This window comes from Streptantibioticus rubrisoli, assembly GCF_024436055.1.
Lineage (GTDB): Bacteria > Actinomycetota > Actinomycetes > Streptomycetales > Streptomycetaceae > Streptantibioticus_A > Streptantibioticus_A rubrisoli.
In genome coordinates this window covers 1-56,310 of record NZ_JANFNH010000004.1, presented here as the reverse complement: position 1 = coordinate 56,310, position 56,310 = coordinate 1, and the positions used below count along the sequence as shown (strand labels likewise).

Genomic DNA, 56,310 nt, shown 5'->3' with positions numbered 1-56,310 from the left:
GGTCGGCGTACCACTTGACGGCCGCCTTTCCGCAGTGGCCCGCGGTGAGGAAGTAGCGCACGCCGCCCTTGTGCACGTTGAAGCCGACCGAGCAGCGGAAGCCGCCGCCGTAGACGGGGTCACCGCTGCCGAGCAGCCGGGCGAACCGACCGTCCACCCGCCGTACCCGCACCTCGTCGCCGTACCGGGTGGCGGTGGCGCGCAGTGCCGCGAACTGAGCGGGGGTCACCGCACGGTCGGCGCTGACCACGAGTTGGTCGCTGCGCGGGTCCACCGACCAGGCGGTGCCCGGGATGTCGAGGGAGCGCAGGTGCGCTCCCACCGCGTCCAGCTGCGCGGCGCTGTGTCTGACCAGCCTTGGCAGCGCCCCGGCGGCCCGTACCGAACGCGCGGCGGCCTGGGAGGTGACGTTGACGACGGTGGCCCGGTCGGCGCTGTCGTAGTACGCGCCCGCGGTCGTGGTGCTGCCGAGGGCGCTGGCCAGGGCGGCGGCGGAGGCCGGTATGTCGGAGTTCTCCGGGGTCGCCTCCGCGGTGTCCGCGGCGGGCAGGGCGATGACCGCTGCGGCCAGGAGTCCGCAGCTGACGGCCGTGGCGAGGGCGCGTCTTTCGAGTCGGGGGCGGTGGTGGACGGGGCGGCGGTGGTGGACGCTGCGCTTGATCCTCACTCATGCCTCCTGTGCGGTGGAGAGCGCTGTCGCGGAGTATCCCGGACGGCCCAACTCCCCACACAAGAGGGCCTTTTCGGACATGGCGGCTGCCACTCGGGGACGGGCGCCCAAGCTGTGCGTCGCCATAGTCCGGTACCGCGTGGACCGGTGACCGCAGACCGCCCCACACCCCGTCACACGGGCTGTCAGTTGCAGCCGCTACAGCACTCCACGCACTCGCAGCACTCGCAGGAACACTCGCAACAGTCACACACATCGCAGCAGTCGCAGTCACAGTCGCAGTCACCGCGGCACCAGCCCTCGCGCGGCTGCCCGGTCCACGGGTCGTGGTACGGGTTGCGGCAGCACAACTGGCAGGTGCAGCACAGCCCGGTCCAGATCGCGCATCCGGTGAACCAGTTGCGTCGCCGGGGCGGTTCCGGCGGCGGGAAACCGCCACCGGGCCCGCCCGGCGCGTACGGGTTCTGGTACGGGTCACCGTGCGGGTTCTGGTAGGGATTGCCGTACGGGCCGCCGTACGGGTTCTGCCGCGGCGGGCCGTACGGGCCGCCGGGCGGGTAGGAGCCCTCGGCGGGTGTGGCGCAAACGTGTCCCAGCGTGCCGAAGGCCCGGTCCACCGACCTGGGCAACTCGTGGACGAGCAGGACGTGCGCGAGCTTGGCGTCGGTGAACTCCACCTCGCGCAACGCGAGTCGTATCCCGTGCACCGCGTCGTCGCACAACCGCCGCGCCTCGGCGAGTCCGGTTCCGGTGGCGGTCAGTGGGTTCCAGGCGCCGGATACCTGATCTGCCGTCAAGTCTTCGACAGCGTCCAGTAGATGGGCGAGCCTGCCGAAGAGCCGACCCGCCTCGGCGAGCGGGGCGCGGTTGCCCGGCCGCCCGGCGAGCACCGCGGTGTGCTCGAAGGCGGCGGCGGTGGCGGTCTCTGTGGGTTCGGTGACGGTCAGCAGCGGGGTGCCGGGTCCGGCCAGTGCCTCGATGCCGGTCTGCCGGTCCACCGCGTCGACCAGGACCGCGGTGTCGAAGCCGATTCCAGCGCCGACCGAGGCTCCCTTGCGGTCCCAGCTGCCCGCCACCCGACGGGCCGCGGCGGCCACCGGGCGACGGCCCAACAGCCCGTCGCGGTCGGCGATGTGGTCCCGTACCTTCGCCGAGGCCAGTACGAGGGAGACCGCTGCGGCCAGCCGGGCGCCCTCCCCCTTGGCCACCGGTGCGGTGCGCATGCCGCGCAGCGGGCACGGCCCCGCGGTGCGCCGCCAGTCGCCGGAGCGCTCGGACTGCGCCTCCACCAGAACGGAGATGATCAACCCGTCGTAGTTGGTGGCGACCCGGGCCAACTGCCCGTGGTCATCGCGCAGTGCGAGGCACAGGCCGCACAGATGGGCCGTCCACGAGGTGGCCAGCCCCTCGGACAACCGGTGCCTGCACGGCCGGATGATCCCGAACAACTCTCCCCCATCAGCCAGTTAGGCACGTCAGCAGCCAATCAGGCACGCCAGTGGCGCACATTTTTGATCGTGAACAGTCACAACCGGTCGTAGCCGGTCGCGATCGGCCCGTCATGCTACCGGCCACCCGGAACCTCGCCGCACAGGGGAGTGAACCGGCCGTCAGACGGGAAGTGAACCGCCCGGACGGTTACACAACCGGCGGCCAGCGAGCCGTACGGATGCGCACCGTCACCCCGCCGAAAGGCTTGACGGTGTTTTTCTCGCACACCGTCACGATCCGCGTTCCTACGATTACCTGACGCATCGCCATGTTCGGCTGTTGCACCAGAACCGTCACGAATCCCCAGTACGGCGGCTTTCCACTTGGCGCATCATCCACATCATGGACGACCATAGGAGGGCGGACGGTACGGACCGCACGTGAGAGGAGGCGTCCATGGGTTCGGTGCGGAAGGCCAGCGCATGGCTTGGACTCGTCGACGAAGGCGACGACGAGCGCTACTACGACGAGGAGTACACGGACTACACGGAAGGACCCGAGTCCAGCGAATGGGTCACCGACCCACGGGTGCGGGTCGCCGCGGTCAGCGCCGAGGAGCAGGGCCAGCGGATCGCCACGGTGACCCCGGACGGCTTCCGGGACGCGCGCGGCATCGGGGAGCTGTTCCGGGACGGCGTGCCGGTGATCGTCAACCTCACGGCCATGGACGCGGCCGACGCCAAGCGGGTGGTGGACTTCGCGGCGGGGCTGACCTTCGGGCTGCGCGGCTCCATCGAGCGGGTGGCGAACCGGGTGTTCCTGTTGACGCCCGCCGACTACACGGTGGTCGACGGAGCGTCGGGCGGCCGTGCCTCGGACGGCTTCTTCAACCAGAGCTGATGGGGGCAGGCCGGGGGCCTGCCCCCAACGGGTCCGGTCCAAGGGCCCGTGCCCCTGTGCCCACAGCGGGTAGCGGCCGGTTCACACCGCCGGTCCCCGCCGTCGGGCGACCGCCTCGCGGCGGTTGAGGATTCACCCCCGCGGGCTCAGCGGAACGCGTCCAGGCCGGTCAGAGCCTTGCCCAGGACCAGTTGGTGCATTTCGACCGTGCCCTCGTACGTCAGGACGCTCTCCAGGTTCGTCGCATGCCGCATCACGGGGTACTCCAGCGAAATTCCGTTCGCACCGAGGATCGTGCGAGCCGTCCGGCAGATCTCGATCGCCTCGCGCACGTTGTTGAGCTTGCCGAAGCTGACCTGTTCCGGGCGCAGCCGCCCGGCGTCCATCCGGCGCCCCAGGTGGTGCGCGAGCAGGATGCCCTTGTGCAGTTCGACGGCCATGTCGGCGAGCTTGGCCTGGGTGAGCTGGAAGGCGCCGATCGGCCGACCGAACTGCTCCCGGCTCTTGGCGTAGTCCAGCGCCGCCTCGAAGCAACTGCGGGCCGCGCCCATCGAACCCCAGACGATGCCGTACCGGGCGTGGCTCAGACAGCTCAGCGGACCGCGCAGCCCGGTGACCTCGGGCAGTACCGCGTCGGCGGGCAACCGCACGTCGTCCAGCACGAGTTCGCTGGTGACCGAGGCACGCAGGCTCCACTTGTGCCTGATCTCCGGGGCCGAGAACCCGGGGGCGTCGGTGGGGACGACGAAGCCGCGGACGCCCTCGTCGGTACGGGCCCAGACCACCGCCACCCCAGCCACCGAACCGTTGGTGATCCACATCTTGCGTCCGGTGAGCACCCAGTCGGTGCCGTCCCGCTTGGCGTAGCTGGTCATCCCGGCCGGGTCGGAGCCGTGGTCGGGTTCGGTCAGGCCGAAGCAGCCGATCACCTCTCCGGCGGCCATCCGCGGCAGCCACTGCTGCTTTTGCGCCTCCGAGCCGTAGCGGTGGATCGCGTACATCGCCAGCGAGCCCTGAACCGAGACCAGCGAGCGGATCCCGGAGTCGGCGGCCTCCAACTCCAGGCAGGCCAGCCCGTACTGGACGGCGCTGGCCCCGGCACAGCCGTACCCGTCCAGGGACATCCCGAGCGCGCCGATGGCGCCGAGTTCGCGGGCCAACTCGCGGATGCCGGGCAGTTCACCGCGCTCGTACCACTCGGCGATGTCCGGCAGCACCCGGTCGGCGGTCCAGCGGCGCACCGTGTCCCGCACCGCGCGGTCCTCGTCGCTCAGCAGGTCGTCGAGGCCGAGCGGATCGGACGGCTCGAACGGCGGCGCGCTGCTCATGGACGGCTCCTCGTGCGGACGGTCGATCGTCGCTGATCGATCTTTCCTGGTCGCCGCTGACGCTACGGCCGCGTCCGCTCGTCGTAAAGACCCTCAAGGTCGTCGCCCTCGGCCTGGTCGCGTGCCGTCGGCTCGGCGGTGCGCGGCAGGCGGAGCGCGGCGAGCGCGCCGAGCAGCAGCAGCGCGGCGCTGGCGGACAGGGTGAGGTGCAGTCCGTGCACGAAGGAGCCGCGGGCGGCGGTGCGCAGCGCCTCGCCGGTGCCGCCGCCGATCCGGTCGGCCACCTCGTACGCCTCGCCGAGCGAGTGCGCCGCCTGAGCGCTGGCGGCGGCCGGGACACCGGCGACTTTGCTGACCCCGGGTGCGTACCCGGCGTTCATCACGCTGCCGAGCAGCGCGATGCCGATTCCGGCGCCGAGTTGGTAGGAGGTCTCGCCGATCGCCGCGGCGCCACCCGCCTGGGCGGCGGGGGCGTCGCTGAGCATCGACTCGTACGCCCCGAACAGCGTGGTCTCCAGTCCGAAGCCGAGGGCGACGAAGGCGGTGGTGAGCAGCCAGGGGCGGTCGTGCTGGCCCATCGCGGTCAGCGCCAGCACGGCGCAGGCGGTGAGCACGAAGCCGAGGCAGACCATGTGCCGCGGACCGAGCCGGTGCAGCATCCGCGATCCGGTGAGCCCGGCGGCCATCGCGGCGAGGGTGAGCGGCAGCAGCCGCAGTCCGGTCGCCAACGGGGCCAGGCCCAGGACGAGTTGGAGGTACTGGACGGCGATCAGCTCAAGGCCGACCAGCGCCAGCATGGCCAGCACGATGCAGCCGACCGAGGTGCTGAACGCGGGCCTGGCGAACATCCGCATGTCCACCAGCGGGTGCCGCAGCCCGCGCTGCCGTCGTACGAACAGCCACAGCAGCGCCGCCCCCACCAGCAGCGGAACGAGCACCACCGGCTGGTACGGCGCGCCACCGCCGCCGAGCCGCTTGACGCCGAGGATCACCCCGAGGATGCCCAGCGCCGCCATAGCGGCGCCGAGCACGTCCCACGGCCCGTCGTGCGCGCCGGTGGACTCCGGCAGCAGCCGTCGGGCGACCGGCCAGACCACCGCCAGCAGCGGGATGTTGACCAGGAAGACCGAACCCCACCAGAAGCGCTCCACCAGAAAGCCGCCGAGCACCGGTCCGACCGCCGCGCCGACCGCGGCGACGGCGCTCCACAGCCCGATGGCGAGCGCGCGTTCCCGGCGGTCGGGGAAGACCTGCCGCAGGACCGACAGCGTGGCGGGCATGATCATGGCGCCGCCGACGCCGAGCAGCGCGCGGGCCGCGATCAGTACGGCCGGCGTGCTGGCCAGTGCCGCGACCGCGGAGGCGGCGGCGAACAGCCCGTACCCCAGCAGCAGCACCCGGCGTCGGCCGACGCGGTCACCGAGGGTGCCGAACAGGATGAGCAGGGAGGCGGCGGCGAGCGGATAGGCGTCGACGATCCACAGCAGCGCTATCGCGCTGGGGTGCAGGTCCTCGGTGAGCGCGGGGACCGCGACGTGCAGCACGGTCGCGTCCAGCGCCACGAGCAGCAGGCTGACGCAGAGCACGGCCAGGATCGTCCAGCGGTTGGCGGGGCCGGTCGCTCCGCCGCGGTCCGGGCGAGACCGTCTGGCGCGCGGAACGGTGGGCGTCGTCGGGGTGCCGACCGTGGTCGTCCCCGTCATCCATGCACCTCCACTGGTGTCCGCTCATGCCCCGCGTGCGCCGCCTTCCGCGCCCGTTGGCCGCGGTACCCGGCGAAATGGGGCGGGTGAGCCGCCAGGTTACGCGAGTGGGGCGGCCCGGCCGCAGGTGTCGGTCGCCCTCCCGGGACGACCATCGGCTTCCGGCCAGCGCCGACGGGGTAGCGACAAGGTGGCCTTGGTCACACCAGGAGTCGCTCCGGCGTCCCCGTGCGTTGACCCGGCGTTGGCCTTCCAAGGTTAAGGATCTTGAAACGGAACGCGACCGGCGACCGAAGCTGACGATGTGTCAGATTTCACCCGGACCGGGAAAACCGGCCGGACCAATTCCCGGGAATCCACCGGAAAATAACCGGCGTAAATGCGGAACACCGCTGCGGCGCCACCGCTCAACCACGCTCAGAACAAGTGGAAAAATGTGAGCTGCCCGACATCGCGTGACTGTTGCCACATCACATCGTCATCACAAAAAGGTCCGTTCGACCAAACACAGCCGTCACACGCTGTAACGTCGATTGTGTGCGTACTGACCGAATCCTCGCCGACTCGGCGCGACGGCTAGAGCCGGAGCCGCCGAGCGACCACGAGGTCCCAGGGATGAGCCGAACACGCCGGGTGCTGTTCGGCACCACCACGGTGGCCTACGCGGCCATAGTCGCGGCCGTGCTCGGCACGTCCCAGTTGGTGCGACTGGACTGGCAGGTGATGCTGTTCCGGCCGTACAAGCAGTGGCCGCAGTTCCACGCGTTCCTGGACTACTTCGTGGTCCTCGGACAGCGCGGTCCGACGGCGGTGATGGTCGCGGCCTGGCTGAGCTGGCGCACCTGGAAGCAGCGCTCGCTGCGCCCACTGCTGGTGCTCGGCACCGCGCTGCTGCTGCTCAACATCACGGTGGGCGCGGTCAAGTACGGACTTGGCAGGCTCGGCCCGCACTACGCCACCACGATCGGCTCCGCCGAACTCTTCGGGGGCGGCGACATATTCCCCTCGGGGCACACCGCCAACGCGGTGGTGACCTGGGGGATCCTCGCGTATCTGGCCACCACGCCACGGGCCAGGCGGGTGCTGTCGGTGGTCAGCGCGGTGCTCTCGCTGGCCGTGGGCATGACCACGATCTATCTCGGTACGCACTGGGTCAGCGATGTGCTCAGCGGCTGGTGCGCGGGACTGCTGGTGCTGCTGGCGCTGCCGTGGTGCGAGCCGGTGATCGGCCGCGCCGAGCAGTGGCTGCTGGTGAAGTGGGCGCAGCTGCGCTCCCGTTGGCTGCCGACGCCGGTCACCGTCTCGCCGATCGCCGCCCGCTCCGGCGTCATCCCCCCGCGCGGTGCCGCGGACGACGCCCCGCTGCTCCAGCCGGTCGGCGCGGGCGCCCCCGCCCGCCCCACCGCGGCCACCACGGCCACCGCGACCGCCCGAGCCGCACACCACGGCCTGCGCGGCCACACCGCGCGCCACGACCGCGCGGCGGTCCCGGCGCCCGGCAACCGCCGCCCACCGCACGCCGAGCGGCCGGCCCGCCCGACCGGGCACCGAGGTTGAGCCGGAACCCGTACAACACACCAGAAACCGTCGACGGCCCGCGGGGAGCGGTACGCACAACTCCCCCCGCGGGCCGTCGGCGCGTCCGCGCTCAGCCCGCCCAGCAGCGGGTGACCACGCCGTCCTGGACGGTGAGGTTCAGCCGCCCGGCGAGGTACTCCAGGGTGATCACCGCGTCCGGCGGCAGCGCCCGCACCGTCGTCCAGCCGTGCCGGACGGCGGTCCGCTCGGCCTCCCGCGGGGTCATGCCGACGTAGCGCTCGATGTTGTCCTCCGGTACCGGACCGGGGGTCGGTGAGGGTGCAGAGGGTGCCATGTCCGCCACCGTACGACCGCTCGGCGGCCGCCGCCGAGGGGAGGGACCCGGCGCCATCGTCACGCTTCTGTCACAGTGCGGGCCGCGGCGTTTGCCGCCCCGATCACCCGCGCACTGGGCCGATCCCGCCTCCGCGAAATACGCCGCCACGCCCGCCGGAAATCATCCGTGCACCGACCATCCTGATTATCAGGAAGACTGTCCAGAGTGCCGGTCGGGCAATTGCGGAACCGCCTGCGGGGTTAATGCGTAACGGCAAGCGGAATAGCCAGAACGGAACCCACTATTCCTCCACATCACCCTCTTGCTGTTCACGTGTTCACAACGCGGACCGCCCTCGCGGAGGCCGCCAGCCCAGCGCTGCGAGCTCCTCGTCGGTCAACAGCCGTGACCGGATCAGGAAGCGCTGGCCGGTGGGCGCCTCCAACGAGAACCCGCTGCCGCGCCCCGGCACCACGTCGATCGTCAGATACGTATGGCTCCAGTACGCGAACTGGTCCCGCGCCATCCAGACCGGCACCGGATCCATCCCGGGCACATCGAGGTCCCCGAGGTGAACGTCGGCGTCGCCGACGAGGAACTCCCCCGCCGGGTAGCACATCGGCGAACTGCCGTCGCAGCAGCCGCCCGACTGGTGGAACATCAACGGACCGTGCGACTGCCCGAGGCGGCGCAGCAACCGCGCCGCCTCCTCGGTACACCCGACCCGGCGCGCCTCGGCCGCACCCATCAGAACAGCCCGGGCCCCTGCGGGGCGTAGCTCACCAGCGGATCCTCGGTCTCATGGTGGTACATCGAGTCATCCCCTTCTGACCAGCGGCAACGGACGGAATCGGCTGTCTGCGAAACGGAGTTGGTCCGCGCGCGGTCCGGATCTTGGTCGTTGAGCAGCGGTGGGGCAGGGAACCAGCGGGCACGTCCCCCGGCGTCAGGAGTCGGCCGATGGAACAGTGTTACCGCTTGGCGGCTGGGGTGCCAGCCCCTGCCGAGACATACCAGAGTCGGCCACGGGGAGTTCCTCGCTAGCCGTGTCCGCCGTCTGCCTCAGGCGTGAAGATGCGGTCGATGTGGTGACGCGGGACGTCCGAAGGGGCCTCCGCGGTGCGCTGGCCGACGAGGACGCTGCTGATCGGCGACCGCAGCCCACTGCTCCACGCCTCCCCCACACGCGACCGGGCGCAACGGCTCACGCCGAACGTGGACGTCGAACTGGTCACCGACACGCGGCACGGCCCCTCCATCGAGCATCCCGAGTACGTCAACAACCGCATCCTGCGGTGCCTCGGGGCAGCGACCGCCGGGGAACTCCCGCATCACACCGCCTGAACAAGGTGGCGGCGGACGTGGGCGGCGACCGCTTTCGGGTGTGACTAGCGTCACGGGGTTGACGAAAGGTTCGGACAAGCTGCGTCACCGTCGGTGAAAGCGCACTTCACTGCGGGTTACCAGATGGTACGCAGTCACGTTGTGCTGCCAATGATCATCACGGTGTCATATCTCGCGATGGCGGGGATGCGCGTACGCGCGTTCCGCGGGGTTGAGTAGTCCTCAAAAGCGAGCGGCGTGACCGAACTTGGCGCCCGTCCTGCGCTTCAACCCTCAACGAAGAGGACTCATGACCGAAGAAGACAGGTCCACGAAGGACCGCGGCGCCCCGGTGGCTCAGGACAGCGTGCTACCCCTGCCCTTGGACTGGGAGGCACTGTACCTGGCCAACCAGGAGACCTTCCATCGCTACGCCTACGTGGTGCTGCGCAACAACGCGGCCGCCGAGGACGCGGTGCACCGGGCGTTCCTGGAGATCCTGCGGCACTGGGACGCGCTGCTGGAGGAAAGCAATCTGCAGCAGCAGGTGTGGGCGATCTTCCGACGGGTCGTCATATCCGAGGCGTTGAGCGCCTTCCGCAAGAGGCTGAAGAGGCTGCCCGGCGACGCAGGCGTGATCGAGGCGCTGACCAAGCTGCCTCCGCGGCAGTTCGACGCCGCAGTGCTGCGGTTCGTGCTCAAGTGCGACGTGCAGCAGGTCAGTTGGTACATGGGCGTAAGCGCCAGCACGGTCGGTCACCACTGCCGCAAGGCCAAGGAGCGCCTGGAACTGGCGGTGCCCTCGCTTCTGAAGACGGAAGGGGACACCGAATGAGCAGTATCGAACAGCTCCTGGCGAACATCGGCGAGCAGGCGGAGGCCAAGCGTCGCCCGATCGACGTCGGTACCGCACTGCGCCATCTCGCCGAAGACGCCGGATACGTCCCCCCGCCTAGCCGGGCCTGGGAGACCAACGACGACGTGCCGACCGTCTCGCGGGCCCGGCACCAGTTGTCGGCGGTCGTGTGCTCGGTGCTCGACCAGCCCGGTGCCGCCAGCCACGTCGAGGAGTTGGCCTCCGCCATCGGCGAGGACGGCCCCGACGAGACCCGCGGCCCGCTGGAGGACCTCGACATAGACGGCGCCCAGGTGTTCGCCTGCATGCTGTACCAGGCCGACCACCCCGAAAGCGCCCAGTTCTGGTGGCAGCTCGCCGCCGGGGCAGGCCACCGCATGGCCGCCTACTGCCTCCACCTGCACCACCTCGCCCGCGGCGAGAACGCCGAGGCCGACCACTGGCTCCGTCAACTGCTGAGCAGCCTCGGCGCCGAGGACGCCATGGTGGAGTTCATGGGCCGCTTCTTCCTGAGGCGCCACCGACCCGCCGCCCCCGCCCGCGAGCCCGCGCTGACCGCGGAAGTCGAGCGCCTGGCCACCCGCGACGACACCGACTGCGTCCTGGTCTGCCGCCCCGAACGCGAAATCGCCGACCGCCTGCAGCACTGATCCCCGAAAACAGCAAACAGCAAAGGAGCCCGCCTGGCAGTCCCCGGTTCCCAGGCCACCGACCGCCGACAGGCTCCTCACCAGGACACCCTTACCGAAGGACGGTCCCAATGCCCCAGCGTGAGCCCGCCACCCCCACCCCGGCCACGCCTTCCGGCAACTCCCCCACGAACACGACGCCGAACGTCACCACCAAGCCGAACGCGGAGCCGGGCACGGACACCAACACCACGCCCGCTCCCGTCTCCCGCGTCCGGCGCTGGGCTCGCGCCCGCCGCGCCGACGCCGCCACCTACCTACTGCGCGGCGCCTGCTACGGCATCGGCAGCGGCATCTGCGCCCTCGCGGTCTGGCGGATCGAACGCCATCCGTAGAACCGCAATCCGGCCAACCCGCAGGGTTTGCAAGCGAGTTGGCGGTACGGAGCAATCCGCCCACTGCTTAGAGTGGGTCGGCCGAAGGGCGTCTGGCTGGCGAAGGATCGGGTCAGGCCCCCTTTTGGCGCCGAAAAGAGTAGAAAGGCGGCTCCCGGCCTGGTGGGCGGGAGCCGCAGGAGGCGTCAGATATGTCTCCTTCGACGCGGGTTTGGGCGTCTGGCTTCGTGAGGGCCGATGGCTTGGTGCATCAGAGAGAGGACGGTGTCGAGGTCGTCGCTCTGGTGCGGGTCGTCGGCCATGCGATTGCGGCTGCGGGTGCCGCAGCCGGTGCACTGATGGACGATCATGTATCTTTTGGCGGAGTGGTACTCGACGGCGACCGGGCGCATGAGCGCGCGACAGCCGTTGGCACGGTCTCCGGGTGTGATGTCCACGTGCTGTGAGAACAGGCAGTACGGACAGTGATTGCGGTAGCTTCCGTTGACCAGTGCCGTAACGGCCTTTCCGCAGTTCTCGCAGGTGAAGCCGGTGTTTTCGGTTGTTCTGCTGATGGTGCTCTGCTCCTCAGCGAGTCGAAGGGCTTCTTCAACTCGGAGGCGCAGGGTTCCGTTCGCTCTCCCCTGGCAGGGTCGCAGGCTTGACTGGGGAGTGACGCGGTTCACCGCCGCTGTCGGTAGGCGATTACTTCCGGCTCCAGCTTCACCAGAGAGTTTGTGTGCAGCTCTGGATCCGGACCACGACCGGGTTTAACGGGTTTGTCCCGGCCACTGTCACGCGGGTGTTCCACGTGCCGCCGGTAGGTGTCCATCCAGTCTCACTGCCGTCGGCGTCGTCCCCCGTCAGGCACCGGCAGCCGCATACTTCGCGATCACGCTACCTCCTCGATCTTCCAGACTCCGTCGCCTTGGTACGGAGGTCTTCGTCCAGTTTATGTGGGTCCGAGACCGTCCGGCGTCTGAGGATTTGCTGGCAGGTTCCTCGACGGGGCGCAGGAGCACGTCCACCGCCTGCCGCGGGCGGCGACCGCCTATGCGCTGGCGCTGATCCCGGCGATGAGAGGGATGCCCAGCCATATCAGTGCCTGCATGGAGATTCTCCTTGGGCCGACGTGGGGGTTGGGCGCTCTGCCTCGGGTCTTGGGCTGTGACAGGGCTGGGGCACTGGGTGGAAAACCGCTGGCCAAGTCCTCTACTACCAGCTCACGGTGTGGTCTAGGGAGGTCAGAACGGCCAGCATTACCAAGTCCGCCGCCCCAAGGCAGATTCCAAGGCGGGCACGAGCGCGGCGGGTGGTGCCGCGAAGAAGAGCAAGACCGCCGAGGACGATGGCCGCGGGGCCGAACAGCACGTTGAACACCAGAATGCCCACCAGGCCGAAGATGAACGACGCGGCGGCCATACTGTTGGCGTACCGCAAGGAGGCCGGTCGGTCGCGTACGGGCGTTTCGGTACCCATATCCTCTCCTTGGACTCGATTAGCCCGTGGTCAGTTGGTTCGATCGTGAGACTGTCGCCGGCGCACGAGGTAGATCACCAGCCAGCCGACGATGACGGTGGCGATGGCAACGGTCGCGGGCAACGGCAGGTGTACCACCGCGCCCAGAAGAACGCCGAACAGCATGAACGCGGCTACGAGGAAGATCATCTCCATACCTCACTCAATGAATTGGCGGGAGCCAACCGGAGGCGCAGTCGCGCAGCACCAGCGGATGAGGCTTCAGCAAAGGCCATCTCGCTCCCGTTCGTTTCACCCCTGACCACACACCGCCCGTCTAACCGCGAGTGCGCCTCCCCGGCGAACGTCGGCGCATGCGCCACCGCCTCACCGCCGGGCCCGCCGGAGGGCGGTCGCCGCGTTCCGCCTTCGCCAGTTGGGCGTTGAACTGGGCGCCCAGCAGCAGGGAGAGGTTGGAGAGCCACAGCCAGACGAGGAACACCGCGACGCCCGCGAGCGAACCGTAGACGCGCTGGTAGGTGCTGACGTGGGAGGCGTACGCGGCGAAGCCAGCCGACGCGGTCAGCCACAGCAGCACCGCCACCACCCCTCCCGGCGCCATCCGGCGCAGAGGCCGGGAGGCGGCGGGTCCGGTACGGAAGACCACCAGTGTCAGCACGACAGCCAGGCACAGCACGGCGGGCCACCGCAACAGCTCCCACGCGGCGAGTGTGGCACCGTCCAGGTCCAGCAACCTGCCCAGCCGACGGGCGGTCCCGCCTGTCGCCATGAGGGTGACGGCGCTGGCCACGAGAAGGAGGATCACCAGCAGCGCGGTGATCACGATACGCAGCGCCGTGTGCCATACCGGGCGGTGGCTGTCCACCCCGTACATGGCGTGCAGGGCGCGGCGGAAGACACTGAGGTAGCTGGACCCCGACCACAGCGAGCCCGTTATTCCCAGAGCCACCAAAGTCCATGCGGTAGTCGGCTGTTGGGACATCTTCAGCAGACTTCCTCGAAGCGGCCCGCGGGAGGCGGCGGGCACCACCTGGGTGATGTGGTCGATGGCTCCCGGCGCGGAGCCCGGAACGGACAGGCCGAGCACCGACAGGACGACGAGCAGGACCGGGAAGAACGCCAGCACGGCGTAGTAGGTGAGCGCCGCGGCCCAGTCTGTGAGGTCCTCGTTCCAGGCCGTGACGGGAGTCTGCCCCAGCGCCGTCACCCAGGCGCGCCCCCTCCCGGTGAGCACAACTCCCCCTCCCACTCATGTCCTTCCCCGCTCGATCGCTCGCGCGGAGCTCACGCTCCGGGGTGATAGACGACGAGCGCCTTATGTGACTTGGCCATGCGCACCGTGCTCGGGGCACGCCTGACTTCACCGTCGTAGGCCAGGTGCGTGTCCTCGCCGAGCCCTTCGATGAGCAGGCCTTGCAGCTTCTTGGCGGAGTAGACCGGGGAACGCCCCAACGCTCCCGTGACGGCCGCCGCCATCAACCTCGTGCGGGCGAACGCGCCGGCGTCCACCACCCGCACGTCCAGCACACCGTCCGCCAGGTCGCTTCGGCGCAGGGGTGCCACTCCGGTGCCGCGATAGGCGCAGTTCCCCACGAACACCAGCCACACCAGGCGCCGTTGGCCACCGAGGACCACCGGCACCGGTTCGGCGGTGCGCAACACATGCAGCGCCGCGAGCACGCTCGCGGGCCAACTGCCCAGACGGCGCGACCAGCGTTCCCTGACGCGCACCAGTTCCGGGTAGGCGCCCACGCTGAAGGTGTTGACGAACACAACGCGCTCCCCGTCGACTCCGGTGAAGTACCCGAGGTCGATCGCGGTGGCCTGGCCGTTCCGCACAGCGCGGGCAGTGTCCTCGATCTCCTGGACGCCGAGGCTCATCGCGAGGTGGTTGCGTGTACCGCCGGGGAACACCGCGAGCGGTACGCCCTCCCGGGTGGCGATCGCCGCCGCCGCGTTGACGGTCCCGTCGCCACCGTGAACGCCCAGAGCGCCGCCCCGCTCAGCGGCAAGGCAGGCCGCCTTCTCCAGGAGTGCGGGAAGGTCGTCGTCCTCGGTCGCCTCGATCACGTGTGCCTTCGGCACGGCGGCCCGCAGCCGCTCGGCGTGCGGCACCAGAAGCGGTGGCACGCCCGAGGTGTTGTTGACTACGACGACCAAACCCTCACCGGCGTCCAGCGCCGGGGCCGCCGCGCGCGGTGGCTTCGGCTCCCGCCGATCGGATCCGAGCGCACGCACCACGACAGCGGCGGCCACCCCGATGGCCGCGCCGACCAGCACGTCACTCGGATAGTGAACGCCGGTGTACACCCTGGAGAACGCCACGGACGCCGCCACCGGTGCCACCAGCGCACCCCAGCGCGGGGATTGAAAACCCACTCCGGCCGCGAAGGCGGCGGCCGAGGCGGCGTGCCCGGACGGGAACGAGGTGGTGAACGGCTGCCGTCGCAGCTGCCGGACCACCGGAACCCCATCCCGCAGCGGACGCGGTCGGCGCACCATCCGCTTGCCCACGGTGTTCACCGCCGCCGATGCCAACGCCAGCGACGCCAACCCCCGCCCGGCCGCGCGTCGTCCGGGCGTGCCGCCGAAACCCGCGATCGCGGCGGCCGCCCCGAACCAGAGCACACCGTGGTCGGCGGCTCGGCTGAGCCGCGGCAGTGTCGATGCCGCGAACGGCCAAGGCCGGGCGGCGATCCGGCCGAACACCACCCGATCAACGGCAATGAGTCGCCTTGCTCCGGCGAGACGTCGCTTCATGGCGGTCGCTTACCCGCCTTGGGAGACGGTACGCGCGGGTATGCGCCTCCTGGGTGGCTCTCCTGCACGGCCTCCTGACCGAAACTCAGCCTCGGGCCGTCCCGGCACGGATCACTGCCTGGCGGGGACCGAGAGGGATTTGTGAATGTGTCCCGGGACCCGCTCGTGTCCCCGCCCAAGGCTGTGCTTCGCCGTCCGGCAGAGCGGCGGGACGGGCGAAGCGCTCACGTATCGGCGTGGGGCATCCACCTCCTTGCGGGGAAGGGCTCGTGCCGTTTCCTGCTCGGCCTCCCTTCTGTGCTGGCTGCGAAAGGGCCCCGCCCGCAAGGCCCGCTACGGCTTGTTCGCGATGGCACCCCGGCGCTCGCACCACCAAGGTGCAGGCACCGTTCGCCCCGCGGCTTTCCACCAGGCCCTCCTGTTACACCAGCCGTGGGCCATGCCTGGCCGCCCAGACGACCGCCCCTTTGTGGCGTACACCGCCCAAGGCGGGTTTGCCTCATGACGGGCGATCACCACCGGGCGCCGCCTGGCTTATGTGGTGAGCAGGCGGTTGAAGAACGACCGGTAGTGCCGCAGGGCCGTTCGCAGGTCCTCGGTACTCACCTGTTCGCCGCGGTGCCACTGGCCCTCCAGGCCCTCCTTGTGTTCAGCAAAGGTGGTGGCCAGAGTCTGCATGACTTCGGCGACCAGGGCATCGGCGTTGTGCACGGCCTCACGCGGGTCGTCCACGAACCTGCTTTGTATCTCCTGCCAGCGCCCCCGAAAGCTGTCCGCCTCCTCGCTGGCCAGGAGTTGGGGAGCCTCGTCTGCTTCTGTGCCCGCCATGTCCGGCGCCCCGGCGGGAGCGCCCTCGCCTGGGTAGGCGGGGGCCTCGGGTGGCGGCGCTTCGTCTGCCGTTCGCTCGCGCGCCTGGGCGAGGTCTTCGGTGGACAGGCCGCTTTCGGCGGGATAGGGCGTGTTGTTGTCGCGTCGCATCGGCGTCCTCCGTCTCTTCGCGCTGCCGAGGGTCAGGCGCGGGCGTGCCGGGCTTGGCCACCGTCGGAGAGCAACTCGTCGAAAAGGCTGCGGTAGTGAACCATGGCACCCCGCAACTGCTCGGTGGTGGCCTTGTGCTGGACGCTGAGGGTTTCGACCTCGTGGGCCGCCCGGTAGTGTTCGAGCGTGCGCCCGTGCTCGACCGACAGGTCCTTCATCTGCTGCTCGAAGCCTTCGGTCGGGTAGCCGCGCTCGTGCATCAGCGAGGTGACCAGTTGGTCCGCGTCCCGCACGGCAACCTCTGGCCGGTCCACGAACTCCTGCTGCACGCGGGTCCACTCCCCCGCATATCGGTCCCGTGTGGTGCTGGGCAGCGGCTTGATATCCAACGCGTCATGGCGCTTCTCACGCGCGCTGAGCTCGCGCTCGCCCGCCAGACGGCTGTCCGCGTCTTCAACGGTTCGGTCGTACTCGGGGCCGAAGCGCTCCCGCAGATGGCGGCGACGGATCACCAGTGCCGTCGCCCCTGCGATCAGAGCGATCACCACCACGAGGGGGATGATGATCTCCAGAAGCGTTCCTGTTGACATCGGGCCACTCCCTCACAGGCTTCGCCCAATTTGACGCATTTTCGCTCTGTATGTACTGACTCTACGCCGAGCCCGGCACCTGGGCGCAACAGCAGTGATCTCAGGGGTTGTCCGCGCTGGTCACGGTCACCTTCCACACCGGCCCGCTCCGGCCGCCAACGCCACCATCGTCTGCCCGGGCGGCCTCCGGCCGCCACCATGTGGCTGACCGCCGCTGCTGGCTTCGCCTGTATGCCTCGCCGCTGGGCGCCTACAGCCCCCTATCGCTCCTGGCTGGCTTCGCGGTCCTTCCGAGCTGGCCGTGGCTCCCTGACCTCGCCCGCTGATCGGCTCACGGTTCACCGCCGAACTCGGCAGGCCCCGGGCCGGTTCGGCCAGCCTGGGCGCGCCACGCTCGGGCTACCCGTCACCCGCCCGGCCCCCGCTCCCGGGCGCCTCCGTCAAACACGTCCGCACTGTAGAGACAGGTGACCCGCACGACACGACAGCGGCGGAGCAGGAGCAGGCAGACAGGCGGCGGGATCGACGATGAGCGGCGACGAGACCACACCGGCCGGGCACCATGAGGGCGGCGGCCTGATGTGTCTGGTGACCGGCGCGACCGGCTACATCGGCGGCCGACTCGTACCCGAGCTCCTCGACGCAGGCCACCAAGTGCGCTGTCTGGTCCGTACCCCACGCCAACTGCGCGACCACTCCTGGGCCGACCAGGTGGAGATCGTCCAAGGCGATGTCACCGACCCTGACTCCGTCGCACGGGCCATGCGCGGCGTGAACGTGGCCTACTACCTCGTGCATGCCCTCGGCACCGGGCGCGGCTTCGAGGACACCGACCGCAAGGCGGCCCGCGTCTTCGGCGAGCAGGCCCGCCGGGCAAGCGTCGGCCGCCTCGTCTACCTGGGCGGGCTGACTCCCGAGTCGGTGCCCGAGCGGAAGCTGTCGCCCCATCTGCGCTCCCGCGCCGAGGTCGGCCGCATCCTGCTCGACTCCGGCGTGCCGACCGCCGTGCTGCGCGCCGCCGTAATCATCGGCTCCGGTTCGGCCAGCTTCGAGATGCTGCGCTACCTCACCGAGCGGCTGCCGGTGATGGTCACACCGCGCTGGGTGCACACCCGGATCCAGCCGATCGCCGTGCGCGACGTTTTGCGCCTGTTGACCGGCAGCGCCGAACTGCCCCAAGAAGTCAACCGCACGTTCGACATCGGCGGCCCAGACGTGCTCACCTACCGTGACATGATGCGCCGCTACGCGGCCGTGTCCGGCCTGCCCCGGCGGCTGATCCTGCCCGTGCCCGTCCTCACCCCCGGCCTGTCCAGCTACTGGGTGGGCCTGGTGACGCCGGTGCCAGCCCGGATCGCCCGCCCCCTGACGGAGTCCCTGCGGCACGAGGTGGTGTGCCGGGAGAATGACCTCGAACGCTACGTGCCCAATCCTCCCGGCCATCCCATCGGCTTCGACGGCGCCGTCGCCCTGGCGCTGCGGCGCGTCCGCGACGCCCAGGTCACAACGCGCTGGTCGTCGGCTTCCCTGCCCGGCGCACCCAGCGACCCGATGCCCACCGACCCCGACTGGGCTGGCGGCAGCCTGTACACCGACGTGCGCGAACGCGACGCCGAGGTCGCGCCGGAGGCACTGTGGGACGTCATCGAGGGCATCGGCGGCGAGAACGGCTGGTACTCCTTCCCGCTGGCCTGGGCCGTGCGCGGCTGGCTGGACCGGCTGGCCGGTGGAGTCGGGCTACGCCGGGGTCGGCGTGATGCCCGACGGCTGAGGGTGGGCGACTCGCTGGACTTTTGGCGGGTGGAGGAGATCGAACGCGGCCGACTGCTGCGGCTGCGTGCCGAGATGCGCCTGCCCGGCCTGGCCTGGCTGGAGATGCGGGTGGAGCGAGCCGACGACGGCGCAGCGGGCAAGGTGCGCTACCGGCAGCGGGCGGTGTTCCATCCGCGCGGTTTGCTGGGCCACCTGTACTGGTGGAGCGTCTCGCCGTTCCACGCGGTCGTCTTCGGCGGTATGGCCCGCAACATCGTCCGCGCGGCCGAGCGCCTGGGCGCAGCGCGACCGCGTCCGCAAGGCCCGCCCCGGCCAAGGACCTGAGCGAGCCCACCGGTTTCCGACGCCCCCTGAAAGGGGCTGACGCCATGTAGGTCGCGGTTGCGCTGGCCGACGAAGTAGGCCAGAAGGCTGCCCGAGGTCATTGGAAGCTGGGGGCGGTTGGTGTTTCGCGCCACCGCCGCCGAGCCCCTGGGCAGAAAGCGGGTTCAAGCGCACGGTCAAGCCTGCGGCGGACGGCCACCTCGGCGGCTTCTACGGTCAGGTGAAACCGGGCGCAGCAACGGGCGGGGGCACCAGGCCACGTCCGCGCCCTTTGCTTCCATCTCCCCGCCCGGGGAGGACCTGTTGCGGACCGAGGAAGTCCTTGCTCTTTTCCTCAGCGGCGCGGGCGTCACCCTTGGCCTTCTCGGCTTCGCCCTTGGCGGTCAAGGTGTCGTCGCCGACAGTCTTGCCCATGGCCTTCTTGACTGCGCCTACTGTCTTTTCGATCTTCGCCCCGGCCTTCTGCTCGGCACTCATATCCCGTGCCTCTCACCGATTTCATTCCAGCGTGTGATCCCACATCACCTCACCACTTACGAGACTGACAAACCCCCCACTTGCAGGAATGATCACCCACGGTGCGGGCAGTGGCTGTGATGGAGGTGTATGACAATGGGTCCCTTGCTTTTGGTTCTGCTGCTTGCTCTGATCCTCTTCGGCGCGGGCTTCGCGCTGAAGATCCTTTGGTGGGTCGCGGTTGTGGTCCTGGCCATCTGGCTGCTCGGATTCTTGGTCCGCGCAGGTGAAGGTGCGAGCCGGTCCCGCTGGTACCGATGGTGACCCTGACACCAGTTCACTTCGGGACAGCCGGGTGGACACCCTCGAAGGAGGGGGTCCACCCGGCTGTTTGGCAAGTGCGGCCGATTTTCCAAGGTGGGGGTACCACCCTGGCTGGGCGGTCCTCGTCCAGGCACCCAAGTGCCCCGCGAGGGGCTCGCAGCCCGCCGCCCCCATCGCTGGGAGGGAACTTCTTGCGTCGCGCGCTGCGCCTATCCGGTGCGCCACAGGACATGACCACCTTTCGTCGGCCGCTGTCGTTGGCGTCGCGGCGGGGGGTTGAAGCGCCTTGCGACGACCGTGGCAGCGACCGCTGCGGCTGACAGAGCCCTACTTGTGGGTGGTGTGTCCGAACATCGGAACTGCCAGTTCCACAACAAGCCATACGCAGAACAGTGTGGCAATCGCAACGAGGACTGCGGTCGTCAAGGTGGCGGGATGGCGGATGATGGGCCTTTTCACGGCTTCCTCCGTCCTTGGTGCGGCCGGTTCTTCCGATCGGATCTTGTGGCTCACTCCTCCCCGTGAAAGCGCGGCCTATCCCTGCGGGGCCGCCGAGGTAGTCCCTCGCCGGATCGGCGCTGTGTGCCGGAGGTCGGTATCTGCGCTAGTCAGACGGTGGCTTGGGTTCGGCCGGTGCATGATGCTGTACGCGCTCGTGGCACGGAGGGCGGTGCTGTTCTCCTTGACCGACCCCCAAGTAGCTGTCGCGTGGGAAGACGACCAACGGTAGGTCGCCAGCTGCAACGACGGCTTGGTCGATAGACAGCCCAAAAAAACAGACACCGAACTTCCTGCGGCAAGCGCCATGTTGCTGTGCGCGTAACAGGGGAGATCGTTCTCCGCTCTGTTGTCGAGAAGGAGGGTCACCCGGCTGTCAACTTCCATGCCGGGCGGCCCTGTTACTGGCTTTAGAAGAATCCTTGTTTCTTGGGGTTGTAGCTGCAAAGGATGTTCTTGGTCTGCTGGTAGTGGTCCAGCATCATCTTGTGGCCCTCCCGGCCGATGCCGGAGTTCTTGTAGCCGCCGAAGGCCGCGTGTGCGGGATAGGCGTGGTAGCAGTTGGTCCACACCCGCCCCGCCTGGATGGCGCGGCCCGCCCGGTAGGCGGTGTTGCCGTCCCGGGTCCACACTCCCGCGCCCAAGCCGTACAGCGTGTCGTTGGCGAGCGAGATCGCGTCGTCGAAGCCGTCGAACGGGGTGACCGCGACGACCGGGCCGAAGATCTCCTCCTGGAAGATCCGCATCCCGTTGTGGCCCTCGAAGATCGTCGGCGCCATGTAGTAGCCGCCGGAGAGCGCGCCGCCGAGGTCGACGCGCTCGCCGCCGATGAGCAGCTTGGCGCCCTCGGCGGTGCCGATGTCGATGTAGGAGAGGATCTTCTCCAACTGGTCGTTGCTGGCCTGGGCGCCCACCATGGTGTCGGTGTCCAGCGGGTTGCCCTGCCGGATGGAGCGGGTCCGCTCCAGGCAGTCGCCGAGGAAGCTGTCGTAGACGCTGGACTGGATCAGCGCCCGGGACGGACAGGTGCACACCTCGCCCTGGTTGAGGGCGAACATGGTGAAGCCCTCCAGCGCCTTGTCGTAGAACTCGTCCGGCTCGCGCGCCACGTCCGCGAAGAAGATGTTGGGGCTCTTGCCGCCCAGTTCCAGGGTGACCGGGATGATGTTCTGGCTCGCGTACTGCATGATCAGGCGGCCGGTGGTGGTCTCGCCTGTGAACGCGACCTTGGCCACCCGGGAGTTGGCGGCCAGCGGCTTGCCCGCCTCCACGCCGAAGCCGTTGACGATGTTGACCACGCCCGGCGGCAGCAGGTCCTGGATCAGCTCGGCCAGCACCAGCACCGAGGCCGGGGTCTGCTCGGCGGGCTTGAGCACCACGGCGTTGCCCGCGGCGAGCGCGGGCGCCAGCTTCCACGCGGCCATCAGGATCGGGAAGTTCCACGGGATGATCTGGCCGACCACGCCCAGCGGTTCGTGGAAGTGGTACGCCACGGTGTCGTCGTCGAGCTGCGCGATCGAGCCCTCCTGCGCCCGGATCGCGCTGGCGAAGTACCGGAAGTGGTCCGCGGCCAGCGGGATGTCGGCGGCGAGCGCCTCGCGGATCGGCTTGCCGTTGTCCCACACCTCGGCGACCGCGAGCCGGGTCAGGTTCTGCTCGATCCGGTCGGCGATCCTGCCGAGCACGGCGGCTCGTTCCGCCGGTGCGGTTCGGCCCCAGCCGGGCGCCGCCGAGTGGGCGGCGTCCAGGGCGAGTTCGATGTCCGCGGCCGTGGAGCGGGCGACCTCGGTGAACGTCTCCCCGGTCACCGGGGTCGGATTCTCGAAGTACTGGCCGTCCACCGGGGCGGTCCACTGGCCGCCTATCCAGTTCTCGTACCGGGAGCGGAAGGTCACGGCGCTGCCGGGTGTGCCAGGTGCCTGGTAGACCGTCATACGGCTGCCTCCTCGGGGTGTTCCGGGCCGCGTGTGGCGGGCCGGACGTTCCTGGATGGAGCGACGTTCCTGGATCGACCGCACGCTACCGCCGCTCCGCGGGCTCGGCCATGAGCTGGAACGGATCCCGCCATGGAAGGGTTCGCCAACACAGGTGCGTCCTGCGCGCGTTGACCGCACGTACCAGACAAGTCGCTCGCCGTCGCGGCGGGTTCTACCGCTGCGCCCGCGACTGTGGTGGTTCCGGCAGTTGGACAGGCTCAGACGTTGAGCCGCTCCCCCGGCATGATCAGGTTCGGGTCGTCACCGATGACCTGCTTGTTGACGGCGTACAGGTGCTGCCAGGTGGTGCCGTGGGCCGCCGCGACGGCGCTGAGGGTGTCGCCGGAGCGGACGGTGTAGTCACCGTGGCCCGACTCGGCCGCGCGGGTGGCGGACCGGGTGGTGTTCGGCGCTTCCTCGCCGCGCTCGGTGGGCGCGGACTTGTACGTCGGGTGGCTGCGGTGGTGGCTCGCACCGCTGGAGTGCGGCGCCGACTCGCTGGGCGCACTGCCGTACGCCCCGGCCTGGCCAGAGCAGACCGGCCAGGCGCCCCAGCCCTGGGCGGCCTGCACCCGGCTGGCGACGGCGATCTGCTCCGAGCGGCTGGCCTCGCTGGCGTTCGGCGCGTAGTTCGTACCGCCGTAGGCGGCCCAGGTGCTCGCGCTGAACTGAAGGCCCCCGTAGTAGCCGTTGCCGGTGTTGATGTGCCAGTCGCCGCCGCTCTCACAGTTCGCGATGCGGTCCCACACACCAGAGTCGGCGGCCTGCGCCTGCCCCGCGCTGATCGCGATCGCGCTCAGCGGCACCACGACAGCCGCCCCCGCGAGCACGGCGGCCCGCGCCCTGCGGCGCAGTCCCGTCGCGGTGTTGGACGGTTCGGGCTTACGGCGCTCCGGATGTCCGGACATGAATCCCCTTCTCAACGGACCCGGGCTCCCCCTGTCGTGCCAACGGGACGTCCACCGGGCGCGTTTGCGCCCCGTGCCCGTCCCGCCCGTCCGCTGACCGCGCTGACGCGCCGTCATCCTCCGTGCGGACTGCCCGGGTGGTGCTCTGTGCACACGGCCGCCGAATCTAGGGAGCACAAGCCGCCGATATCAACCAATGCCCGGTCTGCCCAGGCCAGTTGGCGGTTACCGGCGGTAAGGTGCGCTGTTTTCCGCCCTATTGATGGCGCTTCATTCCGATACCGCGCAGCGGAACACAGCGTTCTTGTGAGGTTCTTCACGTATTCACAAGCGTGTACAACATCACAGGATCTACATGGAGTAAGGGATTCCGGGAGACCGATCACCCTACGGATACGACTAGTTGAACCCGCGCCAGTCCGCGCGTGACCCCTGCCACAGATGGCCCGTTGTCACTGCGAGCCGGGAAACTCCGGGCTCGCGCCGAACGCACCCCCGAGGAGTCACCCCGTGCCGCCCATGCTCGACGTCAGCGACGAGGTACGCGCCGAGATCGGCGACGAGGAGGCCGCCCGCCTGGTGTCAGGCGAGAACGCACCAGGCCCGTACGACTGCACCTCCTGCCGCACGCCCGGCAACACCGAACAGGAACCCACCAGCACGGTGCTGTTCGTCGGCGAGGAGACCGCGGTGCTCGCCTTCGCGCACGCCAGATGCATCCCGTCGCAGGTCGTACCGGTCTCCGAGGAGCAGTTGCAGGTCGCCGTGCGCAGCATCACCGGCGACAGCCCCGCCGTCGCACCGCAGCCGCAGCCGCAGCACCAGCACCAGCCGCCCGCGCCCGCCGTCCCGCCGACCCCGGAGGAGCAGGCGGTCCTGGGCATCACCTGTGGCCTGGTGCTCTGCCAGGACAACCTGCACCCGGCGCTGGTGGTCGAACCCACCAGCCCAGTCGCCCGCCCGGGCAACTCCTCCCACGACGAGTTCCTGGTACTGCTCCGCGAGGCGGGGTTCCACCCGGTCAGCAACCTGGAGATCCCGCCGCCCGAGCTGACCGGCTGGTCCGTGCTGATGGCGATGGGCAAGCTGCACGCCGTACTGCAGGGCGGCCCGAACGCCGCCAACGCCTCCGCCTGGTGGCAGGCGCACCAGCCGCTGCCGGTGAGCGAGGGCTGGCGCAGCGCGGCCAACCGCTCCAACAAGGTGTTCGTCTACGCCGCGCCGGCCGGCACCATCGGCCGCCAGCCGCGCGAGGACCTGCTGCGCGACGCGCTGGACCGGGCGGCGAGCACCGGTCAACTGGTCGGCGGCACCATGCCGCTCGCCGGTACCTGAACCAGCCGACCGGCACGAAGGCCGGAGTACCCCGTTCGGGGGTACTCCGGCCTTCGTCGTTCCGCGTCGGCCCTTGTCACAGGGCTTTTGCCCAGGGAACGGTCATTTCGCCCCGTACGGCCCGCATCTCGGATGTACGGGAATCGTTGGTACATACGTGCACACCTACGACACCTTCTCCCGAGGCCCGTACCAGAGCCAGATCCCGCCCATGCGCTCGCCGCACGACTCGCTCGCGGGCTCGGCCACCCCGATCTACGACGCGCTGTACTCCGAGTACCGGCGGATGTTCCGGGCACTGCCGGGCGACCGCACCGGCGAAGAGGAACTCCAGTTCAACAGCAGCGGCCCATGGCCACAGCACGAACAGCGGGCCATCACCCAGTCCTACGGCCGCTACCGGCCCGCCGCGCTGCCGCCGGGGCAGTCCAACCCGTCCGGGGCCGTCGCCCCGTACGACAACCGGATGCACGGGCGCTGAACCGCGCCCGCGCACCGGGGGGCGGCTACTTCTTGCGCCCGCGCTTCTCGCGCACCCGCACCGAGATCTGGATCGGGGTGCCCTCGAAGCCGAACTCCTCACGCAACCGGCGCTCGATGAAGCGGCGGTAGCCCGCCTCCAGGAAGCCGGAGGCGAACAGCACGAACCGCGGCGGCTTGGTCCCGGCCTGTGTGCCGAACAGGATCCGCGGCTGCTTGCCGCCGCGGATCGGGTGCGGATGGGCGGCGACCAGTTCGCCGAGGAAGGCGTTGAGGCGGCCGGTGGGGATCCGGGTCTCCCAGCCCGCGAGCGCGGTCTCGATCGCCGGAACCAGCTTCTCCATGTGGCGCCCGGTGAGCGCGGAGACGTTCACCCGCGGCGCCCACTGGACCTGCACCAGGTCCTGCTCGATCTCCCGCTCCAGGTAGTACCGGCGCTCCTCGTCCAGCTGGTCCCACTTGTTGTACGCGATCACACAGGCCCGGCCCGCGTCGATGGCCATCGAGACGATCCGGGTGTCCTGTACGGACAGCGTCTCGCTGGCGTCGATCAGGATGACCGCCACCTCGGCCTTCTCCAGGGCGGCGGCGGTGCGCAGCGAGGCGTAGTAGTCGGCGCCCTCGGTCAGGTGGACGCGGCGGCGGATGCCCGCGGTGTCCACGAACTTCCAGGTCTTGCCGCCGAGTTGGATCAGCTCGTCGACCGGGTCGCGGGTGGTGCCCGCCAGTTCGTTGACGACGACGCGCTCCTCGCCCGCCACCTTGTTCAGCAGCGAGGACTTGCCGACGTTCGGCCGACCGATCAGCGCCACCCTGCGCGGCCCACCGAGCGCCTCGCCGAAGGTCTGCGCGGGTGCCTCCGGCAGCGCCTCAAGCACCGCGTCCAGCAGGTCGCCGGTGCCGCGGCCGTGCAGCGACGAGACCGGGTACGGCTCGCCGAGGCCGAGCGACCACAGCATGGCCGCGTCCGCCTCGCCGGAGGGGCCGTCGACCTTGTTGGCGCACAGCACGACCGGCTTGCCCGCCCGGCGCAGCAGCTTGACGACGGCCTCGTCGGTGTCGGTGGCGCCCACGGTGGAGTCGACCACGAAGACCACCGCGTCGGCGGCCTCGATGGCGAACTCGGCCTGCGCGGCGACCGAGGCGTCGATGCCCAGCACGTCCTGCTCCCAGCCGCCGGTGTCCACCACCTTGAAGCGGCGGCCGTTCCAGTTCGCCTCGTAGGTGACCCGGTCCCGGGTGACGCCCGGACGGTCCTCCACGACCGCCTCGCGGCGCCCGATGATCCGGTTGACCAGGGTCGATTTGCCCACGTTCGGGCGCCCGACCACGGCCACCACCGGCAGCGGGCCGTGCCCGGCCGCGGCCAGGTCGCCGGCCACCTCTTCGAGGTCGAAGCCCTCCTCCGCCGCCAGCTCCATGAACTCGGCGTACTCGGCGTCGCCGAGCGCGCCGTGCTCGCCGTACTCGTGTGTGGTGTCCATGAAGTATTTCCTCGTCGTCTGTCAGCGAAGTCTTGGGTTGTTTCCTCAGCCGCGCCCGGTGGCGCGCCTGGCGTACTCCAGATGCGCCGTCAGCTGCTTCTGGATGCGGGCGGTGGCGGTGTCCAACGCGCTGCGGGTACGCCGCCCGCTGCCGTCGGTCGGGTCGAACGGGTCGCCGAAGACCACGTCGATCCGGCTGCCCAGCGGCGGCAGCGCCGGAATGAGCCGTCCGGCGCGGGCGCTGCCGAGCACCGCCACCGGTACCACCGGCGCGCCGGTGCGCACCGCGAAGTAGGCCAGCCCGGACCGCAGTTCGGCGAAGTCACCGGCGCCGCGGGTGCCCTCGGGGAAGATCCCGAGCACCCCGCCGCGCTCCAGCACACCCAGCGCCGCGCTGATCGCCGCCCGGTCGGGCCGTCCGCGGTCCACCGGCAGCTGGCCGATGCCCCGCAGGAACGGGTCCAGCGGGCCGATGAACGCCTCCTGCTTGACCAGGAAGTGCACCGGCCGCGGTGCGGTGCCGATCAGCATCGGTCCGTCGATGTTGTGCGCGTGGTTGCCCGCGAGGATGACCGGGCCGCTGGCCGGGAACCGCCAGGCGCCGAGCACCCGGGGCCGCCAGCAGCCGTTCATCAGGCCGATGCCGATCCGGCGGCCGACGGCCGCGCCGTACGGTCCGGGCACCGCGCCCTGCGTGCGCGTCACCGAGCCGCTCGCTTCTCCTCGATCAGGGTGACGATGCACTCGATGACCTGGTCGAGGGTGAGGTCCGTGGTGTCGACCTCGATCGCGTCGTCCGCCTTGGCCAGCGGCGAGGTCTTACGGCCGGAGTCGGCCGCGTCCCGCTTGGCCAGCGCGGCCTGGGTGGCGGCGAGGTCGGCCGCCTCCTTGCCCTTCAGCTCGCCGTTGCGCCGGGCCGCCCGCGCCTCGGCGGAGGCGGTCAGGAAGACCTTCAAGGTGGCGTCCGGCAACACTGTGGTGCCGATGTCCCGGCCCTCCACCACGATCCCGTTCGGCGCCGCGGCGGCGGCCGAGCGCTGCAGCTCCACCAGTCGGGCGCGCACCTCGGGCACCGCGCTGACCGCGCTGACCGCCGCGGTGACCTCCTGGGTGCGGATCGGGCCCGTGGCGTCCGCGCCGTCCACCGTGATGGTCGGGGCGGCCGGGTCGGTGCCGGAGACGATGGTGGGCTTGTGGGCGGCGGTGGCCACCTCAGCGGCGTCGTTGACATCGACGCCGTTGCTCAGCATCCACCACGTCATCGCCCGGTACTGGGCGCCGGTGTCCAGGTAGCTCAGCCCCAGCTTGGCCGCGACCGCCTTCGACGTGCTCGACTTGCCCGTGCCGGAAGGGCCGTCGATGGCGACGATCACCGGAGTTTCCACAGCTGGGGGACCTTTCGTACACGGGTGGGAGCAGAACGCCAACGACAAGGTTACCGGCCGCGGGCGGGATGCTGTCCCGGCGGCCTACTGCCTGATGGACCAGCCGCGCTCGCGCAGCGCGGCGATCAGCACCGGCACCGCCTTCGGCTCCACCATCAGTTGCAGCAGGCCCGTCTGCTGGCCGGTGGCGTGCTCCATGCGCACGTCCTCGATGTTGACCCCGGCGGCGCCCGCGTCGGCGAAGACCCGGGCCAGCTCGCCGGGCTGGTCGCCGATGAGCACCACCACGGACTCGTACACCGTGGGCGCCGCGCCGTGCTTGCCCGGCACCCGCACCCGTCCGGCGTTGCCGCGCCGCAGCACCCGCTCGATGCCCGCCGCACCGTCCCGCCGCTTGGCGTCATCCGCCGACTGCAGGGAACGCAGCGCCTCCACCGTCTCGCCGAGGTCGGCCGCGACCTCGGCCAGCACATCGGCGACCGGCCCGGGGTTGGCGGACAGGATGTCGACCCACATCTCCGGCTCGGACGCGGCGATCCGGGTCACGTCGCGGATGCCCTGGCCGCACAGCCGCACTGCGGTCTCGTCGGCGTGCTCAAGGCGGGCGGCGACCATGCTGGACAGCAGCTGCGGGGTGTGCGAGACCAGCGCGACGGCCCGGTCGTGCGCGTCGGCGTCCATCACCACCGGGACCGCGCGGCACAACGCGACCAGTTCCAGGGCCAGGTTGAGCACCTCGGTGTCGGTGCTCGGGGTCGGGGTGAGCACCCATGGGCGGCCCTCGAACAGGTCCGCGGTGGCCGCGAGCGGGCCCGACCGCTCCCGGCCCGCCATCGGATGCGTGCCGATGTACTGCGACAGGTCGCAGCCCAGCGCCTCCAGATCGCGCCGCGGGCCGCCCTTGACGCTGGCCACGTCGAGGTAGCCGCGGGCCAGCCCGGCGCGCTGTGCCTCCGCCAGCGTCCTGGCGACGTGCGCCGGGGGCACCGCGACGACCGCCAGGTCGACCGGTCCCTGCGGCTCGTCGGTGGTCCCGGCACCGAGCGCGGCGGCGGTACGGGCAGCGTCCGGGTCGTGGTCGCGGAGGTGGACGGTGACCCCGCGGCTGGCCAGGGCCAGGGCGGCGGAGGTGCCGATCAGTCCGGTGCCGATTACGGCGGCGGTTCGCATGGCGCCATTTTTCCACTGCGCCGATCCGGTGGTCGTTTCGGTCCCGGCCATGCGGGCTTCGGGCGCCGCGTCCGGTAGAACGTTGCGCATGATCTTCCATGTGGTCCCGCTGGACGACTGGCTGCGCGTCCCGGAGCGGCCGTACGCACCGCCCACGCTCGCCGAGGACGGCTTCGTGCACTGCTCGCCCGACGAGTCCACGGCGCTGGCGGTGGCCGACGCGTTCTACCGGGACGCGGTAGGCCCGCTGATGGTGCTGCTCATCGACGAGGACGCGCTGGACTCCCCGGTGCGGTGGGAGCCGCCCACGGGGGCGCCGCCGCCGGGTACCGCGCCCACCGTCCTCTTCCCGCACGTGTACGGGCGGATCAACCGGACGGCGGTCGCCGGAATGCTGGAGGTGGAACGGGATGCGGAGGGGCGGGCGCTCAGCCTGAAGCTCTGGTCCTAGCCGGACGGGCTTGGGTCCTGGTTTTTTTGGGGGGTGGCGGTGCGTTCGGACACCGCCGGACCCGGTTCGTCGTGGTTACTCGCCGTCGCGGCGGAGTCTTTCTGGGGGCAAGCCCCCAGGCCCCCAGGGGACGTGTGCGGGGGGCGAGCCTCGGGGTCTGCCGGGTGGGAGCAAACCCCCGGCAGATCGACCGCCGCGACGGTGAGCGACCACGACGCAGCAGCCCGGCGGTGTCCGGACGCCCGCAAGCCACTGCGGCGCCGCCCGCGGCACCGCGACCCACCGCACCGCAACCCACCACGGCGCGACCCGCCGCACCGCAAGCCACCGCGGCGCCGCCTGCGGCACCGCAAGCCACCGCCCCGCAAGCCACCACGGCGCGGCCGGCCGCACCGTGGCCCGCCGCGCCCCAGCCCGCCGCGGTGCGGGTCCTACAGGCCGACCTCGTTCATCAGCATGCCGACCTCCGTGTTGGTCAGCCGCCGCAGCCAGCCGGACTTCTGGTCGCCGAGGGCGATCGGACCGAAGCGGGTGCGCACCAGCTTGTCGACCGGGAAGCCCGCCTCGGCGAGCATGCGGCGCACGATGTGCTTGCGGCCCTCGTGCAGCGCGACCTCGACCAGGTAGTTCTTCCCGGTGTTCTCCACCACCCGGAAGCTGTCGGCGCGGGCGTAGCCGTCCTCCAGCTCGATGCCGTCCTTCAGCCGTCGGCCCAGGTCGCGCGGGAGCGGCCCCTGGATGGCGGCGAGATAGGTCTTGGTGACGCCGTAGCGCGGGTGGGTGAGGCGGTTGGCCAGCTCCCCGTGGTTGGTGAGCAGGATGATGCCCTCGGTCTCGGTGTCCAGTCGGCCGACGTGGAACAGCCGGGTCTCCCGGTTGGTGACGTAGTCACCGAGGCACGGGCGGCCCTCCGGGTCCTCCATCGTGGAGACCACACCGGCGGGCTTGTTGAGCGCGAAGAACAGGTAGGCCTGGGTGGCGACGGTGAGCCCGTCGACCTTGACCTCGTCCTTCTCCGGGTCGACGCGCAGGCCCTGCTCGGTCACGATCTTGCCGTTGACCTCCACCCGGCGCTGCTCGATCAGTTCCTCGCAGGCGCGGCGGGAGCCCAGGCCCGCGCGGGCCAGCACCTTCTGCAGCCGCTCGCCCTCCTGCTCGGCACCGGGGAAGGTCTTGGGCAGCTTCAGCTGCGGCTTGTCGTGCCGGGCGCGGTTGCGCTCCTCGATCTGGGCCTCGTACTCGCGCGGCCGGGCCGGGGCGGTCCTGCGGCCCTGGACGGCCTTCTTGCCGGTGCCGGGCTTGCCGGGCCCACCCGGCTTGCCCTGCTTGCCGGATCCGGCGGTTCCGTGACCGCCCACGTCGTAGCGGCGCTCCTCGGGACGGGGGCGACCGGCGCGCTTGGACTTGTCGTCGCGCTGGTTGCCCGCCCCCCGGTAGTTCCGGTTTCCGCTGTTCCTGCCGCTGCTTCGCATCAGTGTTCCGTAGTCGAGGTCGTGTCGGGGGCGTCCGGGTCGAATGACGGGATCCCTTCTGGGGACTCCGCTTCGACCGCGTCCGCCTCCGGGAGGAACGGGGCCAGCTCGGGCAGCTCGTCGAGGCCGCGCAGGCCCATCCGTTCCAGGAAGTAGTTCGTCGTCCTGTACAGGATCGCACCTGTCTCGGGTTCCGTCCCAGCCTCCTCCACCAGACCGCGCTGGAGCAGGGTGCGCATCACGCCGTCGCAGTTCACCCCGCGCACCGCGGAGACCCGGGAGCGGCTGACCGGCTGGCGGTACGCGACCACCGCGAGGGTCTCCAGCGCGGCCTGGGTGAGCCGGGCCTGCTGGCCGTCGAGCACGAACTTCTCCACCGCGGGCGCGAACTGCGGCCGGGTGTAGAACCGCCAACCGCCCGCGACCAACCGCAGTTCGAAGCCCCGCCGGTCCCGCGCGTACTCGTCGGACAGTTCGCGCAACGCGTCGGCGACCTCGCGGCGCGGCCGTTCCAGCACCTTGGCCAGGTGCTCCTCGGTGGCGGGCTCGTCCACCACCATCAGCACCGCCTCGAGCGCGGGCTTCACGTCGAGGTCGGCGACGGACGGCACTGCCGCGGGTGCCTCGTGCTGCTCAGTCATCCCGGCCATCCTTCCCTACCCCGGGTTCCTGGTCGAACTCGTCGGTGACCAGCGGCTGTCCGGTGCCCTCGCCGCCGGTCCAGCGGACCTGGAGAGCGCCCAGCGCCTGCTCCTGGTCCAGGGCGACCGCCTTCTCCCGGTACAGCTCCAGCAGCGCGAGGAAGCGGGCGACGACGGTGAGCGTGTCGGCGGCGTCGGCGGTCAGTTCCTGGAACGACGCGGTGCCCACTGCGCGCAGCCGGGCGATGACGATGTCCGCCTGCTCGCGCACGCTGACCAGCGGCGCGTGGATGTGCTCCACGTACACCGCCGGCCGGGGCTTGGGCTGCATCGCCTTGACGGCCAGCTTGGCGAACCCCTCCGGGCCGATGCTGATGGCCACTTCCGGCAGCAGTTCCGCGTGGTGCGGCTCCAGGCCGACGGTGCGGGGGTAGCGCAACCCCTCGGCGTCCAGGCGGTCGGCGAAGATCTGCGCGACCTGCTTGTACGCGCGGTACTGGAGCAGCCGGGCGAACAGCAGGTCGCGGGCCTCCAGCAGGGCCAGGTCGGCCTCGTCCTCGACCTCGGCCGCGGGCAGCAACCGGGCTGCCTTCAGGTCCAGCAAGGTGGCCGCGACGACCAGGAACTCGGTGGCCTGGTCCAGGTCCCAGTCGGCGCCCATCGCGCGGATGTGCGCGATGAACTCGTCGGTGACCTTGGACAGGGCGACTTCGGTGACGTCCAGCTTGTGCTTGGAGATCAGCTGGAGCAGGAGGTCGAAGGGGCCCTCGAAGTTCTCCAGCCGAACGGTGAACCGGCCGTCCGCGACGGCCGGTTGGGCATCCGGCACGGCCTCCGGCGCGGCGGCGACGGGCGGTTCGGACGCGGGCGGTTCGGGTGCGGGCGGTTCGGACGCGGTGGGGGCCGCCGGTTCGGTGGTCCCTGGAGGCGCCGGTTCCGGTACGGTCGCGGGCGCCGGTTCCGTGGGGCCCGGCTGTGGCGGCACGGTGTCCGTCGCCCGCCCGGCCTCCGGCTGCGAACCCGGCTCGGCCAGCGCGGTGCCGGAGTCGGCCTGCGGCGGGGCCTGGTGCGCCGCTCCTCGGCCCAGCGGGCGGCGGGCGGGGCGGTCAGCTGCGGTCATCGTGTTCCAACAGGGCGGGGCGGGTGGTCGGCCGAACCGGCACCCTATCCAGGTTCGCCACACGATGTCGCGTTTCGCGAGGGCGTCCGGCGGGCTTCCCCCCGGAAAACCGCCCTACCGCACAGCGCGCCAGCTAGCGCCCCGAAGTGGCGCGGGGCTGTGTTCATGTGCGGCTCCGCCGCGTGGGCGCGACCAGCCACAACGGCGCTGCAGACAACCGACGGCACACTGCCGCATCCCCAGCGGAGCGTCGAGCCGCACCCCCAGCGGAGCGTCTAGCGGCCGCGCAGACGGCGGACGAGGATGCTCGCGTCGCCGCGCGACTCGAGGTCGGCCAGCACCACGGCGACCGCCTCGCGCACGATGCGGCCCCGGTCCACGGCGAGGCCGTGTTCACCGCGCAGCACCAGCCGGGCGTGTTCGAGGTCCATCAGCTCCTCGGCGGAGACATAGACCGTGATCTTCTCGTCGTGCCGTTCCCGGCCGCTGGGACGGCGGTTGGGCGCGCCGCGCCGCCGACGCTCCGGCGCCGGGTGCTCCTGCGCGGGGCGGCGCTGCGCCGGGGTGGTCGGGCTGGGCGCCTCGGGGGCGTCGGAGCGGGTGTGTTCCGCGGCCGCCGTGGCCTTGGCGTCGGCCTGCTCACGGCGAGCCGCGTCCTCGCCGCCCGGCTCGTCGTCCTCAGCGCGGCGCGCGGCGGCGGTACCGTCCTCGTCGGCCGCCGGTACCGAGCGCAGCCGCTCGGCGGACGTGGTGGCGTCACCGTTGTTGTGCTGCCGGGGAGTTGACGGCTGGAGCGCCATTCCCCCTGTGGTACGGAACAGTTCGTCGGCTCCGGGGAGACTCACTCGGCGTGGCACCGGGCGAGCACCTCCCTGGCGAGCTGTCGGTACGCGGCCGCGCCAACGGAGTTGGAGGCGTAGGTCGTGATCGGCTCGCCAGCCACCGTGGTCTCCGGGAAGCGGACGGTGCGGCCGATGACGGTGTGGAAGACGTGGTCGTCGAACGCCTCGACGACGCGGGCCAGCACCTCGCGGCTGTGCACGGTGCGCGAGTCGTACATGGTGGCCAGGATGCCGTCGAGTTCGAGTTCGGGGTTGAGCCGCTCGCGGACCTTCTCGATGGTCTCGGTGAGCAGCGCGACACCGCGCAGCGCGAAGAACTCGCACTCCAGCGGGACGATCACCCGGTGCGCTGCGGTCAGCGCGTTGACGGTCAGCAGACCGAGCGACGGCTGGCAGTCGATGATGACGTAGTCGTAGTCGGCGACCAGCGGCTTGAGCGCGCGCTGAAGCGTCGACTCACGCGCCACCTCGGAGACCAACTGCACTTCGGCGGCCGACAAGTCGATATTGCTGGGCAGCAGGTCCATCCCCGGCACGGCGGTCTTCAGCAGCACCTCGTCGGCGGCCATACCGCGTTCCATGAGCAGGTTGTAGACCGTCAGGTCCAGCTCCATGGGGTTGACGCCGAGGCCGACGGAGAGCGCGCCCTGCGGGTCGAAGTCGACGAGCAGCACCCGGCGTCCGTACTCGGCCAGCGCGGCGCCCAGGTTGATGGTCGAGGTGGTCTTGCCGACCCCGCCCTTCTGGTTGCACATCGCGATGATCTGGGCCGGGCCGTGCTCGGTGAGCGGACCGGGGATGGGGAAGTACGGCAGCGGACGGCCGGTCGGGCCGACGCGCTCACGGCGCTGCCGGGCGGCGTCCGGGGCCAGGGTGGCCGCGTACTCGGGGTCCGGCTCGTATTCGGCGTCCGGGTCGTAGAACTGACCGCCCTGAAGGTCTTCCTCGTATGACGACATGGCGTGTGTTGCTTGCGTCTCCGTGCTCGAATCGGTCCGGCGTGCTTCGAAGGTGCGGACGGCAACGGACCCAACGGCTCCAAGTCCAGCCGGGCTCGGACCCTCAACGGTCATTCCTGGTTGACCACCCCCGGGAGCAAATGTCGACTCATTCACAAGTCGTCTTACCTCCTTGGTGACCAGGAAACTTCTCAATAGGTCAGCGTGACACCATGCCGACGGTTGGCGACTCTATGGCGTGTCGGCCGTTCGCAGCAACACAATCCACCGGACACGGCACGATGTGTCGGCAACCGAACACCCCGATGTCAAGGGCGTAAGGAGCGCAACCGGGATCTTTCGCGGGTGTGCGAAACGGTAAAACAGTTAAGTTCCGGGCCAGTTACGCTATCAACGAAACCATCGTCACAAAGTCGTTGCGAAGCGGACCGGCCGGGCCTTGTTGGACAAGACCCGGCCGGTGACACGGTTTTGATGCCGGTTGACGCGACACGCTCGCCAACTGACCGTGGCTGGCTGCGAACCCGAAGGCCCCCTGGAGCGGGTGGTCAGCCGAGCAGGGAGCTGAGCTCGATCGACTCCAGCCCGTGCGCCTCGGCGACAGAGCGGTAAACGACCTGGCCCTCGTGGGTGTTGAGGCCCTTGGCCAGCGCCGCGTCCCGGCGCAGCGCCTCACGCCAGCCGCGGTTGGCCAGCTCGATGATGTACGGCAGCGTGGCGTTGGTGAGCGCGTTGGTGGAGGTGTTGGCCACCGCACCCGGCATGTTGGCGACGCAGTAGAAGACCGAGTTGTGCACCTGGAAGGTCGGCTCGGCGTGCGTGGTGGGACGCGAGTCCTCGAAGCAGCCGCCCTGGTCGATGGCGATGTCGACGAGCACGGAGCCCGGCTTCATCCGCGAGACCATCTCGTTGGTGACCAGCTTCGGCGCCTTGGCACCCGGGATCAGCACCGCACCGATGACCAGGTCGGCGTCGAGGACGGCCTTCTCCAGCTCGAAGGCGTTGGAGACGACGGTCTTCACCTTGGTGCCGAAGATCTTGTCGGCCTCACGCAGCTTGTTGATGTCGCGGTCGAGCAGCGTCACCTCGAAGCCCATGCCGACGGCGATCTGGGTCGCGTTCCAGCCGGAGACGCCACCGCCGATGACGACGGCCTTGGCGGGCGCCACACCCGGGACACCGCCCGGCAGCACGCCGCGGCCGCCGGAGTGGCGCATCAGGTGGTAAGCGCCGACCTGCGGGGCGAGACGGCCCGCGACCTCGGACATCGGAGCGAGCAGCGGCAGTGCGCGGTTGGCCAGCTCCACCGTCTCGTAGGCGATGGCGGTGGTCCCGGACTCCAGCAGCGCGTCGGTGCACTCGCGGGAGGCGGCCAGGTGCAGATAGGTGAAGAGGGTCTGGTCCTTGCGGAGCCGGTGGTACTCCTCCGCGATCGGCTCCTTGACCTTCAGCAGCAGGTCGGCGGTGGCCCAGACCTCGTCGGCGGTGCCGAGGATCCGCGCACCGGCCGCGACGTACTCCTCGTCCGGGATGGAGGAGCCGGTGCCAGCGCCCTGCTCCACGAACACCTGGTGCCCGTTGCGCACCAGCTCGTGCACCCCGGCGGGGGTGATGGCGACCCGGAACTCGTTGTTCTTGACCTCGCGGGGGATACCGACCTTCACGTCGATCACGGTCCTTGGCTCAATGAGAGATGCAGATGCCTGTCCGGACATAGCGCGGTAAAACGTCACACGCCGGACCTGACCGCGTTGCCCGCGGCTGGGTCAAGTCTAATGAAGGAAGACCCGCTGTCTAGCCTTACAAAGTGACTATTTTCGCCGAGGGAGCTAGTAGATTCGTAGGCGTGGTGGTCCGATTACGGACGGGCACCCTCGTGCCCGGCTCACCGGGCACCGGGTGCGCTCCGCCCCGCTCCACGACCCAGCAACTCCTCAGCCGCCGCCCGCTGCAACCTCGCCCCGGCCCGATCGCCGAGCCGCTCCAGGGCGTCGGCCATCCGCAGCAGCACGGCACCCTCCACCGGCGCGTCCGCCGCCTGCCGCGCCCAGTGCAGGGCGTCCCGGTAGGTGCGCAGCGACTCCTCCGGCTGCCCGGCGCGCTCCTGCACCCCGGCCGCCTCGCCCAGCGCCATCGCGTACCCGGAGGCGTCCCGCAGCCTGCGATGCGCCGCACCGGCGGCCCGCCACTCCCGCAGCGCGGCTGGGTACGCACCGGTGCGGGTGTGCAGCCTCGCCAGCCGGGCGTGCAGCCTGGCCTGCTCGACGTACTCGCCCCGCGACTGGCGCAGCGCCAGCGCCCGGCCGTACCAGTCCGCCGCCCGCTGCGGATCGTCCAGTTCCAGATAGCTGTCGCCCAGCGCCTCCAGCGCACGGCCCGCCGCGAAGCCGTCGTCGCCGGACCTCGCCGCGTCCAGGGCGCGGCGGTAGCGCTCCACCGCCTCCTTGGTCCGTCCGGCGGCGGTGTCCAGATCGGCGAGGTTGATCAGCGCGGCCGCCGTCTGCCGGGGCAGCGCCCGCCGCTCGGCGACCGCCAGCAGCAGGCCGTGCAGCTCGTACAGCTCCGGTAGCGCCTCGGTGTCGGCGCGGTGCGCGTTCAGCGCCCTGACCAGTGCGGCGATCAACCGCTGTGCCAGCGTGTCGAGTTCACCGTCGGCCACCGCGTCGCGCGCGGCGGCCAGCAGCACCGGCAGCCGCCCGCCCAGCCATCCCGCGGCCACCGCGGACGAGCCGAACCGCAGCGGCCGGGGCAACTCCTCCATCCTGCGGCGGGCGGGCGAACCGGCCGGTTCCGCGGCGGCCCGGCAGGACCGCAGCCGCCGTACGGTGCGCTCCAGCATCCGGGCCCTGGCCAGCCGCACCTCGGCGGGGCGCTCGTCCGCCGCCAGCCGCGCCCGCAGCAGCGGGTGCAGGCAGCCGGGGACGCGGAACCGTGCGTCCTCCTCGGTCAACTCCCCCGGCCCCAGCGGCACTTCGCGCTGGAGCAGCCCGTATCCGAGCAGCTCGCGGAGCATCGTCTGGGCGGTGCTCATCGGGCAGCCCGCCAGCGCGGACGCGGTGTGCGCGTCCAGCACGCCGTCCGGCGCCAGCGCCAGCAGCCGGGCCAGTCGGGCGACCGGTTGCGGCAGCCCGCCCAGCACCAGCCGGAAGGCCCGGTCGACGGGCGTGGGGGGAGCGCCGTCCCAAGGCAGCGCGCCGAGCTCGCGGATGGCGTCGGTCATCGACATCCCAGGCCGGGCGGCGAGCCATCCGGCCGTCAGGCGCAGCGCGGTGGGGTTGCCCCCGCACTCCTCGGCGAGCGCCTCGGTGGCGGTGGGGTCGCAGGTGACGCGGGTCGAGCCGACGAGCGCGGAGAGCAGTTCGACCGAGGTCGCCGAGTCCAGACCGCCCAGGGTGCACGGCCGTACGTCGGGGATCGCGGCGAGCGGTCCCTCGGAGGTGGCGATCACCAGGCCGCCGCCCGGCGGCAGCAGCGGCAGCACCTGGTCGGCGGTGGCCACGTCGTCCAGCACCATCAACACCCGGCGCCCGGCCAGCGCGGTACGCAGCACGGCGAGCGGATCCTCCGCCTCCGACGCGCCGTCCGCCACCGCACCGGTCCCGCCCAGCGCCCTCAGCACGGTGCGCGCGACGCGGATCGACGGCACGGGCTCGCCGTCGCCGCCGGTCAGCCGCAGGTAGTACCGGCCGTCGGGATACCGGTCGGCGACCTCGTGGGCAAGGCGGACGGCCAACGCGGTGCGGCCGGAGCCGGGGCGGCCCGCGACCAGCAGCACCCGGCAGCCGCCGTGGTCCTTGCCGCGCAGCGCGGCGAGGCCGGGGCGGTCGATGTCGGCGCGCAGCTCGCGCAGTTCACGGCCGCGCCCGACGAAGTACGGCGGCACCGCGGGCAGCGCGCAGGCGCCTGTCCGTACGGTCAGCGCGCGATCCGTCACGGGGCCACACTCCCGTTTTCCGTGTTACGCGGCGCGTGCCGCGCGTACACAGGAGGATACGAGCCCTGTCACCGGGCGGTCGGCGCAACCCGCTGTGATGATCACTCCATCGGATCATGGGGATTCGCGGGGGGTATCACGCGCGGGTGATCTTGGGTCGTGCGGGGGCCACGCCCCCACGGCGGCGGCGACCCGAAGGGGCGCGGGGCTGTGTTCATGTGCGGCTCCGCCGCGTGGGCGCGACCAGCCACGACGACGCCGCAGCCGATCGACGGGACCTCGCGGCACTTCCAGCGAAGCGCCTACTGCTCGAACGGGCGCGCTGGCCACGGTGCGTCGGCTGGGCGGAGGGCCTGCGGGCCGTCGCCGTTGAGGACTGCGCGCAGCGCCAACACCCCAACCGCCAGGCAGGAGTTGTGCAGCTCCCCCGCGAGGACGCCGCGCACCAGCTCGTCCAGCGGAACGCGGGCGTGCTCGAACTCGGCCTCCTCCGCCGAGGCCGCGAACCGCTCGCCCTCGGCATCCGTCAGCTCGCGGGCGAGGAAGATCCGGATCGCCTCGTCGGAGCCGCCGGGAGTGCTGTAGATGTCCACCAGCACCCGCCAGTCCGCCGCCTTGACGTGCGCCTCCTCGTACAGCTCGCGCTGCGCCGCGTGCAGCGGATGCTCACCGGGCACGTCCAGCAACCCGGCCGGGACCTCCCACAGCCGCTGCCGCACCGGATGCCGGTACTGCCGCAGCACCAGTACCCGGCCGTCCTCGTCGAGCGCCACCACGGCCACCGAACCGGGGTGCGTCTGGTAGTCGCGGCGGGCGGTGCTGCCGTCCGGCATCGTCACCAGGTCGCTGCGCACACCGGTCACCCGGCCGGTGAACGGCGTCTCGGTGGCCGAGACCGGCCACTCCTCAGGGGTGTCGTGAACAACGGGCTCATGCATGGGTCTTCGGCTCCTCCGGGGGGGAACGGCGGTGCCGGGGTGACCGCACACGTGGTCGCCCCGGCACCCTTTCGAGTCCGAGCTCAGGCCTTGGCCTTGGCCTGCTCCTTCACCGGCTCGGCCAGCGCGTCGGCGCCCTGCTGGCGGCGGACCGCCGCCGCGACCAGGCCCGCGAACAGCGGGTGCGGACGGGTCGGCCGGGACTTCAGCTCCGGGTGCGCCTGGGTGGCGACCAGGTACGGGTGCACCTCGCGCGGGTACTCCACGTACTCCACCAGCTTGTTGTCCGGCGAGGTGCCGGAGAAGACGATTCCGGCCTTCTTCTCCAGCTCCGCGCGGTAGGCGTTGTTGACCTCGTAGCGGTGCCGGTGCCGCTCCTCGACGTACGGCTCGCCGCCGTAGACCTCGCGCACGATGGAGCCCTCGGCGAGCTTGGCCGGGTAGATGCCCAGCCGCATGGTGCCGCCCAGGTCGCCCTTGCCCTCGACGATGTCGAGCTGCTCGGCCATCGTGGAGATCACCGGGTGCGCGGTGGCGGGGTCGAACTCGGTGGAGTTGGCGTCCTTGATACCGGCGCGGTTGCGGGCCGCCTCGATGACCACGCACTGCAGGCCGAGGCACAGGCCCAGCAGCGGGATCTTGTTCTCCCGGGCGTAGGCGATGGCCGCGACCTTGCCCTCCACACCACGGTCGCCGAAGCCGCCGGGCACGCAGACCGCGTCCACGTCCGCGAGCTGCCGCTCGGCACCGGCCGCGTCACGGCAGTCGTCCGAGGTGACCCACTTGATCTTCACCCGGGTGTTGTTGGCGAAGCCGCCCGCGCGCAGCGCCTCGGTCACCGACAGATAGGCGTCCGGCAGGTCGATGTACTTGCCGACCAGCGCGACCGTCACCTCGTGGGCGGGGTTGTGCACCCGGTCCAGCAGGTCGTCCCACTGCGTCCAGTCCACGTCGCGGAAGGGCAGGTCCAGGCGGCGCACGACGTACGCGTCCAGGCCCTCGCCGTGCAGCACCTTGGGGATGTCGTAGATCGACTTGGCGTCGATCGCGGCCACCACCGCGTCCTCGTCCACGTCGCACATCAGCGAGATCTTGCGCTTGATGGCGGTCGGCACCTCGCGGTCGGCACGCAGCACGATCGCGTCCGGCTGGATACCGATGTTGCGCAGCGCCGCGACCGAGTGCTGCGTCGGCTTGGTCTTCAGCTCGCCGGACGGGCCGATGTACGGCAGCAGGGAGACGTGCACGAAGAACACGTTGTCCCGGCCGACCTCGTGCCGGACCTGGCGTACCGACTCCAGGAACGGCAGCGACTCGATGTCGCCGACGGTGCCGCCGACCTCGGTGATGACCACGTCGACGTCGTCGGTGGCCATCCGCCGGATCCGCGACTTGATCTCGTTGGTGATGTGGGGAATCACCTGCACCGTGTCACCGAGGTACTCACCGCGCCGCTCCTTGGCGATCACCGAGGAGTACACCTGGCCGGTGGTGACGTTGGCCGAACCATCCAGGTCGACGTCGAGGAACCGCTCGTAGTGGCCGATGTCCAGGTCGGTCTCGGCACCGTCGTTGGTGACGAACACCTCGCCGTGCTGGAACGGGTTCATCGTCCCGGGGTCGACGTTCAGGTACGGGTCGAGCTTCTGCATGGTGACCCGCAGGCCGCGCGCCTTGAGCAGGGCGCCGAGGCTGGAGGCCGTCAGCCCCTTGCCGAGCGACGAGGCCACACCCCCGGTGACGAAGATGTGCTTGGTCGTCTGGTTTTTGCCAGGATGAGGCAGTGCCAAGAGGGGGCTCCCGTGGTCGCGAGGTGAGGATCAACGGCTCGGTGTGGGGTGGAGTCGTCGAGGCGGTTCAGTGGTTCAACCCACCGGCCCACGGGCTACCAGCGTATCAGCGGCTGGACCCGACCGCGTTCGGCGGCGCGGCAACCGCCCCGGCGAACCGCGCGCGGCGGCGTACGAGCGGGCCGCCGTTCACCGCCCGCGGTCACCGTGTCGCGCTGGGCGCACGGCTCACCCGACCGGCCGAAATCGGCCGTCCGGAGAACGCACGCGCCCCCCGTTCAACGTCGTATTCTGCTCGGACACTCTCTTCGTGCCGTCGGGTTCGGCGGCGCAGGAAGGGGCCATAGCGAGCCGGCCGGCACGGCATCATCCCCGCCCGCTCCCGAACTGTGAGACCGCCCCATGCGTATAACCAGCAAAGGGGCGCATCACGGTACAAGGGGGCACCGGAGCAAGGTTCGTCGAATACGCCAGACCTGGAATTCGAACGTCCCTCGGGACGGTTCAAGCTGTTCGACTGGAGATGTACGTGGCCGGGCGCATCGAGGACTACGCACTCATCGGCGACATGCAGACCGCCGCCCTGGTCTGCCGGGACGGTACGGCCGACTGGCTGTGCCTGCCCCGCTTCGACTCCCCCGCGGTCTTCGCGGGGCTGCTCGGCGCCGATGAGCACGGCTACTGGCGGCTGGGCCCGGCGTACCCGCACGGCACGCAGCCGCCCGCCGCGACGCGCCGCCGCTACCGCGGGGACTCCCTGGTGCTGGAGTCGGAGTGGGACACCCAGCGCGGCACCGTGCGGATCATCGACTTCATGCCGCCACGTGACGGCGCGCCGCAGTTGATCCGGATCGTTGAGGGGGTCAGCGGCCGGGTGCCGATGCGCTCGGCGCTGCGGATGCGCTTCTCCTACGGGGCGGTGGTGCCGTGGGTGCATCGGGTGGAGGACCCGCAGGCCACCGAGGGCCGCACGGTCGCGGTGGCCGGTCCCGACTCGGTGTGGCTGGACACCGAATGCCCCACGTACGGCAAGGACTTGACGACCTTCGCCGACTTCACCGTCTCCCCCGGCGAGCGGATCGCGTTCACCATCAGCTGGCAGCCCTCGCACCACCAGCCGCCCGCGATGCCGGACCCGGAGGCCTCGCTGGCGGCCACCGAGGAGTTCTGGCGCGACTGGGTCGACCACTGCACGTACCACGGCCCGTACCGGGACGCCGTCATCCGTTCGCTGATCACGCTGAAGGCGCTGACCTACGGCCCGACCGGCGGGATCGTCGCCGCGCCCACCACCTCGCTGCCGGAGGACATCGGCGGCGTTCGGAACTGGGACTACCGCTTCACCTGGCTGCGGGACGCGGCGATCACCCTGTCGTCGCTGCTGCGCACCGGCTACCGCGAGGAGGCCCGCGCCTGGCGCGAGTGGCTGTTGCGCGCGGTGGCCGGGGACCCGGAGAACCTGCAGATCATGTACGGGATCGCGGGCGAGCGGGAGTTGGGCGAGACGGAGCTGACCTGGCTGCCCGGCTACGAGGGCTCCAAGCCGGTACGGGTGGGCAACGGCGCGGTGCGCCAGCTCCAGCTCGACGTGTACGGCGAGGTCAGCGAGGCGCTGCACCTGGCGCTGATGACCGGTCTGGCCCGCAACGACTACGCGAGTCTGCTCCAGCTGAAGCTGATCCAGTACCTGGAGGACCACTGGCAGGAGCCGGACGAGGGCATCTGGGAGGTGCGCGGGCCGCGCCGCCACTTCGTGCACTCCAAGGTGATGGCCTGGGTCGCGGTGGACCGCACGGTCAAGCTGATCGAGTCCGGGGAGGTCGACGGGCCGCTGGAGCGCTGGCGCGAGCTGCGCGACGAGATCCACCGGGACGTGTGCGAGAAGGGCTACGACAAGGACCGCAACACCTTCACCCAGTCCTACGGCTCCAGGGAGCTGGACGCCTCGCTGCTGCTGATCCCGCAGGTCGGCTTCCTGCCGCCGGACGACAAGCGGGTCATCGGCACCATCGAGGCGATCCAGAAGGAACTGACGGTCGACGGCGGCTTCGTGCTGCGCTATCCCACCGAGGGCGCCCACGCGGGCGTGGACGGCCTGCCCGGTGACGAGGGGGCGTTCCTCGCCTGCTCGTTCTGGCTCGCGGACGACCTGGCGATGATCGGCCGGGTGGACGAGGCCCGGCAGCTGTTCGAGAAGCTGCTGTCGCTCCGCAACGACCTCGGGCTGCTCGCGGAGGAGTGGGACCCCCGGCGGCAACGGCAGGTGGGCAACTTCCCCCAGGCGTTCAGCCACGTGCCGCTGATCGACACGGCCCTACGCCTCACCGCCTCCGGCGCGTACGGGGGTTGAGCGAGGGGGGTTCCCGGGGGGGGTGGGGGCTTGCCCCCAGCGCTTTGCCCGGTGGAGGGGTTGGGGGCTTGCCCGGAGTAAATCCCGCAGCGGCGGCGCGGCGGAGCCCGGCGGTGCCGAACCAGCCGCACCCCGGGCGAAGAGACCGGGCGTCAGCCCACCCTCAACTCGTCGTAGACACTGAGGACTTGCGCGACGGTGTCGTCCTCACTGGGCCAGGTGGCCGCCTGTGCCCGACCCTCCGCGGCCAGCCGGGCGCGGTCGTCCGGGTCGGCGAGCAGTCCGGTGACGGCGCGAGCCAGGGCCCGCGCGTCCCCGTAGGGGACGAGCGCGGCCGCGTCGCCGACCAGTTCGGGGATGCCGCCGACCGCCGTGGCGACCAGCGGCACCCCGGCGTGCAGCGCCTCCTCGGCGATCAGCGGCCGGGACTCCCAGCGGCTGGGCAGCACCACCAGATCGGCCGCCGCGAGGAGTTCGGCGATGTCATCGCGCCGCCCCAGCAGCCGGACCGGCAGGTCCTCCGCGTCGATCCGGTGCTGGAGCGCCGGGCGGCAGCTGCCCTCACCCGCGATGGCGACCAGCGGCGGCGGTTCCAGGGACCGCCACTCGCGGGCCGCGTCCAGCAACAGGTCGTACCCCTTGTGCGGTTCGAGGCGGCCGACCGCCAGCAGCAACGGCTGGTCCATGGCGCCGAGTTCGGCGCGCCGCTTCTGCCGGGCGCACTCCGCGTCGGCGCCGGGCCGTTCCGGATCCAGCCGTGGCCCGGGCAGCGCGACCGGCGCCAACCGGGCATCCCGGGCACCCAACCGCCGTACCTGGTCGACGAGTTCCGACGAGGTACCGAGCACCACGGTGGCGGCTCTGGCCACCCGCCGTTCCAGCAGCCGCAGCAGGCCCGCGCGAGTGCCGGACGCGGGCTCGCTGCCGTGCCAACTGACCACCAGCGCCTGGCGCCTGGGCGCGGGGACCGCGAGCGAGGCCAGCAGTCCGGCGCGCAGCCCGTGCGCATGGATCACATCGGCGCGCGCACAGGCGGCCCGTAGCGCGGCGATGGCCAGCGCGTCCGCGCGCGGGCCCGGCCTGCCACCGATGTCCACGGGGGTGAACCGGGCGCCGGTCCCGGCGAATCCATACGCCTGGGCCGCCTCGGCGGGCCCGCACACCGTCACGTCCACCCCGCGCGCCACCAGCCCACCCGCCAGCGAGCTGACATGCGCACCGGCCGTCGTGCCGAGCACCTGCACGGCGTGCAACGGCCCGTACGGCGGGGTCTGGCTAGTGCTCACGCGGGGTACGGCTCCTGGGTAGGCGGCGTGCTTCGCTGGTTGAACGTACGGGATGGCAACGGAGGCACACCCGTTCGCCCCTGGATGTTCCTGTGCGGACGGGTGGATCGGTGTTCGGTTCGGGGGCTTGCGGTTCCAGGATGCCAGCAGGGGCCGACAGTACGAGGGCCGCTCCCCGGCTGGTGGGGGTGGGCGCTGGTGCGGGATCACCCATTTGAGTGGGTGTGAAGCCAACCGTCGCCTTAAGGGCGAAAGCCACCGTCAGCGCGGAAGACGTCCCCAGGTGTCAACTACCCGTATTCCTGGGGCAGTCCACAGTGCGTCGCCGTAACTCACCTTGTCACCGATCGCCGCCAGCGCGACCAGTACCGCCGCGTGCAGCGCCCGGCCGGTGCGGCCGTTCGCGGCCACGATCGACACACCGAGCGCCGCGCCCAGCGCATGCGCGCCAGCGTCCCCCAGCATGGTGCGCTCCCCCAGGTCGTCGGCGAGCACCGCCGCGGCGGCGGCGACCGGTCCGGCGGCCAACGCACTCCCGAGGCCACCGCGCAGCACGCCGGGCGCACCGGCGGTGAGCACCGCCTTGACCGCCCGGCCGGGGGCCACGTCCAGCAGGTTGGCCAGATGGGCGCTGCCCGCGATGACCACTGCGGCCAGGACCGCGTCCACCGGGCGTCGTCTGTCGATCAGCGCGCCCGCGGCCAGTCCCGCCGCGCCGATGCCCAGCAGTTTGACCGTGCCGGAGGTGACCCGGCCGTCGGCGAGCTTCCGTAGGTGGACCCGCAAGCCGCGCTCCTCGGCGGAGCCCGCCTGGTCGTCGTACGCCCCGCAGCCCGCCGCCGCGACCGTGGCGAGCAGCGCCGCCGCGCGGGTACGGCCCCTCAGGCCCGGGGCGGCCGCGGTCGCCAGCACAACACCGGCGGCGGCCGCCAGTCCGCCGTACAGGTCAACGGTGCGGCCCGCGTGGTTCTTGCGCAGCCAACGGTCGGCGCCGCCGGGTGCTCGGGCGCGCAGCGCACCGTAAGCGGCTCTTGTGGCGCCTGCCGCCACCAACGCGGTCCTGAACATGTGGCTCGTCCCCCTCCGATGGCTGCCTCACGGCCACCCCCACGCGGCCACCCCCATTGTCGGCCATCTCCGGCGCCCGCTTCGCGTAGGCACGGGCGGCGTGGCGGCGCACGCCGCCACGCCGGGGGGCTTGGTCGGCGTCACGGCGGGTTCTAACCGCCGGGCGGCGCGGTGCGGGGTCGCGCGCTGCCGACCCCACCTCGGCCACAAGCGGAAGGCGCCCCTCAGCGTGCGGCGCGCGCCGTCTCCAGGAGTTCCTCCGCGTGGGCACGGGCGGTGTCCGAATCCTCCAACCCCGCCAGCATTCGCGATAGTTCGCGCACTCGGTCCTCACCGTCGAGCACCCTGACGCCACTGCGGGTCACCGACCCGTCGTTCGTCTTCTCCACCAGCAACTGCCGGTCGGCGAAGGCCGCCACCTGCGGCAGATGGGTCACCACGATGACCTGAGCGGTCCTGGCCAGCCTGGCCAGCCGTCGGCCGACCTCCACCGCGGCCTTGCCGCCGACGCCCGCGTCCACCTCGTCGAACAGATACGTCGGCACCGGGTCGGATCCCGCGAACACCACTTCCACCGCGAGCATCACCCGGGACAGCTCACCGCCCGAGGCGCCCTTGGCGATCGGCCGCGCCGGTGCGCCCGGGTGCGGGGCGAGGTGCAGTTCCACCTCGTCGGCACCGCTCGCCCCGAAGGCCACGGCCCGCCCGCCGACCTCGATGCCGTCCGGGTCCTCGACCTGGCGGATCTCCACCGTGATACGGGCATGCGGCATCGCCAGCTCGGCCAGCTCGGCGGTCACCGCCGTGGCGAACCGTTCGGCCGCCGCCGTCCGCGCGTCTGTCAACGCCTGTGCCAACTCGCCGAGTTCGGCGCGCAGCGCGTCGCGCTCCGCGGTCAGCGCCTCGATCCGGTCGTCGTCGCCCTCCAGTTCGGCCAGCCGCGCCGAACCCTGCTCGGCCCAGGCCAGGACCGAGGAGATGTCCTCACCGTACTTGCGGGTGAGATGGGCCAGCACCGAGCGCCGCTCCTCAACCGCCGCGAGCCGCCGCGGATCCGCGTCCAGGTTGTCCGCGTAACCGGCCAGCTCGCCCGCCACGTCGGACAGCAGGATCCCGATCTCACCCAGCCGGTCGGCCAGCGCGGCGAGCGCCGGATCGTGCGAGCGCACGGACTCCAGGGCGCGGCTCGCTCCAGCCACCAGCGTGGTGGCGTCCACCCCCTCGGGGTCCTCCGGGTCCCCGGCGAGCGCGGAGTGCGCGGCGGAGGCCGCCGACGCCAGCGCCTCGGCGTGCCCCAACCGCTCGGCCTCGGCGGCCAGTTCGACGTCCTCACCGGGCAGCGGCTCGGCCGCGGCGATCTCGTTCAGGCCGAAGCGCAGCAGGTCCGCTTCCTGCGCCCGTTCCCTCGCCTTGGTCGTCAGGGTGTCCAGCTCGGTGCTCACCTCACGCAGCCGACGGTACGCGGACGCGTACTTCGCCAGCGGTACGGCGACCGCCTCGCCCGCGTACCGGTCCAGCGCCGCCCGCTGCCGGGCGGGACGCAGCAGGCCCTGCTGGTCGGTCTGGCCGTGTACCGCGACCAGGTCGTCGGCCAGCTCACCGAGCAGTGCGGCGGGCACCGAACGGCCGCCGACGTACGCGCGGGACCGGCCCTCCGCCGAGATGGTCCGGCTGACCAGCAGCGCGCCGTCGTCCAGCTCGGCCCCGGCGTCCTCGGCCCGTACCGCCGCCGCTGAGTCGGGGGCGACGCTGATCCGCCCCTCGACGACGGCCGACTTGGCGCCGATCCGCACCAGCGCGGCGTCGGCACGGCCGCCGAGCAGCAGGCCGAGGCTGGTGACGACCATCGTCTTGCCCGCGCCCGTCTCGCCGGTCACCGCCGTGAAGCCCGGCGACAACTCGACCACCGCGTCGTCGATGACGCCCAGGGAACGTATCCGCATCTCCTCCAGCACGGCACCGAGGATACGGCTCCGCCTGGGGTGCGTGGGGTTTACGCCCACCCTCCCCCCGTTGCCACCACCGCGAGCTTGACGTCGCGCTCGGGGGAAGCTCCCTGGCCAGCTGACCGTGCTACTGGGGTGCTCCCCGCCAACCGGCCACCGGCAGCGCGAACTTGGCGACCAGGCGGTCCGTGAACGACGCATGGTGCAACCGCGCGAGCCGTACGGGTACCGCCCCGCGCCGCACCTCAACGCGCGCCCCCGCCGGAAGCGGCACCGTGCGGCGCCCGTCGCACCACAGCACGCCGTGCGGCGTCTTCGGCTGGACCTCCACGGCCAGCACCGACCGCGGTGAGGTGACCAACGGCTTCGCGAACAGCGCATGCGCGCTGATCGGCACCATCAGCAGGGCCTCGACCTCCGGCCACACCACAGGACCGCCAGCCGAGAAGGCGTAGGCGGTCGACCCGGTCGGGGTCGCGAACACCACACCATCGCCGCCGAAGCCGGAGACCGGCCGCCCGTCCACCTCCGTGACGACTTCGAGCATCCGCTCCCGTGCCGCCTTCTCGACCGACGCCTCGTTGAGCGCCCAGTCGGTGTGCACCACGGTGCCGTTCTCCCGTACCAGGACGTCCAGCGTCATCCGTTCCTCGACCTCGTAGGCCCGGGTGACCACCCGGTCCACGACCTTGTCGAGGTCGTCGCGCTCCGCCTCCGCCAAGAAGCCCACCCGCCCGAGGTTCACCCCGAGCATCGGCACCCCGGACGCCCGGGCGAACTCCGCGCCGCGCAGCAGCGTTCCGTCGCCCCCCAGCACGACGAGCAGCTCACAGCCGTCCACCACGTCCGGCCGGGACTCCACCACGTCCACCGACGGCGGCAACGGCAGATCGACCGCCTCCTCGGCCAGGATCCGCACGCCTATCCCACAGCGCAGCAAGCCCTGCACCACGCGCTCGGCGCTGCGTACGGCCGCCGGACGGCCGGTGTGCGCCAGCAGGAAGACGGTGCGTTCGCCCGACGTATTCGATCCGCTCAACGAGGCCCCTCCGCTACGGCTCGATCCACATCCGCCGGGTCGAGTTCTGGCGCCCCGGCACGCAGCCACAGAAAATATTCGACGTTGCCGGACGGTCCCGGCAGCGGGCTGGCGGTCACCCCGAGCACCCCGAGCCCCAACTCGGCCGCCTGCGCGGCCACCCCCCGCACCGCCTCGGCCCGCAGTTGCGGACTCCGTACCACCCCACCGCTGCCCAGTCGCTCCTTGCCCACCTCGAACTGCGGCTTGACCATCAGCACCAGGTCCGCGTCCGGCGCCGCGCACCGCACCAACGCGGGCAGCACCAGCCCGAGCGGGATGAACGACAGATCACCGACGATCACGTCCACCGGCTCACCGTCGAGCTGCTCAAGCGTCAACTCGCGTACGTTCGTACGGTCCTTGACGGTGACCCGTTCGTCGCTCTGCAACGACCAGGCGAGTTGACCGTAGCCCACGTCCACCGCGACCACGTGCGCCGCACCCGCGCGCAGCAGCACATCGGTGAAGCCGCCGGTGGACGCCCCCGCGTCCAGACAGCGACGGCCCTCGACGCGCAACCCCAGCGGGGTGAACGCGGCCAGCGCGCCCGCGAGTTTGTGCCCGCCACGGGAGACGTAGTCGGGATCGCTCTCGTCCTTGGAGACGACCAGCGCGGCGCTGGTCTCCACCTGGGTGGCGGACTTGGTGGCGGTGGCCCCGCCCACGGTCACCCTCCCGGCGGCGATCAACTGGGCCGCGTGCTCGCGCGAGCGCGCGAGTCCACGGCGTACCAGTTCCGCGTCGAGGCGCCGCCTTGCCTGTCCTGCCACGCTCTGTTCAGCTCCTGTCGTCGTGTCTCCGGTTCGGGCCGGGCGGCCCTGGCCGGGAATCAAGTGCGGTGAGGGTGTCCCGCAGCCCTCGGTGTACATCCTCATACACCTCGATGTGGCCCTCGGTCGGCAGGTCGTCGGCATCCGCCAGCCGCTCCAGCAGCGCGTCCACGTCCGCGTTCCCGGTGCGTTCGAGGGTGACTCCGAGGGGGTGGGGGGGTGGTTGTTCCGGGGTGGAGAGGGGGGATTGTTGCGGTTCCGGGTGAGTCGGGAGGGGGGATGGTTGCGGTTCGGGGTGATTGGCGGCGCGGGCTGCTTCTGGCTCGGCGTGGGTGGTGCGGGCTGGTTCCGGTTCCGGTTCGGGGTCAGGGGCCGTGGCCGATTCGGTGGCGGTGGCGGTGGCGGTGGATTGTTCCGGTTCGGGGGCCGGGGAGGGCTTCAGTTCGGTCTGGGGGGACGGTTCGGCCGCTGGGTCCGTTGCGGTGCCCTGGGCGGGCGTCTGGTCACTCATCTCCTGGCCCCGTGCTTCCCTGCGCCTGGGGCGAACCCGCTGCCGACTTCTTGGCGGTTGTCGACTTCTTGGGAGTTGTCGACTTGGCGGTTGCTGCCTTCTTGGCAGGAGTTGCCTTCTTTGCCGTCGTCTTCCCTTGAGGTGTCTTCTTGGCTGCCGCAGTCTCCCTGGCTGGGGCCGCCTTTTGGGCCGCGGCTGTCTTCTTCGCGGGGGCCTTCTTCGCCGTCGTCTTCTTGGCGGGAGCCGTCGTCTTCTTGGCGGGAGCCGTCGTCTTCTTGGCGGGAGCCGTCGTCTTCTTGGCGGGAGCCGTCGTCCGCTTCGTCGGAGCGGCCTTCTTCGGCGCCTCCGGTGCCTTCTCCTCGTCCACCCGGACCCGCTCGCGCGCGGCGGACGGCGGCTCGGCCGGGGCGGTCGGCTCCTCGGGCTCGCCCTCCAGGCTGCGTACCCGGCGCTCCAGTGCCTCCAGGATCACGCCGACCTTGGTCACCTCGTCCGCGAGGCGGCTGACCCGGGCCTTCGTCTTGTCGGCCTCTTCCCTGATCAGACCGAGCAGCAGGTCGCGATTCGCGCGCCCGGAGGCGATCAGCTCGTCCGCGAGGCTGTGTACCTCCGGCGGGATCCGCTCACCGATCCTCTTCTGGAGCTCGTCCATGTCGATCCCAGCTTGGTCCAGAAGCTCCCGAGCCGCTCCCGCCGCCCGCCGTCGGGTGGCCTCGGTCAGGCCCTCCGCGATCTGTAGACAGGTGCGCAGCGCGTCACGCAATGCCCTCACTCCTCGCCTCACCATTGACGCCGATGGTCATGACGCTACCCTGTGCCACCCCGCTTCCGTCGTGCGGAAGCCCCTGGAAACCCCCAGGAAAACCCCTGGGCCCGGGCCGCGTCCGCCATCCAAACCGCCCTGCCCCGCGCAGGTGTACGGTCGCCGGTACGCGCACCACACCGCGCGCCGCCGAAGCACGTACCAGCGACACAGGAGCAGCCCCACCGATGGCGACCATCGAGGAGTGCCGCGAGGCACTCGACCGGTTGTCGGAGAACCTCGCCCAGGCCGAGGGTGACGTACGCAGCGCAGCCGCCCTCGACCGGTCGTTGAGCTGCCGGATCACCGATCTCGACATCACGTTCATGGGGCGTCTCGCCGACGGCCACATCCGGGACGTGATTACAGTGCCCGGGCCACCGCCCGAGCGCGCCCAGATCCGGCTGTGCCTGGCGGGCGACGACCTGGTGGCGCTGGTCAACGGCGAACTGCACTTCGCCAAGGCCTGGGCGAGCGGCCGGGTCAAGCTGGAGGCCGGGCTGCTCGATCTGCTGCGCCTGCGCTCCCTGCTGTAGCGCGGGCTACAGTTCCAGCTGGCCCAGCGCCTTGTCGGCGTCCAGTTCACAGGCCGAATCGCCCGCCGCCGTCCAGGCCGCCGCGCACAGCGCCCGCAGGCCGTCGTACGGGTCCCCCGCGCCTTCGACGCACAGTCGGTCGCTGTGCGCCGAGGCGGTCCAGCCACCGCATCGGAAGCCGTTGCCGTCCGGCTCCACCTCCGGCTGTGGGGCCAGCAGTCCGCGCAGGTCGGCGGCGAGATAGGTCGGCCGGTGCCGGGGCTCGGCCGCGACCAGTTGCGCGGGCGCGGTCACACCGGTGAGGACGAGCAGCGAGTCCACTCCGCCGACGTAGGCGCCCTCGATGTCGGTGTCCAGCCGGTCGCCGACCACCAGCGGTCGCCGCGCACCGGTGCGCAGAATCGTTTCCCGGTGCATCGGCGGCTGCGGCTTGCCCGCCACCTTCGGTTCGCCGCCGGTGGCGATGCGCACCACCGCCACCGCCGCGCCGTTGCCGGGCAGGATGCCGCGCGGGCTCGGAATGGTCAGATCCGTGTTGGACGCGTACCACGGCACCCCGCGCGCCACCGCCAGCGCCGCCTCCCCCAACCGTCCCCACGGCAGATCGAGGCCACCGTACCCCTGCGCCACGGCGGCCGGACCGTCGTCCGCCGCGTCCACCGGCACCAGCCCGCGCTCCCGCAGCGCCACCCGCAGCCCCTCGCCGCCGATGGCCAGCACCTTCGAGCCGGACGGCACCTCGTCGGCGATCAGCCGCGCGACCGCCTGGGCCGAGGTGATCACGTCCTGCGGCTGTGCCGGAACGCCCAGCTCCGTCAGGTGCTCCGCCACCGCGTCGGGCGTGCGCAGCGCGTTGTTGGTGACGTACGCGAGGTGCATACCGGCGGCGCGGGCCGTGCCCAACGACTCGACGGCGTACGCGATCGCGATGCCGCCCGCGTACACCACCCCGTCGAGGTCCAGCAGCGCGGTGTCGTAAGCCGTGTGCAGCGGCCGCTCGCTGCCGTCCGGCCGGGTCCGCAGGGTCTGCCGGTTCATCGCTCGTCGCTCCCTCTCCTCGCCGCGCACCGCGCGCGGTTCTGACGCATCTTCCCAGGCGCTGATCCCAGATCGCCGCCGGGCACATAGCATGCTCTGATGAGCACTCCAGGAGCATCCCCTGGGCTTCGCCATGGGGAACCCCGGCCACCGCGCGGTCTACAGCTCGCGCCCTTCCGCGGTCTGCGCTACGTCCCCGACCGGGTCGGCAGCCTGTCCGCGGTCACCTCGCCACCGTACGACGTCGTGGTCCGGCCGGATGGGCTGCACCAGTTGGAGACCGCCGACCCGCACAACATCGTCCGGTTGATCCTCCCGCAGTCCGGCGACCCCGCCGACCGCCACGCACAGGCCGCGCGCACCCTGCGCCACTGGCTGGAGGAGGGCGTGCTCGCCGCCGACCCCGAACCGGCGCTGTACGTGTACGAGCAGTACAGCGACGCCTCCGGGCTGCAACGCGGCCTGATCGGCGCACTACGGCTGACCACCCCGGACGAGCACGTCGTGCTGCCGCACGAGGATGTGATGCCGGAGCCCGTCGCCGACCGGGCCGGGCTGATGCGGGCCACCGGCGCCAACCTGGAGCCGCTGCTGCTCGCCTACCGCGGTGACGGCGGCGGCGACTACGACGGTTCCGGCGGGCACGGCGGCAGCGTCACCGCGCGGATAGTGGAGCGCACCGCACAGCAGCCGCCGCTGCTGGCCACCACGACCGAGGACGGCACCCGGCATCGCCTGTGGGCGATCACCGACCCGAAGCAACTCGCCGCCGTCGAAACCGACTTGGCCCCCCGGCAGGCCCTGATCGCCGACGGCCACCACCGGTGGGCGACGTATCTGCGGCTGCGCGACGAGCAGCGACGCACCGGCGCGTCCGGACCGTGGGACCGCGGTCTGGTGCTCCTGGTGGACACCGCGCGCTATCCGCTGCGGGTGCGGGCCATCCACCGGGTGCTGCAGCACATGCCGGTCTCGCGGGCGCTGGCGGCGCTTCAGGACGTGTTCCAGGTCGAGACGCTCCCCGGGCCGCTTCCAGCCGCCCTGGACGCGCTGGCGGCCAACAAGGAGAGCGGCGGGAACACCTATCTCCTCGCGGGCGACGGCTCGTTCCACCTGCTCACCCGCCCCGACGAGCGCCTCATCGAAGAATCAGTGCCATGCGACCGCCCCGAGGCCTGGCGCCGACTGGACGCCACCGTGCTGCACAGCGTGCTGATCGACCGCCTCTGGCAGGTGCCCGATTCTCCGGAGCACATCGGCTACGTCCACGACGCGATGGCCGCGGTACGGCAGGCCGAACGGCTGGGCGGCACGGCCGTGTTGCTGCACCCGGTGCCGGAGTCGACCGTCCTGGATCTGGCCCGGCAAGGCGTGATGATGCCGCACAAGTCGACCTCCTTCGGTCCGAAACCTGCTTCCGGGCTGGTGTTGCGGAGCCTTGAACTCGGCTGAGGACATCGGAAGGGCGCCCCGCCGTGTGGCCGGGGCGCCCTTCCGCATGTTCTGCTGCCTGTTATACGGCTTGTTCGTTCTGCCGTCGGCTCAGGCCTGTTCGCCCGGCTCCTTGAACGGGTCGTCCAGGAAGGAGGACGGGGCCGCCTCACCCTCCTTGGAACCCGCTTCCGGCCGCGGTTCCGGCTTGGGGTCGGTGTCCTGCGGCTTCGCCTGTGCGGCGGGCTCGGCCTCCGCTTCGGGCTCCGGCTTGGCCTCCGATTCCCGCTCCGGCTTGGCTTCCGATTCCGCACTGGCCTCGGGGGCTTCGTCATCCGCCTCGGCGGACGGGTCGAGGGCGTCCACGAACTCGACGCCGTCCAGCTCGGCGAGCCGGTCCGACGCGTCGGTGGTGCCGCTCTGGTCAGCCTCCAGCGCCTTGCCGAACCACTCCCGGGCCTCATCCTCGCGGCCGACGGCCAGCAGCGCGTCCGCGTACGCATAGCGCAGCCTGGCGGTCCACGGGTGTACGGCGTTCGACGCCAGCTCCGGGCTCTGCAGCGTCACCACGGCGGCGTCCGCCTGGCCCATGTCGCGGCGGGCGCCAGCGGCGACCAGCCGCATCTCCACCTGGCCCGCCCGGTCCAGCTTCTGCACCTCCGGCTCACCGGCCATGGCCAGCGCCCGCTCCGGACGCCCGAGCCCACGCTCGCAGTCCGCCATCACCGGCCACAGCTCCGCCGAGCCCGTCATCCGACGCGCGGCCCGGAACTCGGCGAGCGCCTCGGAGTAGCGCGCGGTCGAGTAGGCCGCGAAGCCCATCGCCTCACGCACAGCGGCCACCCGGGACGCCAGCCGGAACGCGACCTTCGCGTAGGCATACGCCTGCTCCGGGTCGGTGTCCAGCAGCCGGGCCACCATGACCAGGTTCCGCGCGACATCCTCGGCGAGGGTCTTCGGCAGGCTCTGCAGCTCCTGGCGAACGCTCTTGTCGATCTCCTGTCCGGTCACGTCATCCGGAATCGGCAGCCGCTTGACGGCCTGGCGCTCCTCGCGCGCCTCGTCCCGGCCCGCGTTCTCGAACCGGCCACGCCCCGGCGAGTAGGTACGCCGCTCGCGCGAGCGCTCGTCGCCCTTGCGCCCGTGGCCGCCACCACGGCCCCCGCGCTCGTCGTCGCGGCGGAACCCACCCCGTTCGTCGTCACGGCGCGGACGGTCATAACGCGGACGATCCTCGCGGGGACGATCCTCACGACGGTCATCGCGGGGACGGTCATAACGAGGACGCTCATCGCGGCGGAACCCACCACGCTCATCGTCACGACGCGGACGGTCATAACGCGGACGATCCTCGCGGGGACGATCCTCACGACGGTCATCGCGGGGACGGTCATAGCGCGGACGGTCCTCACCACGACGGTCGTCACGAGGACGGTCGTAACGGGGACGCTCATCGCGGCGGAACCCACCACGCTCATCGTCACGACGCGGACGGTCATAACGCGGACGATCCTCGCGGGGACGATCCTCACGACGGTCATCGCGGGGACGGTCGTAACGGGGACGCTCGTCACGGCGGAACCCACCACGCTCATCGTCACGACGCGGACGGTCATAACGCGGACGGTCCTCACCACGACGGTCATCGCGGGGACGGTCATAACGAGGACGCTCGTCACGGCGGAACCCACCACGCTCATCGTCACGACGCGGACGGTCATAACGCGGACGATCCTCACTCCGACGATCATCGCGGGGACGGTCATCGCGGCGGAACCCACCACGCTCATCGTCACGACGCGGACGGTCATAACGCGGACGATCCTCGCGGGGACGATCCTCACGACGGTCGTCACGGGGACGGTCATAACGCGAGCGCTCATCGCGGCGTCCGCTGTCATCACGGCGGTCGTCCCGGCGGTCGTCACGCCAGTTGTCCCGCGGCCGGTCATAGCGGGGGCGGTCGTCCCGGCGGAAGCCGCCGCGCTCGTCGTTACGGCGCGGACCACCGCTACGGAAACCGCGCCGGTCGCCAGCGCCCGCGTTCCGCTCCCTGCGCTCGGGCCGATCCGAGCGGCCCTCGGACGAGTTGGACATCGACGTGACTCCTTGGTTCGTACTGCTGTAGTGCCAGTTTCTCGTACTCAGGGGAAGAGTGCGCACCGGCCGGAAAACAAAAAGACCCTCGGTCCCAGCTCTTAGGCCGGGACCGAGGGTCCATAAGAATTGTTCGGCGGTGTCCTACTCTCCCACAGGGTCCCCCCTGCAGTACCATCGGCGCTGAAAGGCTTAGCTTCCGGGTTCGGAATGTAACCGGGCGTTTCCCTAACGCTATGACCACCGAAACACTATGAA

At 71.0% G+C, this 56,310-nt stretch carries 54 protein-coding genes and 1 rRNA gene (1 of these 55 only partly in view); 15 read left to right on the top strand and 40 right to left on the bottom strand.

The features are described from left to right. From NON19_RS06770 to NON19_RS06760, 3 genes are all read right to left on the bottom strand, one after another. Positions 1 to 667, bottom strand: partial view of a S1 family peptidase gene (locus NON19_RS06770; protein WP_255925730.1) — the 5' portion only. It extends 425 nt beyond the left edge of the window; only the first 667 of its 1,092 coding nucleotides appear in the window; the start codon lies at positions 665 to 667; its stop codon lies beyond the left edge, outside the window. A gap of 188 nt (positions 668 to 855) precedes the next feature. Next, positions 856 to 2,118: a DUF5685 family protein gene (locus tag NON19_RS06765; protein WP_255925729.1), complete on the bottom strand. Its 1,263-nt coding sequence runs from the start codon at positions 2,116 to 2,118 to the stop codon at positions 856 to 858. A gap of 190 nt (positions 2,119 to 2,308) precedes the next feature. Continuing rightward, a complete protein-coding gene (locus NON19_RS06760) occupies positions 2,309 to 2,515 on the bottom strand; it encodes a hypothetical protein (protein WP_255925728.1) in 207 nt (68 codons plus the stop codon). Between the two features lie 42 nt (positions 2,516 to 2,557). On the opposite strand from NON19_RS06760, the gene NON19_RS06755 reads away from it, so the two are divergent. Next, positions 2,558 to 3,001, top strand: a complete 444-nt coding sequence (locus NON19_RS06755; protein ID WP_255925727.1) for a cell division protein SepF — start codon at positions 2,558 to 2,560, stop codon at positions 2,999 to 3,001. Between the two features lie 146 nt (positions 3,002 to 3,147). Here NON19_RS06755 and NON19_RS06750 read toward each other — a convergent pair whose 3' ends face one another. Beyond that, the gene (locus NON19_RS06750; RefSeq protein WP_255925726.1) at positions 3,148 to 4,329 is read right to left on the bottom strand and encodes an acyl-CoA dehydrogenase family protein; all 1,182 of its coding nucleotides are present in this window, start codon (positions 4,327 to 4,329) and stop codon (positions 3,148 to 3,150) included. Positions 4,330 to 4,391: 62 nt separating this feature from the next. Further along, positions 4,392 to 6,032: an MFS transporter gene (locus tag NON19_RS06745; RefSeq protein ID WP_255925725.1), complete on the bottom strand. Its 1,641-nt coding sequence runs from the start codon at positions 6,030 to 6,032 to the stop codon at positions 4,392 to 4,394. A gap of 537 nt (positions 6,033 to 6,569) precedes the next feature. Here NON19_RS06745 and NON19_RS06740 point away from each other — a divergent pair. Further along, a complete protein-coding gene (locus tag NON19_RS06740) occupies positions 6,570 to 7,589 on the top strand; it encodes a phosphatase PAP2 family protein (RefSeq protein ID WP_255925724.1) in 1,020 nt (339 codons plus the stop codon). A gap of 91 nt (positions 7,590 to 7,680) precedes the next feature. Here the strand turns inward: NON19_RS06740 and NON19_RS06735 are convergent, their stop codons facing one another. Both NON19_RS06735 and NON19_RS06730 read right to left on the bottom strand, forming a co-directional pair. Further along, positions 7,681 to 7,905, bottom strand: a complete 225-nt coding sequence (locus tag NON19_RS06735) for an I78 family peptidase inhibitor (RefSeq protein ID WP_255925723.1) — start codon at positions 7,903 to 7,905, stop codon at positions 7,681 to 7,683. A gap of 319 nt (positions 7,906 to 8,224) precedes the next feature. Then, positions 8,225 to 8,635, bottom strand: a complete 411-nt coding sequence (locus tag NON19_RS06730) for a DUF779 domain-containing protein (protein ID WP_255925722.1) — start codon at positions 8,633 to 8,635, stop codon at positions 8,225 to 8,227. Between the two features lie 371 nt (positions 8,636 to 9,006). On the opposite strand from NON19_RS06730, the gene NON19_RS06725 reads away from it, so the two are divergent. The 4 genes from NON19_RS06725 to NON19_RS06710 all read left to right on the top strand — a co-directional run bounded on the left by NON19_RS06725 (position 9,007) and on the right by NON19_RS06710 (position 11,090). Then, positions 9,007 to 9,231, top strand: a complete 225-nt coding sequence (locus NON19_RS06725) for an alpha/beta fold hydrolase (protein ID WP_255925721.1) — start codon at positions 9,007 to 9,009, stop codon at positions 9,229 to 9,231. A 289-nt stretch (positions 9,232 to 9,520) separates the two neighbouring features. Further along, entirely contained in the window at positions 9,521 to 10,045 is a 525-nt protein-coding gene (locus NON19_RS06720; protein ID WP_255925720.1) for an RNA polymerase sigma factor, read from the top strand. Next, complete coding sequence (locus NON19_RS06715) at positions 10,042 to 10,716, top strand: hypothetical protein (protein WP_255925719.1); 675 nt, start codon at positions 10,042 to 10,044, stop codon at positions 10,714 to 10,716. Before NON19_RS06720 ends, NON19_RS06715 begins: the two co-directional genes overlap by 4 nt. 110 nt (positions 10,717 to 10,826) lie before the next feature. Continuing rightward, positions 10,827 to 11,090: a hypothetical protein gene (locus NON19_RS06710; RefSeq protein ID WP_255925718.1), complete on the top strand. Its 264-nt coding sequence runs from the start codon at positions 10,827 to 10,829 to the stop codon at positions 11,088 to 11,090. Positions 11,091 to 11,275: 185 nt separating this feature from the next. Here the strand turns inward: NON19_RS06710 and NON19_RS33600 are convergent, their stop codons facing one another. From NON19_RS33600 to NON19_RS06680, 7 genes are all read right to left on the bottom strand, one after another. Continuing rightward, positions 11,276 to 11,755, bottom strand: a complete 480-nt coding sequence (locus NON19_RS33600; protein ID WP_372514016.1) for an RNHCP domain-containing protein — start codon at positions 11,753 to 11,755, stop codon at positions 11,276 to 11,278. 529 nt (positions 11,756 to 12,284) lie between these two features. Beyond that, a complete protein-coding gene (locus tag NON19_RS06705) occupies positions 12,285 to 12,548 on the bottom strand; it encodes a DUF4190 domain-containing protein (RefSeq protein ID WP_255925717.1) in 264 nt (87 codons plus the stop codon). A gap of 30 nt (positions 12,549 to 12,578) precedes the next feature. Further along, the gene (locus NON19_RS06700) at positions 12,579 to 12,743 is read right to left on the bottom strand and encodes a hypothetical protein (protein ID WP_255925981.1); all 165 of its coding nucleotides are present in this window, start codon (positions 12,741 to 12,743) and stop codon (positions 12,579 to 12,581) included. 121 nt (positions 12,744 to 12,864) lie between these two features. Further along, positions 12,865 to 13,782, bottom strand: coding sequence for a YihY/virulence factor BrkB family protein (locus tag NON19_RS06695; RefSeq protein ID WP_255925716.1), 918 nt, complete (start codon positions 13,780 to 13,782; stop codon positions 12,865 to 12,867). 50 nt (positions 13,783 to 13,832) lie between these two features. Beyond that, complete coding sequence (locus NON19_RS06690; protein ID WP_255925715.1) at positions 13,833 to 15,308, bottom strand: bifunctional phosphatase PAP2/diacylglycerol kinase family protein; 1,476 nt, start codon at positions 15,306 to 15,308, stop codon at positions 13,833 to 13,835. 534 nt (positions 15,309 to 15,842) lie between these two features. Beyond that, positions 15,843 to 16,286, bottom strand: a complete 444-nt coding sequence (locus NON19_RS06685; RefSeq protein ID WP_255925712.1) for a hypothetical protein — start codon at positions 16,284 to 16,286, stop codon at positions 15,843 to 15,845. Positions 16,287 to 16,318: 32 nt separating this feature from the next. Beyond that, positions 16,319 to 16,876 carry a hypothetical protein gene (locus NON19_RS06680; RefSeq protein ID WP_255925711.1) on the bottom strand — a complete coding sequence of 186 codons (558 nt, stop codon included), beginning with the start codon at positions 16,874 to 16,876 and terminating at the stop codon, positions 16,319 to 16,321. Between the two features lie 528 nt (positions 16,877 to 17,404). Between NON19_RS06680 and NON19_RS06675 the strand changes: the two genes are divergently transcribed. Further along, positions 17,405 to 18,973 (top strand): SDR family oxidoreductase, encoded by a 1,569-nt coding sequence (locus NON19_RS06675; protein ID WP_255925709.1) that lies wholly within the window; start codon positions 17,405 to 17,407, stop codon positions 18,971 to 18,973. 216 nt (positions 18,974 to 19,189) lie between these two features. On the opposite strand, the gene NON19_RS33595 is transcribed toward NON19_RS06675, so the two are convergent. Further along, on the bottom strand, positions 19,190 to 19,450 hold the full coding sequence (locus NON19_RS33595; RefSeq protein ID WP_372514014.1) for a CsbD family protein: 261 nt from the start codon (positions 19,448 to 19,450) through the stop codon (positions 19,190 to 19,192). A gap of 135 nt (positions 19,451 to 19,585) precedes the next feature. Here NON19_RS33595 and NON19_RS06665 point away from each other — a divergent pair, with 135 nt between their 5' ends. Continuing rightward, positions 19,586 to 19,753, top strand: a complete 168-nt coding sequence (locus tag NON19_RS06665) for a hydrophobic protein (protein ID WP_255925707.1) — start codon at positions 19,586 to 19,588, stop codon at positions 19,751 to 19,753. A gap of 908 nt (positions 19,754 to 20,661) precedes the next feature. Here the strand turns inward: NON19_RS06665 and exaC are convergent. Both exaC and NON19_RS06655 read right to left on the bottom strand, forming a co-directional pair. Beyond that, a complete protein-coding gene (exaC, locus tag NON19_RS06660) occupies positions 20,662 to 22,185 on the bottom strand; it encodes an acetaldehyde dehydrogenase ExaC (RefSeq protein WP_255925706.1) in 1,524 nt (507 codons plus the stop codon). Positions 22,186 to 22,445: 260 nt separating this feature from the next. Beyond that, a complete protein-coding gene (locus tag NON19_RS06655; protein ID WP_255925705.1) occupies positions 22,446 to 23,135 on the bottom strand; it encodes a LysM peptidoglycan-binding domain-containing protein in 690 nt (229 codons plus the stop codon). A gap of 510 nt (positions 23,136 to 23,645) precedes the next feature. On the opposite strand from NON19_RS06655, the gene NON19_RS06650 reads away from it, so the two are divergent. Further along, positions 23,646 to 24,470 (top strand): DUF8842 C-terminal domain-containing protein, encoded by an 825-nt coding sequence (locus NON19_RS06650; protein ID WP_255925704.1) that lies wholly within the window; start codon positions 23,646 to 23,648, stop codon positions 24,468 to 24,470. Positions 24,471 to 24,627: 157 nt separating this feature from the next. Further along, positions 24,628 to 24,951: a hypothetical protein gene (locus tag NON19_RS06645; protein ID WP_255925703.1), complete on the top strand. Its 324-nt coding sequence runs from the start codon at positions 24,628 to 24,630 to the stop codon at positions 24,949 to 24,951. A gap of 25 nt (positions 24,952 to 24,976) precedes the next feature. Here the strand turns inward: NON19_RS06645 and der are convergent, their stop codons facing one another. The 4 genes from der to NON19_RS06625 form a co-directional block, all read right to left on the bottom strand. Continuing rightward, positions 24,977 to 26,434 carry a ribosome biogenesis GTPase Der gene (gene der, locus NON19_RS06640; RefSeq protein WP_255925702.1) on the bottom strand — a complete coding sequence of 486 codons (1,458 nt, stop codon included), beginning with the start codon at positions 26,432 to 26,434 and terminating at the stop codon, positions 24,977 to 24,979. Positions 26,435 to 26,479: 45 nt separating this feature from the next. Beyond that, entirely contained in the window at positions 26,480 to 27,067 is a 588-nt protein-coding gene (locus tag NON19_RS06635) for a lysophospholipid acyltransferase family protein (RefSeq protein WP_255925964.1), read from the bottom strand. A gap of 68 nt (positions 27,068 to 27,135) precedes the next feature. Continuing rightward, positions 27,136 to 27,819 carry a (d)CMP kinase gene (gene cmk, locus NON19_RS06630; RefSeq protein ID WP_255925701.1) on the bottom strand — a complete coding sequence of 228 codons (684 nt, stop codon included), beginning with the start codon at positions 27,817 to 27,819 and terminating at the stop codon, positions 27,136 to 27,138. An 84-nt stretch (positions 27,820 to 27,903) separates the two neighbouring features. Then, entirely contained in the window at positions 27,904 to 28,989 is a 1,086-nt protein-coding gene (locus tag NON19_RS06625) for a prephenate dehydrogenase (RefSeq protein WP_255925963.1), read from the bottom strand. Between the two features lie 88 nt (positions 28,990 to 29,077). On the opposite strand from NON19_RS06625, the gene NON19_RS06620 reads away from it, so the two are divergent. Beyond that, complete coding sequence (locus tag NON19_RS06620) at positions 29,078 to 29,440, top strand: DUF952 domain-containing protein (RefSeq protein ID WP_255925700.1); 363 nt, start codon at positions 29,078 to 29,080, stop codon at positions 29,438 to 29,440. Between the two features lie 431 nt (positions 29,441 to 29,871). Here the strand turns inward: NON19_RS06620 and NON19_RS06615 are convergent, their stop codons facing one another. From NON19_RS06615 to pyrG, 9 genes are all read right to left on the bottom strand, one after another. Beyond that, positions 29,872 to 30,912: a pseudouridine synthase gene (locus tag NON19_RS06615; protein WP_255925699.1), complete on the bottom strand. Its 1,041-nt coding sequence runs from the start codon at positions 30,910 to 30,912 to the stop codon at positions 29,872 to 29,874. Continuing rightward, on the bottom strand, positions 30,912 to 31,553 hold the full coding sequence (gene scpB, locus NON19_RS06610; RefSeq protein WP_255925697.1) for an SMC-Scp complex subunit ScpB: 642 nt from the start codon (positions 31,551 to 31,553) through the stop codon (positions 30,912 to 30,914). The genes NON19_RS06615 and scpB overlap by 1 nt, the downstream gene beginning before the upstream one ends. Then, the gene (locus tag NON19_RS06605) at positions 31,546 to 32,673 is read right to left on the bottom strand and encodes a segregation and condensation protein A (RefSeq protein ID WP_255925696.1); all 1,128 of its coding nucleotides are present in this window, start codon (positions 32,671 to 32,673) and stop codon (positions 31,546 to 31,548) included. The genes scpB and NON19_RS06605 overlap by 8 nt, the downstream gene beginning before the upstream one ends. A 275-nt stretch (positions 32,674 to 32,948) precedes the next feature. Beyond that, entirely contained in the window at positions 32,949 to 33,530 is a 582-nt protein-coding gene (locus tag NON19_RS06600; RefSeq protein WP_255925695.1) for a hypothetical protein, read from the bottom strand. Continuing rightward, the gene (locus NON19_RS06595) at positions 33,515 to 34,588 is read right to left on the bottom strand and encodes a ParA family protein (protein ID WP_255925694.1); all 1,074 of its coding nucleotides are present in this window, start codon (positions 34,586 to 34,588) and stop codon (positions 33,515 to 33,517) included. The genes NON19_RS06600 and NON19_RS06595 overlap by 16 nt, the downstream gene beginning before the upstream one ends. A 434-nt stretch (positions 34,589 to 35,022) precedes the next feature. Then, a complete protein-coding gene (gene ald, locus NON19_RS06590) occupies positions 35,023 to 36,138 on the bottom strand; it encodes an alanine dehydrogenase (RefSeq protein ID WP_255925962.1) in 1,116 nt (371 codons plus the stop codon). 221 nt (positions 36,139 to 36,359) lie between these two features. Next, entirely contained in the window at positions 36,360 to 38,408 is a 2,049-nt protein-coding gene (locus NON19_RS06585) for a tetratricopeptide repeat protein (RefSeq protein ID WP_255925693.1), read from the bottom strand. Between the two features lie 302 nt (positions 38,409 to 38,710). Next, positions 38,711 to 39,346 (bottom strand): NUDIX domain-containing protein, encoded by a 636-nt coding sequence (locus NON19_RS06580; RefSeq protein WP_255925692.1) that lies wholly within the window; start codon positions 39,344 to 39,346, stop codon positions 38,711 to 38,713. 83 nt (positions 39,347 to 39,429) lie between these two features. Then, positions 39,430 to 41,136, bottom strand: a complete 1,707-nt coding sequence (pyrG, locus tag NON19_RS06575; protein ID WP_372514012.1) for a CTP synthase — start codon at positions 41,134 to 41,136, stop codon at positions 39,430 to 39,432. 529 nt (positions 41,137 to 41,665) lie between these two features. On the opposite strand from pyrG, the gene NON19_RS06570 reads away from it, so the two are divergent. Next, the gene (locus NON19_RS06570; RefSeq protein ID WP_255925691.1) at positions 41,666 to 43,486 is read left to right on the top strand and encodes a glycoside hydrolase family 15 protein; all 1,821 of its coding nucleotides are present in this window, start codon (positions 41,666 to 41,668) and stop codon (positions 43,484 to 43,486) included. A 152-nt stretch (positions 43,487 to 43,638) separates the two neighbouring features. Here NON19_RS06570 and NON19_RS06565 read toward each other — a convergent pair whose 3' ends face one another. The 7 genes from NON19_RS06565 to NON19_RS06535 form a co-directional block, all read right to left on the bottom strand. After that, positions 43,639 to 44,772 (bottom strand): glycosyltransferase family 4 protein, encoded by a 1,134-nt coding sequence (locus NON19_RS06565; RefSeq protein WP_255925690.1) that lies wholly within the window; start codon positions 44,770 to 44,772, stop codon positions 43,639 to 43,641. Positions 44,773 to 45,033: 261 nt separating this feature from the next. Further along, complete coding sequence (locus NON19_RS06560) at positions 45,034 to 45,840, bottom strand: hypothetical protein (protein WP_255925689.1); 807 nt, start codon at positions 45,838 to 45,840, stop codon at positions 45,034 to 45,036. Positions 45,841 to 46,064: 224 nt separating this feature from the next. Then, the gene (gene recN, locus NON19_RS06555; RefSeq protein ID WP_255925960.1) at positions 46,065 to 47,783 is read right to left on the bottom strand and encodes a DNA repair protein RecN; all 1,719 of its coding nucleotides are present in this window, start codon (positions 47,781 to 47,783) and stop codon (positions 46,065 to 46,067) included. Between the two features lie 130 nt (positions 47,784 to 47,913). After that, positions 47,914 to 48,825, bottom strand: a complete 912-nt coding sequence (locus tag NON19_RS06550; RefSeq protein ID WP_255925688.1) for an NAD kinase — start codon at positions 48,823 to 48,825, stop codon at positions 47,914 to 47,916. Further along, a complete protein-coding gene (locus tag NON19_RS06545) occupies positions 48,822 to 49,637 on the bottom strand; it encodes a TlyA family RNA methyltransferase (RefSeq protein WP_255925687.1) in 816 nt (271 codons plus the stop codon). Before NON19_RS06545 ends, NON19_RS06550 begins: the two co-directional genes overlap by 4 nt. A gap of 7 nt (positions 49,638 to 49,644) precedes the next feature. Beyond that, positions 49,645 to 49,809: a hypothetical protein gene (locus NON19_RS06540; RefSeq protein ID WP_372514011.1), complete on the bottom strand. Its 165-nt coding sequence runs from the start codon at positions 49,807 to 49,809 to the stop codon at positions 49,645 to 49,647. Between the two features lie 331 nt (positions 49,810 to 50,140). Continuing rightward, positions 50,141 to 50,920 carry a histone gene (locus NON19_RS06535; RefSeq protein ID WP_255925686.1) on the bottom strand — a complete coding sequence of 260 codons (780 nt, stop codon included), beginning with the start codon at positions 50,918 to 50,920 and terminating at the stop codon, positions 50,141 to 50,143. Positions 50,921 to 51,138: 218 nt separating this feature from the next. Between NON19_RS06535 and NON19_RS06530 the strand changes: the two genes are divergently transcribed. Further along, complete coding sequence (locus NON19_RS06530; RefSeq protein ID WP_255925685.1) at positions 51,139 to 51,486, top strand: sterol-binding protein; 348 nt, start codon at positions 51,139 to 51,141, stop codon at positions 51,484 to 51,486. 6 nt (positions 51,487 to 51,492) lie between these two features. Here NON19_RS06530 and NON19_RS06525 read toward each other — a convergent pair whose 3' ends face one another. After that, on the bottom strand, positions 51,493 to 52,524 hold the full coding sequence (locus NON19_RS06525) for an HAD hydrolase-like protein (RefSeq protein WP_255925684.1): 1,032 nt from the start codon (positions 52,522 to 52,524) through the stop codon (positions 51,493 to 51,495). A 99-nt stretch (positions 52,525 to 52,623) separates the two neighbouring features. Here NON19_RS06525 and NON19_RS06520 point away from each other — a divergent pair, with 99 nt between their 5' ends. Further along, on the top strand, positions 52,624 to 53,976 hold the full coding sequence (locus tag NON19_RS06520; RefSeq protein WP_255925683.1) for a DUF1015 family protein: 1,353 nt from the start codon (positions 52,624 to 52,626) through the stop codon (positions 53,974 to 53,976). Between the two features lie 90 nt (positions 53,977 to 54,066). Here the strand turns inward: NON19_RS06520 and NON19_RS06515 are convergent, their stop codons facing one another. Continuing rightward, positions 54,067 to 54,984: a tetratricopeptide repeat protein gene (locus tag NON19_RS06515; RefSeq protein ID WP_255925959.1), complete on the bottom strand. Its 918-nt coding sequence runs from the start codon at positions 54,982 to 54,984 to the stop codon at positions 54,067 to 54,069. Between the two features lie 114 nt (positions 54,985 to 55,098). On the opposite strand from NON19_RS06515, the gene NON19_RS06510 reads away from it, so the two are divergent. After that, the gene (locus NON19_RS06510; protein ID WP_255925980.1) at positions 55,099 to 56,157 is read left to right on the top strand and encodes a hypothetical protein; all 1,059 of its coding nucleotides are present in this window, start codon (positions 55,099 to 55,101) and stop codon (positions 56,155 to 56,157) included. 26 nt (positions 56,158 to 56,183) lie between these two features. Here NON19_RS06510 and rrf read toward each other — a convergent pair. Further along, positions 56,184 to 56,300: ribosomal RNA gene (gene rrf / locus NON19_RS06505) — 5S ribosomal RNA — on the bottom strand. Between the last annotated feature and the right edge of the window lie 10 nt (positions 56,301 to 56,310).

Coding starts and splice junctions, on each gene's coding strand:
- NON19_RS06760 (WP_255925728.1), bottom strand. CDS start 2,515: ATGGTCGTCCATGATGTGGATGATGCGCCAAGTGGAAAGCCGCCGTAC.
- NON19_RS06755 (WP_255925727.1), top strand. CDS start 2,558: ATGGGTTCGGTGCGGAAGGCCAGCGCATGGCTTGGACTCGTCGACGAA.
- NON19_RS06750 (WP_255925726.1), bottom strand. CDS start 4,329: ATGAGCAGCGCGCCGCCGTTCGAGCCGTCCGATCCGCTCGGCCTCGAC.
- NON19_RS06745 (WP_255925725.1), bottom strand. CDS start 6,032: ATGACGGGGACGACCACGGTCGGCACCCCGACGACGCCCACCGTTCCG.
- NON19_RS06735 (WP_255925723.1), bottom strand. CDS start 7,905: ATGGCACCCTCTGCACCCTCACCGACCCCCGGTCCGGTACCGGAGGAC.
- NON19_RS06730 (WP_255925722.1), bottom strand. CDS start 8,635: ATGGGTGCGGCCGAGGCGCGCCGGGTCGGGTGTACCGAGGAGGCGGCG.
- NON19_RS06720 (WP_255925720.1), top strand. CDS start 9,521: ATGACCGAAGAAGACAGGTCCACGAAGGACCGCGGCGCCCCGGTGGCT.
- NON19_RS06715 (WP_255925719.1), top strand. CDS start 10,042: ATGAGCAGTATCGAACAGCTCCTGGCGAACATCGGCGAGCAGGCGGAG.
- NON19_RS06710 (WP_255925718.1), top strand. CDS start 10,827: ATGCCCCAGCGTGAGCCCGCCACCCCCACCCCGGCCACGCCTTCCGGC.
- NON19_RS06705 (WP_255925717.1), bottom strand. CDS start 12,548: ATGGGTACCGAAACGCCCGTACGCGACCGACCGGCCTCCTTGCGGTAC.
- NON19_RS06700 (WP_255925981.1), bottom strand. CDS start 12,743: ATGGAGATGATCTTCCTCGTAGCCGCGTTCATGCTGTTCGGCGTTCTT.
- NON19_RS06690 (WP_255925715.1), bottom strand. CDS start 15,308: ATGAAGCGACGTCTCGCCGGAGCAAGGCGACTCATTGCCGTTGATCGG.
- NON19_RS06685 (WP_255925712.1), bottom strand. CDS start 16,286: ATGCGACGCGACAACAACACGCCCTATCCCGCCGAAAGCGGCCTGTCC.
- NON19_RS06680 (WP_255925711.1), bottom strand. CDS start 16,876: ATGTCAACAGGAACGCTTCTGGAGATCATCATCCCCCTCGTGGTGGTG.
- NON19_RS06675 (WP_255925709.1), top strand. CDS start 17,405: ATGAGCGGCGACGAGACCACACCGGCCGGGCACCATGAGGGCGGCGGC.
- NON19_RS33595 (WP_372514014.1), bottom strand. CDS start 19,450: ATGAGTGCCGAGCAGAAGGCCGGGGCGAAGATCGAAAAGACAGTAGGC.
- NON19_RS06665 (WP_255925707.1), top strand. CDS start 19,586: ATGGGTCCCTTGCTTTTGGTTCTGCTGCTTGCTCTGATCCTCTTCGGC.
- exaC (WP_255925706.1), bottom strand. CDS start 22,185: ATGACGGTCTACCAGGCACCTGGCACACCCGGCAGCGCCGTGACCTTC.
- NON19_RS06655 (WP_255925705.1), bottom strand. CDS start 23,135: ATGTCCGGACATCCGGAGCGCCGTAAGCCCGAACCGTCCAACACCGCG.
- der (WP_255925702.1), bottom strand. CDS start 26,434: ATGGACACCACACACGAGTACGGCGAGCACGGCGCGCTCGGCGACGCC.
- NON19_RS06635 (WP_255925964.1), bottom strand. CDS start 27,067: ATGAACGGCTGCTGGCGGCCCCGGGTGCTCGGCGCCTGGCGGTTCCCG.
- NON19_RS06625 (WP_255925963.1), bottom strand. CDS start 28,989: ATGCGAACCGCCGCCGTAATCGGCACCGGACTGATCGGCACCTCCGCC.
- NON19_RS06620 (WP_255925700.1), top strand. CDS start 29,078: ATGATCTTCCATGTGGTCCCGCTGGACGACTGGCTGCGCGTCCCGGAG.
- NON19_RS06615 (WP_255925699.1), bottom strand. CDS start 30,912: ATGCGAAGCAGCGGCAGGAACAGCGGAAACCGGAACTACCGGGGGGCG.
- scpB (WP_255925697.1), bottom strand. CDS start 31,553: ATGACTGAGCAGCACGAGGCACCCGCGGCAGTGCCGTCCGTCGCCGAC.
- NON19_RS06605 (WP_255925696.1), bottom strand. CDS start 32,673: ATGACCGCAGCTGACCGCCCCGCCCGCCGCCCGCTGGGCCGAGGAGCG.
- NON19_RS06595 (WP_255925694.1), bottom strand. CDS start 34,588: ATGACCGTTGAGGGTCCGAGCCCGGCTGGACTTGGAGCCGTTGGGTCC.
- NON19_RS06580 (WP_255925692.1), bottom strand. CDS start 39,346: ATGCATGAGCCCGTTGTTCACGACACCCCTGAGGAGTGGCCGGTCTCG.
- NON19_RS06560 (WP_255925689.1), bottom strand. CDS start 45,840: ATGTTCAGGACCGCGTTGGTGGCGGCAGGCGCCACAAGAGCCGCTTAC.
- recN (WP_255925960.1), bottom strand. CDS start 47,783: ATGCGGATACGTTCCCTGGGCGTCATCGACGACGCGGTGGTCGAGTTG.
- NON19_RS06530 (WP_255925685.1), top strand. CDS start 51,139: ATGGCGACCATCGAGGAGTGCCGCGAGGCACTCGACCGGTTGTCGGAG.
- NON19_RS06525 (WP_255925684.1), bottom strand. CDS start 52,524: ATGAACCGGCAGACCCTGCGGACCCGGCCGGACGGCAGCGAGCGGCCG.
- NON19_RS06520 (WP_255925683.1), top strand. CDS start 52,624: ATGAGCACTCCAGGAGCATCCCCTGGGCTTCGCCATGGGGAACCCCGG.